This window comes from Acinetobacter lactucae, from assembly GCF_001605885.1.
In the GTDB taxonomy this organism is placed as follows: Bacteria; Pseudomonadota; Gammaproteobacteria; order Pseudomonadales; family Moraxellaceae; genus Acinetobacter; species Acinetobacter lactucae.
Genome location: NZ_LRPE01000011.1, coordinates 57,672 through 115,342, shown reverse-complemented (window position 1 = coordinate 115,342; position 57,671 = coordinate 57,672). Strand labels below are relative to the sequence as shown.

Below are 57,671 nucleotides of genomic sequence, written 5' to 3'. Positions count from 1 at the left end.
TAATCAATATATTTATTATGATCCTATACTTTATAATACTTACTTTAAAGTAAATCATAATTCGTTATTATTTGAATTTATAAAAGTATATCTAATCAATTTTTATATTTTATTACCCCCCAGTAATTATTGGTTAGAAATTTATAATTCTAAATGTATTTTTGGGAAATTTTTTAATAAAAGGAAGGGGATACTATGAGTGAAGAAGAGCAATATCCAGATAGTGCAATTTCTTCTTGGAGTGGTTTTGTATATCAAGGGAAAATTGCTTTATATCATTGTCTTAAATTGATACAGGACGGAGATGTAGATTTTGAATTACAACTTGATAGTACTGATGACTTTGCAGTTTATAAGAGTGGATTACTTTCTAGTGCTCATCAAGTTAAAGCAAAGATAGGTAAATATCGTTCAAGTTATAAAGAGGCATTGGAAAAGTCAGCAAAAATAGAGTTGGATCGAATTAAAGGGTGCATTCGATATTTTCATATATCTATACCTATTTCAGATACAAGTGACTATATGGATAGTAATGGTGAAATAGTAAAATTTTATTCATATGAGAGTGAAAAGTATTGTAGTTTGGCTGATATCGAGGGATTAACTAAGTTAGTAATTGCTAATATCTGTGCAGATAAAAAAATTGAATTAAGTGAAAAGCTATTAAATACGAATTATTGTTTACTGTCTGAAAAAATTAGCTCTAAAGCTATCGAAATTCATAAAAAAATACAGGTAGATGGTGATTCTGAACGTAAAGCTGCATATTTGAATAGGATCAAAGGCCAAAGTATTTTAGATGATCTTATTAATAATAATCCTTATAACGATACTGATTATTATGCAATTGATCTCAAGTTTAGACTTAAAGAGCATCTCGAAGATAGATTAGACCAGTCTCTTCCTGGCATGTCTAATTTAAAATACGCTCGAGCACGAAAGCTATATGAATATATTCATATAACTCCTGCCCATGAGTTAAAACAGCTATGTCAACTAATGAAACCTTCAGAACGTTTTAATAGCCTTCAAAAAAATGATATTAGAAAGTATATGGGGTTAATTCAGGCGATAGTTATAGAGCCAGTATTAGATAAAGTACCGCATTATTTATGTACTAAAAGTAAATTTTATATTCCTACAGCAATTGATCTTCCAGAAGTTGAAGAAAATCTTGACTGTTCTCAAGATATTCAAAGTGAAATGCGTAGTAATGAAGATTTACTTGAACTACTTTATGAGTATAACAATCTTATCGCATGTAGAGCTAAAGAGTCTTTTTTGGTCCAAACTAGATACACTGCAAGTACAGATTTTGATAATACTGAGAAACAAGAAGAAGCAGATAGCCATATTACGAAAATGCTATGCATTAGCATCCTTACTAAAGAAGATGCAGAGGCTCGATTAAATGATTATTAAACTTGTCGATGAAGCTTTAATTGCTCATCAATTTATAAAAGAATTAGAAACGGAACAGACTCATTTTTATAAAAGAGAAGTTGGTAGTGCAATCCGATTCGTAATACTTCATAAACTTGATACGCTTTGTACTCCAAAAGAGTTGCATGCACTAATTAACCAATTGGCTCCGAAAAGCTTTACAAGTGATCCTTCTTTTAAAAAAAACAGCGATTTAATTTGTGTTCATCACTTTCCACAATTATCTGAATTTAAGAACTATGAGGAAAAAATATTTGCCTTAGAGGAGGATCCGCATTATTACAAAAAATATGTTCTCTATTATAGTGATGCTGAAGAGATTGCTTTATCAGGGCAGTCTTATGAAACTTTAAGAGCGATTATAGCTGATAAAGAATTATTCAATGCATACAAAGATAAGCCATTAACTGCTACTCATTATAGTGTAGCAGCTAAGTTATTCATCAAACTCCCTTTCCTTGAATTACCATTTAATAAGAGAGAGTTAATACCACTTCGTTTGCAAGCTGAGGAGGCTGTGAGTGAAGTAGGACTGTTAAAAATGTACGAGAATATACAAAAGCTTAGAGATAGTAATGTTGATGATTTAATCAAGGAAATGATTTGCGATGAACTGGAAAATATCAAAGATTGAAATCTCAAGTTTTAAAGCATTCAAGAGTATTGCTTTAGACCTCGACAACTCCTCGTTAGTAATCTTAGATGGTCCGAATGGTTTTGGTAAGACGAGTACATTTGATGCTATTGAACTATTACTTACAGGACAAATAAAAAGGATTGGTAATTTATTCTCGAAAGTTATGACTAGGCATAAAAAGAATTATGAAGATAATCTTTTTTGGAACATTAGGTCAGGTCAGAAAGATTTAATAATCAAAATTGAGTTCTTTAATTCTGATCGCACAGTCACTTTAGCAAGGTATGCATCAGCTCAAACCTTGAAGAAAAAAGCACTTAATCGAGCGGATAAGTTTGTTCAATTTAGTCTATTTGAATTGCCAGATTTTTCTTCAACTAATTTCTCTAAAGAGAATTTACGCACTGAAGAATACATTGAAGAGCTTTTCGGTAAAAATTTTAGAGAAAATTTTTGTTTTTTAAACTATCTAGAGCAAGGACAAAATCAACTCTTGCATACAAGGGTGGATGAAAGAAAAGATGCTTTAGGTAATTTATTTAATATCACTGATATCACGACAGAAATTGATAACTGTAAAGTCATTGAGCGTAAGTTTGGGAGCTATTTAACTGACCCAGATCGTAAGGCTAGAGAAGCAAAGTTAATATCAGAATGTGAATCTCTTAGATCTATGGTTCAAGCTGATTTAGGTAGTGTGGAATATAAAAAGTTATCAACTACAGAATTACTGCCAAATTGGGATAAAGAAAATATTTTTCCAATTTACACATCAGAGATTTTTGAACAATATCTAGAGTCCGTACAGAAACTTAAAGAGCTAATGCTTCTCAAGAATGCTGTAAAAATTAGATATCATAATGAGCGTATTGAAACATATATAGAGCAGCATTCAGATTTATTACGGAGTTTAGCTAAGTTCGGACGAGATATTACTAAACTGGATATTTTAGATAAGACTCGGAAAGAGTTGATTCAGATTACACATGATAAGGCTATTATTCAACGTGGTTCGATCATTATCAGTTTAGAAGAAGCTAGCTCCCTTCCTGGTTGGAATACTGCGCGCCTAAGGTGGTTTGAGGAGCAAATTGTATTACGTAATGAGCTACAGCAAAAAAATAATTTGAACGCCACTGTGTTGGCAAATCTCATCCGCTTAAAGGCTAACTTACTAGAAGAGCATAATAAATTATATCCTAATGAGTCAAAGTGCCCTCTTTGTGGAGTTGATTGGCATCTACATCAAACTATGCTTGAGGCAATTGAAGAAAGATCATTAAAGATAGCAAATACATTGGATGTTGATGGAAAAACTCTGGTAGGTCTGATTGCTTCAATGGATGTAGAGTTAGCTCTAATTAGTAGTCATTTACAGTTGCTAGAAGAGTCTTTGATGAGTAATTACAATGGAATTTTACACCTTGCTTTAGAAAATGAAAGAGTTCGTTTGGTCGGGATTAATAAGTTGGCGGAACGGCTTGAGACCAAAGGTAAAATGTTTAATTACCAGTATTCAGAAAATCCTGAAATTGTGAATGTACGGTTAATTGACCTTATTACTTTGATTCGAGAAGAAAAAATAGTTGAGACTGAAGCATTGCCGAATGATTGGCGACAGATTATCAATACTACTTTTAAAACTATTGAAGATTTTTACAACTTTAAGCAACAAGATCTAATTGAAAAAACTGCATATATTAGGATTAAAGGTAATGAAGCAAAGAATAAAAATCTTCAACAGTCTCTGGATTTATTACGCAAAATTCAGAAGGAAAAAGAGGCAGCAAAGAGAGCTTGTGAAAAGATTAGGATACTTCGTAATACCCTTGAAACTGTTGAACGAATCTATGCAGATCATACCATTTCAGAAATAGAACTGATATTCCACATTTATAGTGGTCGGCTCATTCAAAACTATCAACGAGGTCTAGGTTTATTTATTGAAAGTGGAGATGGTAAGCAATTAAGATTTCTTACTGCTGAAAAATCTGAGCACGATGCTATTTTGTCAATGAGTTCAGGACAGGTATCAGCTCTAAGTTTAGCTTTTTTCTTATCGCTCAATAAAGTTTATGCCCGTATTCCTCTTATTTTAGTAGATGATCCATCTCAATCATTGGATGAGGTGAATATAGCTTCATTAACAGATTTACTTCGTTGTGAATTAAGACATTGCCAACTTATTTTATCATCACATGAGGAAGATATTTCATCTTATATGAGGTATAGGTTTACTAAAGCAGGATTGAAGACTTGTTCGCTAAATATGCAGAGTCTAGCAAAGGAAAATACTTTAACTCAAAGTGAAAATAATTAGGCAGGTCTTTTATGCGTAATCAACCAATATATCAGTCTAGCTATCAGCCGGATTTTGCATTGCATACTTTAGGTTGGAAGGCATTTCAAGACCTATGCGCCCAGATCTGTGCTGAGTCGATTGGGCGTACTGTATCGATTTATCGAGAGGCTCAGGATGGGGGGCAAGATGCTGTTTTTTTGTTGCCAGCTGATCAGAACTATTGTGAAGCAACTGTTCAATGTAAATTTAGTAGTAAACCTGATCAGCGATTAAAACTAGGAGATATCACTTCTGAACTGCAAATAGTTGAGACCTTGGTGCGTGATGGGAGAGCTAGTACGTACTATTTTATTACTAGTATGGGCGTTGATGCGCCTGTCGCAGCAAAAATTAGAACAATACTAAAATCTAAAGGTGTTGAACAACCTTTAGTCCTTGGTCGTGAGTGGTTAACAACTGAAATTCGGGGCAGTGCCCGATTACGTGCATTGGTTCCTAGAGTTTATGGATTAGGTGATCTTTCAAGTATTCTTGATGAAAGAGTAATTACCCAAACACATGCACTATTAGGTCATTTGTTACCATCTTTACAAGTTTATGTCCCGACTGCAGCTCATCGTTCAGCTGTTCGAATTTTAGGTGATCACAAGCTAGTTCTATTATTAGGCGCTCCAGCCATAGGAAAATCTATGCTTGCTGCAATTCTCGCAACCATGGCTGTTGATACTGATAATTTAGACTGTATTAAATGTGATGGACCTCTAGAGTTAGGACGGCATTGGAATCCTAATGAACAGAATCGCCTTTTTTGGGTGGATGATGCTTTTGGACCTAATCAATTAAGAGAAGATTATGTTGATGCTTGGATTGAATTTATGCCAAAGATGAAGACGGCAATTGATCAGGGATGTCACTTTATTCTTACATCTAGAACACATATTTGGAATGAGGCAAAATTACGTCTTGGTACTAGAAATCATCAATTGTTTGTTAATGAAAAAGCAGTTGTGAGAGTTGGGCAATTATCTCCAGAAGAGCGACAACAAATTCTCTATAATCATATTAAGGGTGGTCAACAGAAAGAGAGTTGGAAGTCCTTGATTAAACCACATCTCTCAGTGGTAGCTGAAGAACCTAATCTTCTGCCAGAAATTGCTAGGCGATTGGGGGATCCGCATTATACAAGTGCGATTAGGAAACTACCTGAAGACCTTATCCGTTTTATTAAATCCCCTCAAGATTTTCTAAAAGGTACTATTCAAGAACTTGGTATTCCCCAACAAGCAGCTATGACATTGGTTTTTCTTTCACGCTCCCGTTTATTATTGATTTTGGGAAATGAAATTCAGCTTGTAGCCGATAAATATGCTACATCAGTTGCATCTATTGCTCAGGCTTTGGAGCAATTAAATGGTTCCTTTATTGTGCAAAGAGAGGAAAGAGGAGTACGTTATTGGACTTTTATACATCCAACTTTTGCTGATGCAATCAGCAGTATACTTAGCGGAAGGCCTGATCTTGTAGATCTTTATCTTCGAGGTGTTAAAATAGATACATTATTAGCCGAGGTAGTGTGTGAGGGTGCTTCGCAAATTAATGATGCTGTATTAATTCCTGCTTCAAGTTTTGATGAGTTAATAGCTCGCTTATTGGAAACGCCAAATGAAGCAAATAATAATGAAAAATTATTTCAGTTCTTGAATCGAAGAATACCTTTAGAAATCCTAAAACGTTTATTGCAACTTGATTTGCATTTGTTAAACCGAAAGGGAAGTCAGAATTATTGGACTGGAATTTCAAGAAGTGCAGAGATATTATTAAAAGCAAAAGCTCACTCTTTAGGTCTACTAAATGAAGATATAAGACAAGAAATTTGTGATGAGCTTGAAGACGCTGCGAGAGTTCATCTAGATGTATCATTTTTATCTAATGAAAGTATTTTGGCTATTTTTAGACCTTATGAACTTATTAAAACGTTTCTCAAAATCATTTCTATGTTGGAAGAGACTATACCAGCCAAAATTTTAGAAACAGAAGATGATGCGGATCCGGATGCTGATATTGATGATCAGTTTGAACCCATAACTTCTTTCCTTGAAGAGGTTCAATCCTTGAGCGAATATGATCGTCGAATTAAAAGTCGCTTGGATGAGCTTTCTGAAGAGGTAGCTATAGCAAAGGAACGAGTTGAATTATTTCGGTCAGATGATGATGAGCAAAGTACCTTTAAGCGTGTTCCATTAGCAAATATGATGAATGAAAGTAATAGTAATAGTGTTCGTTCAATATTTAGTGATATTGACCAATAATAACGTAATTATATTTCATAAAAGATGTCGTATTCTATGTAGTTTTCTTGCATATAAAACAATAGTTTTAGTTAATGCAGCACTGCTTAATCTATTAAAAAAAAAGAATAATTGCTTTAAGACTTAGTCGATAGAACATTGACACCTTCAAAGTTGCGCATTATCCTTTGCATGCTGGCCTACATTGCCAGTCGGTTTTGACGGACCGTATCTCAGAGCATTAAAAGATCTTTCTTTTAGTGTTTAGCCCCTCGTGCCCCCCTTCTAAGGTGGAACGGGAGGGGGGACACCCTTTGGGTGTGCTGGCCTCTGAGACCAGTCCGTCAACCCCTCTTTCGTTCTGCCACCATAATTCTCTAATGCTTTGGCAGAACTCCCAAGATAAAGGAGTTGGCTATGCATATTCTTTTTATACCCCCTGATTAGTTTTTAATAGGGTTTGATGAACCTCTGGTTTCTCAAGCTTTAGCTTTTTTCGTCTAAAAATTTAACTTAATAAATATGTCATGTGAGATACACCGTGGCAGGGCTTTGTATTGCCTAAAAAAGCCTAAGCTCCATGACCAAGTCACTGGATATAACGATGAAAAATAAAATTTTGATGGGTGTGGTGGGTGTCATTGTTCTGATTCTACATGGCTGTTCTTCCCAGTTTGAAAAGGGAGTCAAGCAGGGCTGTTACAACATGGGTGGCAGTCGTAGTTATTGTTCCTGTGTCTATGACAAGGTCGAAGAACACTATGGAAAAACCGTCATGCGCCAGATTGAACGTATGAGCTATCTCCCAAATGATCTAGACCGTGTGATGTATCAGTCAGGTCAGCAATGCGTGGACAAACTCTAACACCAGATATTTAAAGCCTTAAGCAAATCATTGAATCACTCATTTCCTGTTGCCTGTCTGGGCAACGGGAAGGGGTTATGCAACTCAATTTAGGAATATTGATCATGAAACATCCATTTTTCACCTTCTATTTTACGATTGTCATTGGTTACTGGCTGTATTGCATTTGGGAATACCCGGGACATTACTCTGGTACTTATCTATTAGGGCGTGCTCTAGTCTGGCCTTTTATATTTATACGCTGGTTCTTCTAGGGGCATGATGATGAGCATATCGGATCGAATCCAGCAAAGTCAGTGGGTGCCCTTATTACGAAGTAGCGATAATATCTATTTTGCGCCAGTCATTCCTAATAAGAAGCTACAAGGTGCTATGACTTATCTTCCTCATAGCGTCAGTCCTAACGATGTATTGATGTTGATTGATGACACGGTGTTTGGCAGTGCCAAAGTCGGGATGTGCCTCACGGCAAAAGGGATATTTTACAAAGCCAGCTTTGAGGATGAACAAGCCCATCTGTTTGAACATATTCAGTGGGTAGAGGCTGATATTGGAATGATCACCAGTTCCATTATGATCAATGGTCAGAATGAACTGAACTTTACTCAACTGGATAAAGGTGTTGTGAGAACCCTAGTTGCCTTCCTAAAGGAATGTTGTCAGGGGCAACATGGTAGACAAGGCACTCATCAGAAAGTTGTAAGAATTGATGCCGAGATGCAGATCGTGATTGATCTGTTTGCCTATTTTATTACCTTTAATACGAGGCAGTGGAATGCCAGATCAAAAGAAGTTGTATCCGATCATTTTACTAAATTGAATGATCAGACCGTGCATCAGTATGTCGAGAAACTACTGAGTGAACAAATGAGCTTCGATTATGACGACTTGTTGCATCGTCTGGCAGACCTGAAAGATAGTCTTGCCTATAACTTTCGTAGGGAGATGATTGAGCAACTGGTCTATGCCATGGCACTGGGACAAGTTGAGCAGGAGCAGGCTGATTTGTTCATGACTCATTTATGCCGAGTAACTAACGTCTCTAGGGCAGTCTTTCCAGACCTCGTCAAAATTATCTATCAATGTTTAGCAGAAGAACAAAATAAGAAAAGAACTCCTGATTTGAATGATGAGCAACGACAGGCATGTCAACTTCTTGATATTCAACCTCACGTATTGAGTGAACAAACCCTGCAAGCTGCTTACCGCAAAAAGATGGCAGATTTCCACCCCGATAAATACCAAAGCTTACCTGAATCCGTACGGCAGCTTATTGAGCAACAAGCTCAACAACTCAATCAGGCCAGAGCTGTATTAAAGGCCTATCTAGGAGTGTAGCCGATGAAGATCAATACCCAACGGCTCAAACAGCACTGGAAATGGTACACAGCTTATGTGGTGATTTTCATTCTGTCATTTGCATTGTTTTATGCCTATGACCGTGCTCAGGATGAACAAAACGAACAGATGCTTGAACCGACTCGCAGCCATTCAATCAGTACTGATAATACAGCAGTGACAAGCATTAGTGACAAAGATGAAGTCCCTGCTTTTGATCAGGCTGACCTCAATCGGGAAAATCATAAATAAAGAAATTTTAAATACATATTACCTCAATGAGAGAGCTGACGAATTGCTCTCATGAATGAAGCAATTTCATGAAACCGAAAGGGGGAAGCATCATGACAACACAACCTAACAATACCCATACCCAGACTTTTATTATTGGCGTTTTATCTGCACTTGTTGTGGTACTTGCAGGATGGGTCGGCTATGACAAGTTACTTAAACCTAAATCAGAAGTGAAAGTTCCCACACAAGTCATTGAGAAAGCCGCAGTATCTGAACCTGTAAATGAATTGAGTGAAGCTGAAGTTGTGGCAGAACCAGAAACAAAAAATGAGCCGGTTAAAGTCAAACATGTTTCTAGTCAGCTCAATGGAAATATTCTGCAAGGTAGTGGTACTGGAGAAGTCTATCCTGAACTAGGTTTTCCTGACTTTAGCGCACCTGGTTATAAGAAACTCAATAATGCTCAACTTCTTGCACAAATTGATGCCGAGTATCACGAAGGCTTAGATATGACAGATGATCCTATTGCCTATGGATTGCAGCGAGTTGATCAAGCACCTGCAACAGTCAAGAAAATGTCTGCTTTTATCCAAGCCAATCTGCCGACCTTTGCCAATGAAGTTTTTGCTCGACCAAATGTATCGGATGTTGTGGTTGCTATGGAAGGGTGGATGGATCTCGGCAGCGATGGATACTTATACCGTGCGGTTGTTACCTCGGCACGATATCAATGTAGTTGGTATCAGGTTGTAATTAATAAGAAAACAGGTAAGGAAATCTATGAAGAATTTATCCCTTGCTATCAACCAAATCAAAAAGAAATTTAATGACTTATTCGATAAAGAGAAATTGAAATGAAAAAACTATTTCTAGGTATTGGATTTGCAGCTATAAGCATTTCAACTTATGCATTGGATTTACAGTCACATGAAGTACCCGCCTATTTAATTCAACAACAAGGCTATTCAGGGCAAGTGAACTGTACGTATCGCGGTGTTCTAAAAAGTGGAGTCCAAAGAACCTTTAAAGTATCTATGTTCAATGAGTGTGAACAGGTTTTGGCACTGAGTAATGCTACTGTCCATAATGCAATGAGTGAGGCAAGGATTCCATATAGTAGCCATCGAACTTTTGTCCGATTTATTGGGGTAAAACCTCGAAAGTTTGGAGGTATTTATATTCCGGGGCGAAGTAATCCTTGTCACCCGAGTTTACGTTCTATTCCACAAGCTGTTGCTGACTGTAAAAATAAACAGCGTGCTCGTTAAATAAGAAAATCTAACCGAGACATCAAGAGCCTGCGACTTCGCAGGCTCTTTTTTTATGCCTTTTTTTAGGAGGAAGTACATGCACCAGTGTCCTTACTGTCATTCATTACACATCACATTACTCCGCCAGACTGAGCCAACTTCGGGTGTATTTGCAAAGCTTTCATCATTCTCGCCGATGTCTCTGGCAGCAGCCTGTATGCAATTGTCCAAACGCAGTCCCGTTCATCCTTTGGTAGGTGGCTTTGTTGGCTTGGTGATCGGTGGAATGTTTCTGCTCTACGTCCAGCATCAAGACAATATGGTGTCCCTGCATTACCAGTGTGAGCAATGTCTGGAACATTTTGAAATACAGCAATCAGGCTTTGCTTAATTCTCATCGTTTATAGCATTCAAACTATTTAAATCACTTAAAGGAAATCAATCATGGCACATCAAATAGAAACTATGGCATTTGTTGGTCAAACCCCTTGGCATGGCTTAGGTAATCAACTCCCTCAAAATCAGCCAATTGAAATCTGGGCACAACAAGCGGGTATGGACTGGCGAATTGAATCCTCTAATGTCAGTTATATGGCAAAGAATGAAAGAGGGCAAAATCTCATTCTGCCTTTTGAAGAACAGCGAGTACTTTATCGTTCAGATACTCATGCACCGCTCTCGGTGGTGAGTCAGCGTTATCAGGAAGTCCAGCCTAAAGAGATTCTGGAGTTTTACCGTGACCTGACCGAGCAATCGGGTTTTGAATTAGAAACGGCGGGTGTACTTAAAGGTGGACGTAAGTTCTGGGCATTGGCAAGAACAGGACAATCGGCAGCATTGAAAAGTAAGGATGTCAGTAATGGCTATATTCTTCTGGCAACCGCATGTGATGGCACACTGGCGACCACGGCGCAGTTCACTAGTATTCGCGTGGTATGTAATAACACCTTGGCGATTGCTTTACGTGGGAAAAACAGCAATACGGGTGTAGTGAAAGTTCCACACAGTACCAAGTTTGATGCCGAGAAGATTAAACAGCAACTAGGTATTTCAGTTCTTGCATGGGATGAGCATATGTATGAAATGAAGCAGCTCAGCCAGCGCAAAGTCACTCAACAGGAAGCTGCAGCCTACTTTGATGCTGTGTTTAATAATACTAACCTGAGTATTGCCGAACAGGATGAAAGTATCATTCAGTACTATCGTCATGTTGCAAAATCTCAACCAACCTATTCATCCAAAGCCGACAATAAAAGTGAACCGAATGGACGTGCTATGTCTAAGGTCATGACCATGTTTAACGGACATGGACGTGGTGCAGAATTAGCCTCAGCCAAAGATACGGCTTATGGCTTGCTATGCAGTATCACAGAGTTTGTAGATCACGAGCGTCGTGCAATATCAACGGATCACCGAATGGATTCAGCATGGTTTGGTGCGGGAGCCAACATTAAACAACGCGGGTTGGAGCAGGCATTAATAATGGTGATGTAAATTAGCCTAAGTTAAATTTGATTACTTAGATATTCATAGCATTAATTCAAGAAGCCCTACCAGAAAACGTGTGGCTTTTATATTTAAAGTGCGGTTTGTGTATTATGATGTGATTCATGATCTAGTTTATAGAAAAATAGACTTATCTGAAGCCTTTCAAAACTATTGCAGCAATTTATAAGATATTTAGTATTGCTAAGGGAATTCATAAATATTATCTCGTGTAAGCAAAGGATTCGATAGGCCTGCTTAAAGAATGATTGTGTAGAGTTGAATAATGAGCCTAAGTAGAGCTATATCAAATTTATTTTATTTAATTGCATCTTCGTATTTGCTTATTAAGTTGTAAGAATAAGCAAATACCCTTTAAATTGGATTAAAAATACCAAATTTAAAGGGGGCTCAAATTGTCAGAATAATTACAATTTTTTTTTGTTTAATAAACTAAATCATTTCATTAGTCTTTTAATTGAAATTGCTCTTGTGCGCAATGTGTTTGTTTCTTCCAGCCATGATTCCACTTAAAGCACCTAGTACAGCGATTATTGAAGTCATCAGTAAAGGTAGTGTCCAGTCACTAAAGAAATCAAAAAGCTTACCAAATAATAATGGCCCTGATGCTGCCATTAAATATCCAATACATTGAGACATACCAGAAAGTACTGCTGCATCTTCGGTTGTGTTGGTACGCAATACGATAAAGGTTAAACCTAACATCATACTAGCACCACAGCCAAAACCGAGTATGAGAGACCAAAGTAATGCAAATTTTGGAGCAAATGCAAAACCGGCAAATGCTATAGCTGATAATAAACTGACCACAACTGCAGCTAAGCGTTGATCATTCATACGACGTAATGTTGCTGCTAAAATCAAACCGGGAATTGCTGTGGCTAATTGAAGAGAACCATGCATTGAACCTGCTTCAGCGGCTGATAACCCTTTGTTCATTAGAATTGTTGGTAACCAACCTACAGCGATATAAAAAGGCATCGCATTTAAACCCATAAAAAGAGTGACCTGCCAAGCAAGTGGAGATTTCCATACGGCGCTACTTGAGTGCGGATTGTTTTTAGATACATTAATCGTTTCATGATTCTTTAATTGAGGAATCCATACTAGAAGTGCCAGAATAGGTGCTAGTACAAATATGGATAAAGCAATATGCCACCCCCAAGCTACTGTAAGGGGAATAACAGTAGCTGATGCGATTGCTCCACCTGCACCCATCGTAATAGAGTAAGCCCCTGTTAACGATGCAGCACGTGAATGGAAATTTCGTTTGATTAAGCCTGGTAATAAAACATTACCTAGTGCGATCCCAATACCGATCAGTAATGTTCCAGAGAAAGTCATCCATGCACTTTGTCCTGAGCGGATAAGAATTCCAAATGCTATCGTCATGAGTGCAGCAAATAGAGTGCGTTCAATACCAAATTTTTTAGCTATAGACGCACTTAAAGGTGAAAATATGGCAAAGGCAATGAGCGGTAAAGAGGTAAGAAAACCTATTGCAGTTGTACTTAAATTAAATTCTTTTTGAATCCAAGGTAATACAGGAGCAATACCCGTAAAAGGCAATCGCAGGTTTAATGCAATAAGAAGAATACCGAGAATAAGGAAGATGGCTTTAGGGTTAAGTTGTTGTTTCAGACTACTCATAAATTAAAAAGGAAATGTAAAGAAAGGCATTTTATGAAATAAATTTTTGGCATAATATAAATGTTTAGACAAGTTATATCTAAAATATGCCAAAAAATAAGATAGTGGTAAGCTCTAATGAAGATTTCGATTCAGATGTCTTTGAGCAAACAGCGATTGCCTTACAATTAGCTCCGCGGCTAAAACCCATTGAGCCAAAACAACATAATCACAGAAAGGGGCAATTAATTTTGTCTTTACATGGGGCTGTTACATGTGAAGTAGCTAATGCATTATGGCTAGTCCCTCCGCAGCACGCTGTATGGATACCCAGTGGCATACCACATAGCTGTCGTGCTACTGAAAATGCTCAAACATATTTTTTATTTATTGAACCAGACGCAACTTTAATGCCTGACGAAAGTTGTACTGTTGCAATTACACCATTGGTTCGCGAGTTAATCCTTTATCTGGCCGAACAAGAGCCGTCATATCCATCTGATGGGTCAACTGCGCGTATTGTAACGGTACTCTTAGAACAACTCTCAAAAGCCTCAATTCAAGAGTTGCATTTACCTATTTCAGATCATCCGAAAATAAAATATATGGTAGATACCCTTATATCTAACCCCAGCAATCGAATGACTTTGAAACAATGGGCGAATAAACTTGCAATAAGTGAGAGATCACTAGCAAGACTAATAGAAAAATCTACGGGGTTGAGTTTTGGAAAATGGAGACAGCAGCTTCATTTAATGATTGCATTAGCTCAGTTAGCTGAAGGGAATTCCGTTCAGAATGTTGCTGGGAATCTTGGCTATGATTCAGTGAATGCTTTTATCACAATGTTCAAAAAAGCACTGGGCCGATCACCTACAAAATATTTTTCTTCACTAGAAACCAGAAGTTAAAAATTCTTTATTGATAATTAGTTAATCTGATTTTTATTGGCATAAAAAGCCATAAATACATTAATGCCATGTTCGACTCTATTTTCGATTTCTTGCGCTGATAGTGCAGGTCTAACCCCTAATTTTACTTCTAGATTTGTGAAACCTAGCCATAATCCAGTTAAATTGTCTGCTGCAACTTGAGGTTCACATCGTTTGAGCTCACCTTTAGCTATAGCTTGGGATAATAGTGCGATCAGCATATATTGTCCACGACCAGGTCCTGCTGCAAAAAAACGTTCAGGTAAGTTTGGGGTTTTGATTGCAGCAGATGCAATAAGGCGATCCCACCCTAAAATTTCTCTATTATTGATAAACTTAACATATCTCAATCCAAAGGATTTAAGAACGTCATACAAAGGCAAACCGAGGCTTTTTTCAAATTGTTCATCACTTATAGTGAGATCAGACTCTAATCGAATGACAGCTTCTAACAAGCACTCTTTATCTGAAAAATAAGAATAGATTGTCGATTTTGCTACTCCTGCTTCTAATGCAATTGCATCAGTTGTAACGTCTAAACCAATTTCGAGAAATAATTTTCGAGCTGCTGCTAGAATTGCGATTTCTTTTGACTTGTCTTTCGGACGACCAGGGCCGCGACTTTTTTCCATTTGTATTCAATTACTACTAAAAACTATTGTCATTATAAAAACATACTAGAAGTATAAAGCAATCCAATAATTGATTTAATGAGTAGCGATATCAAAACTAGAAAACACAATGTTTGATAAATTGTATATATCTTAGAAGGGGATATATGTTATTAACTAATAACAAACCAAAGACTTAATTATTCTTTTAATGGTAAAAAGACCCATTGAACGGGTCTTTTTAACTTGAGAATTAGAGTTCTTTTAAAAGATGTTCCTTAAATCGACTAATATCTTCGTCAATTTGGGGGTTCTTGTATATATCATTTGTAATAAAAGTTGAGAGTGCTGTCATTCCAAGGAATTGATTTGACTTATGAAAATGAAAGTATACTCCATCTACACCACGCCCTTCAAAGAATTGTGAGGGGTCATTAAATGCTTCTAAAGGTGCATTCCAAGTGAGTGATAACATATATTTTTTATCTTGTAATAAACCGCCTGAACCATATTTGTGAGATTCATCAGAACGTGTACGCCCATCGTTTGCATATAACTTGCCTTGACCGATTGTAAAGACTTCATCCATCCATTTTTTTACGGTCCAAGGCTCACCCATCCACCAGCCAGGCATCTGATAAATTAAGACGTCATTATCTAATATCTTTTGAATTTCATCTTCAATTACATAGTTACTGTCAGCTTTAGTGACAGTAACATTATGCCCTTCAAGAGTTAGAAGCTCTTGTGCTGTTTGAACATATAGTTCATTCAAATCACCTTTAGCAAAGTTAAAACTTTTTGCACCATTAACAATTAAAATGTTACTCATAAAACTACCTGTTGGGAGAATTATTCAATATAAGCTATTGAAAAATATTATAAATAAAAAATTATGATTCATAATGAAGTCAAAATAATTATACTACTATTTGGTATAGTAATTAAATTTAAACGTAATAAGTAGGCTATAGATATGTGATTTTATAAATTTTAGAGAAAACTTTTGAAATAAATTATATTTTTAAATCATTGTATTATTTGAAGTTAATTTAATATCTCATCTTGGTCTTATGAGGAAACTAAGTTGTAATTTTATTTTTTAATTAATAATATCAATTTGCATACTGATCGGTATGAATATTAAAGGTGTGAATGTATGTTAGAAATTTTATCTGGTTCTATTTTCTTTTTCTTGTCTAAGGTTATTTTGACTTTTTTCTTTTGGAGGGCAGGTATTTACGGGCTTTTCAACTTCAATGAAATTGAAAAAGAAATGATCGAAGTTAAACTTCCAAATCCTAAGTTATTTGCAGTAGCTACAATACTTTGTCAACTTATTGGATCAGCTTTGGTTATTTTCAACCCTCTGGGCTATGGATGGGTTGGTGCTAGTGGTTTAATTATTTTCACTCTTTTAACTATTCCGTTTGGCCATGCTTTCTGGAAATTTAATGAACCTAAGCGAACCGCTGAATTTCATATTGCATTAGAACATATATCACTTATTGGTGGGCTTATGTTGGTAGCAGGGCTATGAATCATTAGCTCTGCCATCCATTCCGAAAAAGGAGAAGCTATGAGTGTAAGTCCTCATGTAATTTATCGAAATTCTGCCTAGCTTCACGAAAACGATCTGCATTTTCTACAATCCAGGTCCAGAGCGGGATCATACGAACGAGTAACTCCATGCCTGTGTCAGACAATTCGTACTCGACTCTGGGTGGCATTTCTGCGTAATCATGTCGGAGTACTAAGCCATCACGCTCAAGTTGCCGTAAAGTCCGTGTCAACATACGCTGAGTAACGCCATGCATACGTCTGCCGATTTCAGCATGGCGCAGTCTCCCATACACGCCCAGCGTGTTGATAACACCAAGAGACCAACGGCTTCCTGCATGCACAAGAACCTCTCGTCGTAATCCATCATCATCGTCTCTCAAGCCATTACAAACGGTCTGTGAATATTGAAGTATTTCATCTTGATCCATTCATTTTGCTCCCAGCAGTATCACGCATGTACCTTCTTTTATGCTCACTCTTGAATTGCTAGAGTACAGCAATTCATTTCTTAATAGGCCTGTTTATGAATAAAGCAGATACCAATATTACATCTAAAAATATTCTTGTACTCGGTGCTGGCGAACTGGGTTTTCCTGTATTACGCAGCCTTGCGCTCCGTGCACGGGATGAGGGTGATGCTAAAATCAGCGTTTTATTGCGTGCAAGTGCCATTGAGTCTAACGAACCAGACAAGCGAAATCTTATCACCGAGATTAGAAATCTCGGAATTGAGATCATTGAAGGAGACCTTGTTAAGAGTTCTATTGATGAGCTGGCAGAAATATTTGCTCAATATGATACGGTAATCGGTTGCGCAGGCTATGCAGCAGGAATCGATACACCAATAAAGTTGGCGCGAGCTGCTTTGCAGGCAAGAATCCCAAGATATTTCCCATGGCAGTTTGGGGCTGATTTTGATGAGATCGGTCGTGGTAGTCCTCAAGACATTTTCGATGCACAGATAGATGTACGTGAATTATTACGCAGTCAGCATGAGACAGAGTGGGTTATCATTTCGACTGGTATATTCATGAGTTATCTGTTTGAACCAGACTTTGGTGTCGTTGACTTGCAAAACGATACTGTTCACGCTTTGGGGAGTCTTGACAACACGATGACGCTTACAACACCTGATGATATCGGGATGTTAACTGCCGAAATTGTTTTCTTCAAACCACGTATATGTAATGAAATCGTGTATATCGCTGGTGATACGGTTACTTACAGTGATGTTGCTGACAAACTGCAAGCTGCACTTGGCCGTCCCTTTAGACGCTTAGAATGGAGTGAGCAGTATTTGATGGATAAATTAGAACGTAATCCAAACGATATGATGAATAAATATCGTGCAGTTTTTGCTCAAGGGCGTGGGGTCGCATGGGATAAGGGGCGTACGTTTAACCATCAGCATGCTATTCCAGTTACTGATGTATCATCTTGGATCAATACAAATCTTATCTTAAATAACAACAAGTCAATTTAATTTCTATTAGTAATAAACCTACTAATTAGTTCTGCTCTCTAGCTTTATAAGCTGGGGAGCAATTCTGCATCTAAACGTCATTATTTTAAGAAAACAGAAGAAATTACTGAAAATAAATCAGATCATTTATTGTTAATAATTTCGGCCATCCACTCTGAAAATACACGTATTGCAGGTGAAAGAAAACGCTGATGCGGATAAAGTAAAGTCACAGCAACAGGCGGTGGGCACCAGTCTTGTAATACGGCAATTAGTCTTTTTTCTTTTAAGTGTTCTTCCACAAGTCTTTCAGCAAGTTGAGCGATTCCGTGTCCTTCAAGGCACATTTTTATATAAAGCTCAGTTTCATTAACAGCGGTAGTCCCACTCATTTGTACAGTTTTTTTCTCTCCATTATGTACAAAGCGCATTTCACCTGCGTGTCTATTGTTCCCTGAAAAATAATGAACAGCACGGTGATGTTCTAAATCATAGGGAGTTTTTGGAATTCCATTTTCTTTTAAATATGCTGCTGAAGCACATGTTACCCAGCGGAACTCACCAAGAGGGCGGGCAACCAGCGTGGAGTTTTCTAAATTTCCCATGCGGATCACACAATCCACACCCTCCTTAATAAGATCTACTTGTCTATCACTGACGCCTATCATGAGGTAAATATCTGGATAACGGTGCTGAAAATCTTTCAGATTTGGCATGATCACCGAATGAGCAATACCTGCGGGCATATCAACTCGTAATCGACCCTGCGGCTGTTTGATGGCCTTAGTTAGGTTGGACTCAGTATGTTCAATTAGGTCGAGTATATCTCTGCACTGGATGAGATATTCTGCACCTTCTGGAGTCAGGCTAACCCGTCTCGTTGTCCTGTTTAATAGACGGACTTGTAAATACTTTTCAAGATTTTTAACTGTGCTAGTGACTGTTGAGGCAGGTAGGGAAAGTGCTTCTGCTGCGTGGATAAAGCTTTCAGCTTCTGCCACTCGAACAAAAATCTGCATTGCCTGAATACGATCCAATCTCATACCTTTATCCCAGTACCATCTTTATAGTCTTAGATTATTCGCTTTTGCTGAATAATAAAAACAGTTTAGTTACTTTTTAATTAAGCAGGTTGAAGACAATGCAAAGTAGTAGATTTAAATCAGGAGGCATATACGTTCAACTGATGTTACGAGGTTTTGATAATCCTCGGATTGAGGTGGGAGTAAAATAGTTTATATATTGACGAATAAATCGATTTGCATTAATGCTAGTAATCATAAAAATAGAAAGATGCATTTTATTTTTAGTAAAGTTCATGCTGCTAAAAGTTGTTAGTCATGAGAATTTTTTTCTATAGATATTTGTTAAGTGTAATTTTTGCAACGCTACGTATGTTTATTTGTGCTTACGTATCTATTTAAAAAGAACATACTAGGCTGATGATATTTACGTAAGGAATCTTTGTATGCAGTTCGGGATTACCATGTTTGGCGATTTACGATTCAGCGTAGAAGAGCAAAAAATGCAGGCACCTAAAGAGCGCCTTAAAGAAATGATCGAAGAAATCAAATTGATGGATGAAGTCGGTCTAGATTATTTTGGTTTAGGTGAACATCATCGTAATGATTATGCAGTATCTGCACCTGAAATTATTTTGGCTGCGGCAAGTATACAAACTAAAAATATTATTTTAGGTAGTGCAGTTTCTGTACTTAGTTCAAGTGATCCTGTTAAATTATTCCAAGATTTTTCAATGATTGACCAACTTTCTGATGGTCGAATAGAAGTCATGGCAGGTCGCGGTTCATTTATTGAATCTTTTCCATTGTTTGGGTATGAATTAGAAAATTACAACGAATTATTTGAAGAAAAATTAGATTTATTGATTAAGCTGAATCAACAAAATCCGATAACTTGGAATGGAAAATTTCGCCCAAGCTTAAAACAGCAATCTATTCTCCCAAGACCGCAACAAGATCAATTACCTGTTTGGATTGCTGTAGGTGGAACACCAGAATCTATTGACCGTGCAGCTAAATTAGGTTTACCTGTAATGTTTGCGATCATTGGGGGTAACTATAAAGAATATAAGCCGTTATTTGATTATTATCGACAAAGCTATCAAGCATATGGTCACGATATGAGTGCATTCCAAATGGGTGTACACATGCATTCATTTTTTGTTGATGATGAAAAAGATTTAATGCAAATACATTATCCAAACTATGCAGCTCAAATTGATCGTATTGGTAAAGGTCGTGGTTGGCCAAGATACACCCCACAACACTATGCTCAAGGGCGCTCAAAGCAAGGCCATTTAGTAGTTGGTGATGTTTCGTCCACCCAAGATAAAATCTTAGAGATCATTGAAACATTCGGTTTATCGCGCTTTGCAGCACATTTAGATACAGGTGCTGCACGAAGTCATTTAGACATGATGCGTGCCATTGAAATATATGGAACTAAGATTATTCCTGAAGTAAAGAAATCATTGCATAAATAGTTAATTGAAATCGGATTTTTTTATTAATAGGTGAAATATGAAAAATTTGAAAGATTTATCAGCGTGGAGTAAAGAATTACCCAATACGCCTGTTATGCCTGTGATCTTTGTTGGTCATGGTTCCCCAATGAATGCGATTCAAGATAATGAATTCACACAAGCATGGAATAAAGTAGGTCGAGAAGTCGCTCAGCCTACAGCGATTTTGTGTATTTCAGCACATTGGTTGACTCAAGGTTCAACTGCCGTTACTGCAATGGAGTTACCACCGACAATTCACGATTTTGGTGGATTTCCTGATCAGTTATTTCAAATGCAGTATCCTGCTTCGGGGAATAAAGCTTTGGTTGAGGCAAGTATAGCTGCAATTAATATGACACAAGTCCAAGAGGATCATCAGTGGGGGTTAGATCACGGTACATGGAGTGTTTTTGTTCACATGTTCCCTGAAGCCAATATCCCTATTGTGCAACTCAGCATAGATTATTCAAAAGATGCAAGCTATCACTATGCTTTAGGAAAAGAGTTAGCAGTACTTCGGAGAAAAGGTGTGTTGATTGTTTCTAGTGGCAATATTGTGCATAACTTACGAAAAATTGCTTGGGATAAAATGGATGACCCGCATTATGGCTATGATTGGGCTATAGAAGCTGATAAAAAAGTACAAAGTTATTGGTTGAATCATAATCATAATGCTTTGATTGACTGGGATAAACAAGGGCAGGCGATGCAATTAGCAATACCTACACCTGATCATTACTATCCGATGTTGTATAGTTTGGCGCTACAAGAGGAAAAAGATCAAATGGCGTTGTTTAATGCATCTAATACGATGGGATCATTAAGTATGACATCATTTATTTTAAATCATGAATCCAATCAATAGAGTACCTATTTGCGGCTCTCTTATACTAAGGATTTAATTGCGAAAAAACATTGTTAATTAAAAGAGCATCATTCCGTAGAATTTCTTTTAGCTTATGCCATTCGAACAAATGTTATTCCGAGATTTATGTTGTGACTCCATGTGAACATGAAGTTACGTAAAGAGTTTTTATGGTTTCCAGTCGTGTAAATAACAGATAGCGTTTTCTTCTGGTTTCATTTTCTTTATATCTGTTGGATCACCAGATATAGGGTGACACATCCGTGTGGATTGCTCATTGTCTTGCCCTGGTGTATGGGCCCACACAGTGATTAAACCAGAATTTTGAATTGTGTGATTGCAAACCTTAGAATTAGATAAAACGAAATTGGAAACAGTAACGACAGAGATTCAGCTAAGTGATGCTTTGAATTTTTCAAATGAAATTTTAGATGGAAAAATAAGAGGCAGAGTTGTTGTAAAGCTATAATTTTTAGTTTTAAAAATTTTAGAGTGGATTTTCAAACTGAGAAATGGTGGAAATCTCATTTTTCAGATGAGGATTTCCCAATAATGATTCGTTCCTTTTATTTTTAGCCAATAGAGTGATACAAATGGTGACCAGTACTCATAAGTGTGAAAGATACGGCATATATAAAGTACTGGTGGGGCTAATTGATGATCTTTAGAAGAAATATTATTTTTATTCTATTAAGGTTTTATTTAAAATGTTCGAGTAAAATATCTTCAAGAATATCAAAGGTTTTTTTTATACGCTTAGGTATAAGTGTTTGGTAGGGACGATAAAGATAAAGTTGCCAAGTCTCAAGTTTCAATTCGGGCAGAACTTCTACTAATCTTCCATTCTTAAGGTATTCCTTACATGCTAAATTGCTGGACTGGATAACAACCTTACCCGCTAATGCCGCCTGAATTTCAGCCTGAGAATCGGTAGTAAAGAATTCTAAATGGCGAGGAATGAAAGTATTCACCCCATCAAGCATAAATTCAAAAACCTTACCAGTTTCTGGATTAAGCAAGCCACTGAAAGGGTAGCGTTGACGCAGATCTTCAAAGTCTATCGGTGCACCTAATTTTTCAACTAAATCGGGTGAAGCTAGTAGGGCATGTTTTACCATAGCAATGGGTTTTATTATAAAGTTTGGATTAGGTTCTCGTTCGATACGAATACCGATATCAATACGATGTTGAACTGTATCTAGTTTCAACATATCTAATCGCCAATCGATAAACAGCTCAGGATAAGGATTAAGGGCTGTCAACAACTTATATAAAACCTGTTCATGGCCGGGAAAACGAAACAGCGTAATTCTCACAATCCCTTTCATATCATTATTATCTTTAGGCGTCTGAAATAATGTTTCTGAGTCTTCCAGAAGACGCTTGGCTCTGGGTAAAAAAAGCTCTCCAAAACTTGTAAGTAAAATTGATCTAGTATTTCGCTTAAATAGTGGTTCACCGAGCTGATTTTCGAGCTCAGAAATGGTACGTGTAACTACAGAGGGAGAAATTGCAAGCTTGACCGCTGTTTCCCGAAAATTAAGTGTTTCAGCAGCCGTGACAAAAAATTTAAGCGCCTCAAGCTTGTTCATGATAGTTGTGTTTTTAGCAATTCTAATTTGCTAATTTAGCAATTTTTTAGCAATAAATCCAGTCGTATACTTAACTCGTCAAAATCAGTAATGATTAAAGAAGGGTAAGAATCGATCATGAAAATGAGAAGCCTAGGTAGTCAGGGCCTTCGAGTATCTGAAATGGGACTGGGTTGCATGGGTATGGACCATGGTTATGGCTATTCAGTTGAAATAAATGAAAGGACTAAGCTTATAGATAAGGCTATTGAACTGGGCTGCAGCCTTTTCGATACAGCCCCTATTTATGGCTTTGAAAACGAAGAGTTGTTAGGTATTGCACTTAAAAAACACAGGGATAACGTCGTCATTGCTACTAAATTTGGCGTGACTGGAATGGAAAATATTAATGGACAGTTAATTCCAGTATTAGACAGTCATCCAGACTCTGTTAGAGAACAATTAGAGGGTTCTCTGAAACGATTGCAGACTGATCATATTGACCTATTTTATCAACATCGTATTGATCCTAACGTCGAGCCAGAAGTGGTGGCGGGCTTAATGAAGGATTTGATATCCGAAGGGAAAATAAAATATTGGGGGTTATCAAATGCATCAGCCTCCTATATAAGGCGTGCTCATGCTGTGTGTCCAGTTACAGCTATTGAAGATCAATATTCAATGATGTGGCGTAAACCTGAACAGGATCTGTTTGAAGTTTGCGATGAACTAGAAATTGGTTTTATGGCTTACAGTCCGCTGGGTAATGGATTTTTGAGTGGTCAGGTAACCAAAAATACTCAATATGGGGAAGGTGATTACAGAGGCATGATGGGTCGTTTTAAACCAGAAGTTGTTGAAAATAACCAAGCACTTCTAGATTTAATTGCTGAAATTGCTGAAAGAAAAAATGTTACGTCAGCGCAGGTTGTTCTTGCATGGGAACTGGCTCAGAAGCCATATATTGTACCTATCCCTGGCACGACAAAATTACATCGTCTGGAAGAAAACTTCCAAGCCACCAACATTCAACTTAATCCAAATGAATTAAGCGATATCAATGAAGCATTATCTAAACTTGATATTGACGAAACATTCTTTTAAATAAAATAGAGGCCGAAATGAAAACTACTTTAATAGTTGTTCACCCTAATATTAATCAATCTCGTATAAATTCAGCATTAGCTAAAAATGTTGAATCTTTGTCAAATGTTAATGTACGTTATCTTTATGACTTATATCCTGAAGGTAAAATTGATGTAACCGCTGAACAAGCAGAACTCGAAAGTACTGATCGTATCGTACTTCAGTTCCCAATGCAGTGGTACAGCACTCCACCATTACTTAAACAATGGCTTGATGACGTTTTAACATTCGGCTGGTCACATGGTGGCGAAAAGCAGGCGTTACTCAATAAAAAACTTATGCTAGCTGTTTCACTCGGTGGTCCAGAATCGGCTTATCAACCTGATGGTGCTGCTGGACATACTGTAGGAGAATACTTACTGTCTTTTGAAACCATCGCTCAATATTTAGGTATGCAATATATTAAGCCTTTTATTACTGGTGGAAGTGTAACTATTACCGATCAAGAAATTGCGGTACAGGCTGAAAGTTATAAAGCTGTATTAGCATGATTATTATTTGATAAAGTCTTTTGGATACAAAAGTAAGATTGTGTGTGCCGTTCATGAACGGCACACACATTTTTATGGATAGGAGAAAATCAAATGTCGGTACAGACTGTTGAGTTGAGAAAGGCCTATCGTTTATTACAGGTTGGGCCTACTACTATGATTTCCGCGAAACACAATAGTAAATGGAATGTCATGGCTGCAGCTTGGGTTGGCCTTGTTGGAAGTAATAAAGTGATGGCTTTTATAGGGCCTCAGGCATACACCCGTGAGTTAATTGAAAAAAGTGGATTATTTGCCGTTCAAATTCCTGTTGTAAGTCAAATGGAAACAGTTCTATACGCTGGCGAACATAGTTATAAAGATAATCATGAAAAGAATAATAAAATAGCGGCATTTTATCAGGAAGGATTTGATATACCTTTAGTGGAAGGGTGCGCTGGCTGGTTAGTGTGTAAGGTAATATCAAATGTTGACTATGAGAAGCAACACAATCTTTTTATGGGAGAAATTGTTGGCGCATGGAGTGATGACCGTGTTTTTCGTAATGGCCACTGGATTTTTGATGAAGCACCTGATGAATTACGAACAATACATTACGTGGCTGGTGGCCAGTTTTATGCTATCGGGAAAGGAACCAAATTTAATCATGGCCCAGGAAAAGATTAGGCCAAATATTTGTATTAAGTTCTCTACTCACGTCACCAGAAATAAGCTTGGAACTATAAACCAGAGCATATACGTTAGATACATTATTGCTGTTCTGATACCAAATAAAAAAGAGCTAGGGTGGTGAATCTAGCTCCTCAAAAGTTTATTCGGCAAATATATTCGTCTTTCTGAGTAGTGAACGAATTAAATTACTGCAGTAGCGAAGCGGTTTTCTGGTAAACCAGCGAATACTTTTGATTCTGCTCTTAACAATGCTCCATCATACTTTGATAGTGCAGAGATACCAACACTGGCAGTAGTGCAATAAAGCATAGTGAATTCCTCACCTGCTAGTGTCGGGCAAGTGCTCTGAATACCAGGAGAGGGTATAATGCAGTCTGTTATTCCGTCTGGGTTGTAACGTACAATACGATTTCCTCCCCATTCAGCATTCCATAAATAACCCCTTGCATCCACGCATGAGCCATCAGGTGCACCTTTACCTTCTATTTCGACAAATGTACGCTGATTTTTTAGAGAAGGATAATCACAGCAGAAAATACGACCTTGCATCGAGTCACAGTAATACATTGTGCTTCCATCTGGACTGAAGCAGATGCTATTCGGTATAGCGACTTCAGGCAGGGGAAGCGTCTCTATTGTCAGTGTCGCTGCATTCAGCCTGTGAAATTTACCGATAGCTTTAACTGGATAACCGTCATCCATGGTTCCAAAGACAAAATTACCAGAGCGATCGCATCGACCATCTCCTATACGGGTACCTACTCTACCCGGTGATACCACTATGGAGGTAAAACTACAGGTGCTGAGATCATAAAACCTGAGTCCAGATGCCATTCCCATTAACAGTACATTAGCATTTTCGGTAAGGGCAAATGATCCTAGTCTTTCAGGCAGAGACCATCTCATTACGATATCATTGCCTTCTTCTAATGCAAGCAATTCACTACCCTCAATATCTGTCCAGTATATTCTGCGTGTTCTTTCACACCACAGGGGACACTCTCCCAGCAAATTTCTCACATCTGCTGCAACTGAAAACATGTTATTTCTCCAGAGATAAAAATAAGCATTGCGCTTAAACAAATGATTACGGGCATCTGCACTGAGGCAAACGTCCGTAATGATCGGCGCTTAGTATTTTATTTTGTTAGTGAAGGAAGCGCTCAGACAGTCGATCACCGAAAAGCATGACAACTAAACCAGCCAACATGACCAGCATTCCTCCCAGTTTGATTAATGAAACTGGTCTTCTTACGGCGCCCAGCAGACCAAAATGGTCAATCATCTGTGATGAAAGTAATTGTCCAACAATTGCGAGTCCCAGTAAGGCCGAAAAGCCGATTTTCGGTGCGAGTACTACATAGCTGAATAGAGCGCATGCACCGATCAGTCCACCTGCTAGACTCCACAGAGGTTGAGAAGGAATGGCTGCAAGCGAGGTGAATAATCCACCACGCAGCAGTGAGTAAATTCCAAGGCTGAAAGCCCCAGCAGAGAAGGAAAATAAAGCTGCAGTTACCGAATCACCTCCAAGTCCTCGGGCCAGTTGGCTATTTAGGGTTGTTTGCAAGGTGATACCGAGACCTGCGGCAAAAGCAATTACGTAATAAATCATATTCATACGTTTCATACCCGTTAGTTTGTCTGCTCCAATGGGAGGAACTTTTCTGCAAAAATGTCAGGTTCATACCCAGCGGCAGCAAACAGATGCTGACGCGATTCATCAATCGCTGCATGAAGGAGCTTGTTATCGACACCTAGAACTTTACCGTTCTGCTTGACGATACGTCCGCCGATCATAACGGTATCAATGTTGCTGCGTTCTGTAGCATGTACAACCGTACCAAAGGCATTCCCAGATGGGTAAAGGTTGATGTCACCAGCATTGATTAGGATCAAGTCGGCCTGTTTGCCTGGTGTTAGGCTACCAACTTTATCCTGCAGTCCAGCACAGCTAGCACCATCAACGGTAGCTGCTTTAAGGAGATTTGCTGCTGGAAGCGTTGTTAGTGAATGTGAGGAATCACAACAGTTCTGTTGCTTGTGCATACCAATCACCCGCTGTAGATAAAATGCAACGCGCATTTCCATAAACATATCGGTACTATAAGACGTTTCATTATCCACGCTTAGACCAGGGTTGATACCATGGCGCTGAGCAGCCTCAATGGCAAACATACCATCTTCGATGCCATAATGTGCATCAGAGCGCGGGCATACATTCACCCGAACCCCAGCTTCACGTAGGATCCTCCATCCTTCATCGGGGAGCGCCGTACAATGATTGAAAATATTGTCAGGGCCAAGAAGACCTTGCTGATGCAATGATTCAAGTTCAGAAGCCATCTCGGCACCAAAGAACTCAGTCACGATTGGTAGCCCGAGTCTACGGGCCTCAGCCCACAATTCTGGCTCCAGTTGGGCCATAACACCAAGAGAAACAAGACTGTCAGGGGTGTTTGTAAAATACTTTTCTTGAAGGCGCTGCCAGTTCCCAGGCCAGTGTGCTCTATCCCATTCTCCTGATACAGGTGCACCAGAGGCATGGATGGCACGAATGCCAGAGTCAAATAAGGCCTCTACAGCAGCGTCCGAATGTGCAGCGGTACGGCTGTTATGAGAATTATCGATGATTGTTGTTATTCCCGCATCAATAGCTCCAAGAGCTGTCAGCAGATTACCAACATAGATATCGACAGGACGATAGTATTTGGCAAAAGAGAAGTGTGTAGCATTGCTGTAGTCATCCAAACATGTGGCATTAGGATTGATGCGGCGTAGTTGCCCTTCCCATGAGTGACGATGAGAATCAACCATTCCTGGCATCACAATCATGTTTTTTGCATCTATGATGTGAGCATTTTGTGCATCCAGATCCTGACCGACGGCGGTAATCGTAGATCCAGTGATAAGAATATCGCCGTGTTCAATGTTGCCTACATTCTCATCCATGCTTAAGATGGTTGCACCACGAATCAGCGTCATTGGTGGGTTTACAGTCTGGTTATTAACAATATTTCTAATGTAATCGGTCATTCAAACAGCCTTTCTCTAATCTATAAGAAAACGATATGTCACTTAATTAACTTGAAAAAGGTGCTTAATGCGTTTTCATAATTCAATATTTACGAATAATGATATTAGATCCAGATAGATTACAGAGGTAAAAGAGCGAGTAAATAGAGCCTGTTTATTAGGCTACGTATTTATATATTGGAGTCTCTTATCCATTAAAGGCTTCTGTGATCGGCCGCCTTATCATGTTCAGAAGAGAGTGGAATACATACTTTGAATAAGCCTTAAATATATAAAAGGCAACATATAATCCATTTTATATTCTTTGGGAGAGTTTTAAATTAAGTTATTTATTATTAAAGTTTTTTTCATTTATTTTTACACGTCGAGCTTGCTCAAGATGTTGTCTCAGTATATCTGCAGCTTTAAGTCGATCACCTTTTTCTAAGTATTGAATAATTTGTAAGTGTTCTTCTGCTTGCGCTTTTCTTGGATGACGATCGACTACCTGATGATATTCAACTAAACGACGTAATTGATTAATTCTTTTAATATTTTGATAATGAAATCGATTGCCTGAAAATTCAGCAAGCATTTCATGAAATTGAGCATTATTTTCAAATAACTCTGATGGTGTCATTGTTAGATAATTTCCATCAATAATAAATAATTGTTTTTGCTTGCATAATTCTAATACTTCGTAATCGATCATAAAAGTTGGCATTAGTATGCCAGCTGGTTCAGTTATCGCTCGGTAGGCATAACTTTCTTCATAAGCTTGTACTGAATCGATAAGAGGTAAAAAACACCAACCTTGTCCAGCACATTGTTCAATCCAACCTTCTTGCTGAATTCGGATTAATACATTTTTTAATGTACTCCGAGAAGTATTAAATAGACGAATAAAATCAGTTTCAGTAAATTTATCAGGTAATTCTTTTCTTAATCGACGTCTTGCAATTTCAATGTAGAGCGGGTCATCTACAGACTTATCAATTTCATTTGCGAGATCAGCATAATAATTATTAGACTCGGCTAAAAAGAAACCTCTATTTTTATCGTGAATAAACATTCCTTTACTAGCCAAATATTGCAAAGCAAATTTAATAGGAGTACGCGAGATATGTAGTACTTTGCTAAGTTCTAGCTCGGTTAAATGTTGACCGGGTTGCAGTTGGTTTTGGCGTACAAAATAAACAATATCTTTCACCGCTTTGTTTTGTAAAGGAGTTAAGTTCATAGATATATTAAAAATTTTGCCCAATAGAAAAATTAAGTGAATATAATACTATTGTCTATGTATTTACGTTAGCCCTATTTAAAAAATACTCGTCCTAAGATATTTAGTAAGTTAAATTTTAAGTAGTGGAAATATTCCAAATAAAAGGGCTGTAATTAAAAAAATTAGACATGTCAAAATTGCCCACCAGATTGTGAATTTTTGATGTTCGTTAAACTCAACACTTGCTAGTCCACACAATAAATAAGTTGAAGGAACTAATGGCGATAAAACATGAACTGGTTGTCCAATTAAAGATGCTCTAGCAATTTCAAGTGGTGTAATGCCATAGTTAGATGCAGCTTCTGACAAAATTGGTACGACTCCATAATAAAATGCGTCATTTGACATAAAAAAAGTAAGAGGAATACTAATTAGAGCAGTTATAGGTGCCATATATGGCCCCATTACTGGTGGAATTATTGCTGTAAATTCATGAGACATCGCATCTACTATGCCTGTGCCAGTTAGAATTCCTGTAAAGACACCTGCTGCGAAAATTACACCAACTACACTTAGAGCAGTATTTGCATGTATTGCGATACGTTGCTTTTGCTTTTCTAGACAAGGATAATTTACAGCTAATGCCAAGCAAAAACCAAGCATAAATAAAATAGGCATTGGTAATATGCCCATGATTAGGCAAACCATCAAAATAAAGGTTAATGCTGCATTGAACTTTCTTAAATCTGGTCGATGTGCATCTAGATGTTTGGAAATTGAAATATTAAAGTTTTTTTTAATATTAATTTCATGAATTATCCCAAGACGCTTCTTTTCAAATTTTCCATATAAATAGGCAATAAAAATCAACCATAAGCACGCAATGACTAAAGCAGGTAACATAGGAACAAAAATATGTCTTGGATCTATATTTAATGCACTCGCAACACGAGCTGTTGGTCCTCCCCAAGGTACTATATTCATTGTCCCATTAGCTAGAATCATTAGCGCAGTCATGATAAGAGGATTCATACCAATGCGCTTATAAAGTGGAAGCATTGCGGTTACACAAATCATATAAGTAGTAGAACCATCACCATCTAGGGAAATAAGCATTGTTAAAATAACTGTACCAATAGCAATTCTTACAGGATCACCTTTTACACATTGCACGATCCAATTAACGAAAGGATCAAATAGGCCTGAATCAATCATTAACGCAAAATACATAATGGCAAAAAGCAGCATAATTCCTATAGGGGCTACCTTCTTAATACCCTCAAGCATCATTTCACCAAGCTTTATTAATTCAATATGACTTAAGCTTTCGAAATGAAAACCTAATAGCCAAGCAATAATTGAAAAAATAAATGGAATGAGGGTAAGAGCAACTAAAGCACTTAATTTTTTTGACATGATCAAATACATAAAGCAAATAATCATGCTTACACCTAAAAGAGTGAGCATGGTTGCAATCCTTAGCTTAAAAATTACACTTACTAATATTGAACTTTTTTATAAAAAAATACAATTTTAAAAACCGTATTTGTTTATTTGATTATTATTTTAAATACATTTTATTGAAAAATAAAGAATAATTATTTTATTGAAAAAATATGTATTGTATTTTTTTAAAAAAAAGAGCAATAATTTGTTGTTGTTAAGGAGCCTGATATGAGTATAAGTTGGTCAAAAAAAATTAAAATTTGTGATATCGAATACAGAATTATTGATATTGAAAGTGCTGTTAAAAGTATCGGTGGAAATTATGAAAAATTACCACTGAGCCATCGAATTATGGCTGAAAATATATTGAGAACAGAAGAATCTCCTATGATGGCCTTAGAAGATATTTTATTAAGGACGAAGGATAGTGATATTTCATTTAGACCAGCTCGAGTTGTTTTACAAGATTTATTAGGAACTCCTGCGCTTGTAGATCTTGCAGGTTTAAGAGATGCGGTAGCTGAAAAAGGTGGTAACCCTAAATCAGTGAATCCAATGACCCCAACCCATTTGGTTGTAGATCACTCGTTAAATGTTGAACATTGGGGAACTGCGGAGGCATTATCTCAAAACGAAAAAATTGAATTTAAAAGGAATAGTGAGAGATTCGCATTTTTAGATTGGTGTAATAAAGCTTTTGATAATCTTTCAATTATTCCCTCTGGAAATGGAATTTTACATCAGATTAATCTTGAACGCTTAACAACAGTTATTGGTACAAAAAAAATCAATAAAGAGTTGTGGGCGTTCCCAGATACATTAGTAGGTACTGATAGTCATACGACAATGATTAATGCAATTGGCGTATTAGGATGGGGAGTTGGTGGAATTGAAGCCGAAGCCGCTATGCTTGGAAAATCATTAAAAATGAGAATTCCACAAGTGGTTGGCGTTAAGTTAGAGGGTAAGCCACCCCAAGGTTATATTGCTACAGATATCGCATTGGCATTGACCGAAATGTTAAGGAAAGTTGGTGTAATCGGTAAAATTTTAGAATTTTATGGACCAGGCGTTGCTCAGCTTTCTCTAGCAGATCGAGGCACGATTTCAAATATGGCGCCTGAATTTGGTGCAACTTCGGCTATGTTTGCAATAGATGACCGAACAATTGAATATTTAGAATTGAGCGGGCGTGGTGGTCACATTGCACAATTAACTGAAGAATACGCAAAGCAACAAGGATTATGGCATTCAATGCTTAATAATGTTGAGTATGACTATACAGTTAGCTTAGATTTAGGTGAAGTTTCACGATCAATATCGGGTCCAAAGCAACCTCACCAAAGAATTATTTTAAAAAACAAACAGCACATAAGTAATAAACCATCTGAAAATTTAGAAAATGGTTCTATCGTTTTAGCTGCAATTACTAGTTGTACGAATACCTCTAATCCGAGAGCCGTTATCGCAGCAGCACTAATTGCTAGAAATGCTCATAAAAGAAATCTAAAACGTGCTCCTTGGGTTAAAACCTCATTTGCTCCTGGTTCTAAAGTGGTTTCAGACTATCTAGAGCGAGTTGGTCTAAATAAAGATTTAGATAAATTAGGTTTTAACGTGGTTGGTTTTGGATGTACAACTTGTAATGGTATGTCTGGTCCATTACTTTCACCAGAAATTGAAGATGAAATTCGTGATAAGAAGCTTGAAACTGTAGCAGTAACGTCTGGTAATCGTAATTTTGAAGGCAGGGTACATCCTCTAGCTCGAGAAGTTTTCATTATGTCCCCTCCATTAATTGTTGCGTATGCAATAGCAGGAAGCTATTTAATTAATCCTGAGACAGATTCATTGGGGGTCGATCAAGAAGGAAAACCAGTTTATCTCAATGAATTATGGCCTTCTGACGATGAGCTAGATGCTATTGAGCGTAGTGCATTATCGGCTGATTTATTTGATCAAGCATATAAAAATGTTCCTCGTGAAGCTGGCTTGATCTTGTCTGATGTTCGGGCTTCTACTTCAGCCCAATACCAATGGGAAGCGGAAAGTACTTATATCAGAAAACCGCCATATTGGAATGATGATTTGGCTGCCATTAATCCTGAAAAGGATTTAAAAGGTATGCGTGTCTTAGTAATGTTATCGGATAACATCACAACAGATCATATTTCTCCATCGGGTGCAATTTTACCAGATAGCGATGCTGGCATTTATTTAAAAAGCTTAGGGATTGAAAAAGCTGAGTTCAACTCTTATGGAACTAGACGAGGAAATCATGAGGCTGCGCAGAGAGCAACATTTGCTAGCCCTCGTTTAAAAAATGAGTTAATGCAAGACGGCCGAGAAGGTCCTTGGACAATGCTTTTACCTGAAAAAACTGAAACTACTATTTTTGAAGCCGCACGTGTATACGCTAATCGAAATCAACCACTGATTGTTATTGCAGGTAAAGAGTATGGTAGCGGTTCCTCTCGAGATTGGGCAGCTAAAGGTCCAAGATTACTAGGTGTTCGTGTTGTAGTTGCTGAAAGTTTTGAACGTATCCATCGAACTAATCTAGCTGGTTTAGGAATTTTACCACTTCAGTTCCCTGAAGGAGTAACAAGAGAAACTCTTAATCTTACAGGTTATGAAACATTTTCAGTTGAAGGTATTACTGATCATTTTAAACCACAAGATAAATTAAATTTAGTTATTCAGAGGGAAGACAACTCAATAATTTCTATAGAGGTAACCAGTCGTCTTGATACATATGAAGATGTGAAATTCTTTCGTCAAGGTGGACTATTGCCGCAATTGTTGAATGAAATACTTGCAAATCAGAAATTTACAAAATTGAGTAATTAATCATGACACAGAAGAGAATTCCTGCCATCTATATGCGTGGTGGTAGTAGTAAAGGCGTTTTTTTTCTAGATGAAGATGTTCCACCGCAGGGACCTGAGCGAGATGCATTCATACTTAGAGTTGTTGGCAGTCCAGATCCGTATGGAAAACAAATTGATGGTATGGGAGGCGCAACCTCCAGTACAAGTAAAGTAGTCATAATTAAAAAATCTACTAGAAAGGATTGTGACGTAGATTATTTGTTTGGTGCTCCAGCTATCGAGGATCCAGTGGTTGATTGGTCTGGAAATTGTGGCAATCTCAGTTCTGCTGTCGGACCTTTTGCTATACGAAATGGTTTAGTTAATGCTCCTAGAGATGGAGTGGCTACTGTACGAATTTGGCAGGAAAATATACAAAAGCAGATTATTGCCTATGTGCCTGTGAAAGATGGAGAAGTTCAAGAAGAAGGTGATTTTGTTCTAGATGGAGTCACTTTTCCTGGGGCAGAAGTTGTTCTTGAATTTCTCCAACCAGGTGGTACAGATGAAGGAATTCTACCAACTGGAAATGTAATAGATTTTGTTGATATTCCAGAGTTTAAAGAAGTTGAAGTCACTTTATTAAATGCGGGTAATCCCACAATTTTCATTAATGCAAAGCAGTTAGGGCTTGATGGGACTGAAACACAATCTGATATCAATAATAATTTAAAACTATTGAACCTAATGGAGACAATCAGAGCAAATTGCACAGTGGTAATGGGCCTAGCGAAATCTCCTGAAGAAGCAACTAGAATTCGCCCCCATACTCCTAAGTTATGTTTAGTTGCAGAACCTGCTGACTATAAAGCTGCTGGAGGAAAGTTAGTTGTTAAAGATCAAATTGATGTAATTGCACGAATCATTTCAATGGGTAAGCTGCACCATGCAATTACTGGAACAGGGGCTATCGCTGTTGCAGTCGCTGCATGTTTAAAAGGAACTTTAGTTAATAAAATTGTGGGAGAAATTGGAAATAGACAAGTTCAAATAGGTCACACTGCTGGGACTGTAAATGTTGGGGCGCAGACACAATTTATTAATGATCAATGGATCGTAGAAAAGGCAATTATGAGCCGAAGCGCGAGAGTTATTATGGATGGATATGTACATATTCCTAATTCTCTAAATTCTTTTTCATTTTAAGTACAGGATATAGAAATGACTCAAGAGCCTTTCATGGAAAAAGTTAATAAATTATTAATAGCTCCAACCGGGATATTAAGAATAGCAATTAATTTAGGTAATCCTGTTCTAGCAAGGAAAGATAATCAAGATAATCTAAGCGGTGTATCCGTTGAATTAGCTAAATTATTTGCTGAATATGTGAGTTTGCCATATATATTGATTCCATTTAATGCAGCAGGAAAAGTTTTTGAAAGTTTGGAGGAAAATCTATGGGATTTAGCTTTTCTAGCTGATGAGCCTAAAAGAGCTGAAAAAATCACGTTTTCGCGACCATACGTAATTATTGAAGGAACCTATTTGGTAAAACAAGATTCAGATTTTAATACAGTATCTGATTTAGATAGGGCAGGTATTAAAATTAGTGTGGGTAAAGGCGCTGCTTATGATTTATTCCTCAGTAGAACTTTAGAACATGCGGAATTAATTCGGAAAGATACCTCTGAAAGTGCAATTGATTATTTTGTAGAAGGAAATGTCGATGCAGCGGCGGGTATACGCCAGCCTTTGTTTAGAACTACCAATGCTCATTCAGACTTTAGGGTGTTGAATGATAGTTTTACTCAAATTAAGCAAGCGATGGCAGTTCCACGAGACCGTGAATATTCAGCCGAGATAGTAGATGCCTTTTTAGTAGGTCAGTTGGAAAGTGGACAAATAAATCGATTGTTTGATTTAGATGGACAGAGTGATATCTGTATTCCCAATGTGACTTGAAATATTTTTAATAAATAATTTTATTAAAATACTAGAAATATATTGAAGAAATATGGATTGATTTTTGTGAATATTATATAAATCGATCCGTTAAGTATTAATTTATTAAATTTACCAGCTGTAAATAGAGCTTTTCAGTGGAATAATGTTTATTGCCTAAAGGAACGTAATGTGAAGTTTAATTTTTTATACCATTACTGGATGCTGATTGTACATTACAGAAATTAGCCCAATCCTCCATTAATCTTTTGCGCTTTTCTAGATAAGCTCCACGTAAATAAGCAGCTTCAACTTCATCTGGTAGTTTGTGCGCTAATACATGTTCACAGACTTCACGAGGATAATCTGTTTTATCGGCTGACCAATCACGGAAAGTTGAACGGAAACCATGTGTCGTGATCACTCGATTTTGCTTAGGATCAATATAGCCAATACCATCTTCTTTAAACTTCTGCTCATGCATGCGCTTGATCATCGCAGTCAAGGACATATCAGAAAGCATCTCACCACTACGTGGTGTAGGGAAAATAAAGTCACCTGGTTGAGGATGGGTTTCTTGATAAAGTTGTTCAAGTAAACTAATGGCTACTTGTGATAAAGGAACTCGATGTTCTTTATCTGCTTTCATTCGTTCTTTTGGAATAATCCAGATCTTATTTTTAAAATCGATCTCTTTCCACAAAGCACCAAATACTTCACCTGAACGACAAGCAGTTAATATGGCAAATTCCAATGCTTTGGAAGAAATACCTTTTTTCTGTCTTAAATGCTGGATAAATTTAGCTACCTGCTCATAAGGTAACGAGGGATGTGGACGCGATTCTTGTTTCAAATTACCGAGAATAGGTTCTAAATTACCTTTCCATGCAGCTGGATTATCTCCAACAAAATATTCCATAGCTTTAGCATAGTCGAAAATAGTTTCTATTCGACCACGAATCCGTTTTGCCGTTTCATGTATTTCTATCCAGATAGGCTCAAGAGCTGCAACAATATCTGTTTTAGTAATAGAGCCAATCACACGATCACCTATAACAGGGTAGATATAGGTTTCTAAAGTAGATGACCACTGCGAGATATGTTTCTCATTTTTAAGCTCAAGAGTTTTCTTATCAATTACAATCTTGGCACATTCACGAAAAGTCTTCTCACGATGTTGTTGAAGAAGTAAAGCCTCGCGTTGTTCCTGTTTATGTCGGATAGGGTCAATCCCGTTTCGGATTTGCAATCTGAATTCAGTGGCTTTTGCTCGTGCTTCAGCTAAAGAAACTTCAGGGTAGGGACCAAGACCAATATCACGGCGATGAGGTTTTAGTTTCCCATTTCTATCTAAGCGTTTGCCTACAACAGCACGCAGAATCCAGACACGAGAATTGCCTTCGACGTTCAGGCACAAACCATCAACACCCCCTACAGAATGTCGCCCAGTCACTTTAATTCTTGATACACTGAGTGCTGAAAGTTCTTTGGATTTTTTTGGCATATAATTTTTACCCCACAACCTACCCCTCAAAGAATATTGGAGAGAGCTAGATTATGCAAGACTATATTAGATTTGTTTTATTTTAAGTTTTTGAATAGTATAATTATTATATATTTGATTGGACCGTATAAGACAAGTGTTAGACGGACACCGCTTCCGCCAAATTCGAAAAGCCCCTGTGAGAACAGGGGCTTTTTTATGTCTAAAATAAAAGTTACAACGCTATTTAGCTTAAATATTGCTAATAAATCCTGAAAATTTCATATAAATCAAATAAGTACACATTTTAATCGAAATCACTATCTTTATATAATATATTTTGTGTTTTCAATATCTTAGCAATAAGAGGTCTATATATCAGAATCGAACAAGTTATTTGTAGAATATTCATTTATTGATATATGATGAGGCCATATTTAGAAACTGATTCAAAACATAATTCTATTGTTCAGCGAGTAAGTTCAAGGAAGGAATAATGCTGAATTCAGTCTTCTAAACCCTATATCTGGATATTATTTCCACCCAAAAATTGCATTTGACCCAATGGTTGGTAATGTCTCACTCTTTTGTAGAGTAGGCATTTCCTATTTTAGGATATATCTATGAAAAAATTATTTAGTGTCCTGTTCAGCGCATCTGTACTAACACTGTCTGCATGTAACAAACAACCTGCACAAACTGAAAATACAGCTTCAGCTAAAGACAAAACTGAGTCGGTACGTACAATTAAATTGGTTTCAACAGGTTCGGATACTGACGTATGGAAATACGTTGCAACGCTTCCTGAAACTGCTCAAGCGGGCATTAAACTTGAAGTGACTAACCTGACTGACTACGTTGTGCTTAATACATCTGTAGCAAGTGGCGAACAAGACGTAAATGCGTTCCAGTCATTCAACTATTTGGCAGCTTATAATGCTTCTAATACTGCTAAAGTTGCTGCTGTAGCGACAACTTACCTAGAGCCAATGGGTATTTATGCAAATAAAGTTAAATCTGTTGAAGAGTTCCCGCAGGGCGCGACTATCGCGATTCCAAACGATACTGCCAACGAAGCGCGTGCTTTAACATTATTACAGTCTGCTAAACTGATTAAACTTAAACCGAACTTTGACCCTGTAAAAGGGACGACCAATGACATCGCTGAAAACCCTAAGAATTTGAAATTAAAACCAATTCAAATGACTACGGCAGTTCGTGTTAAAAACGATGTAGATGCGATTGTGTTGGGTAATACATTGGCGCTTGAAGGTGGCTTAAACGTAATGAAAGATGCGATCTTCCGTGAGCCTATTGATCAGTCTACTAAGCTTTATGTGAACCTATTGGGTGTTGCTGAAGCAAATAAAAATGATCCGATCTATACGAAACTTGGTGAGCTTTACCACTTACCTAAAGTTCAAAAGTTTGTGAGTGAAAAATTCGGTGGCACTAAAGTTGAAGTGAACAAACCTGTTTCTGAGTTTACTGACATCAAATAAGTAATTTTTTAATTAAAATTATTTTAAAGCTAAGTCTCGGTAATCGGGGCTTAGCTTTTGTTTATTTAGAGTCTCCGCCAAATTCGAAAAGTCCCTGTTAAAAGCAGGGGCTTTTTTTATATCTATTATTTTACCCTTCATCCTACCTTACATAAAAATTTGGATTGAGTTCGGCAGATTTTGATTTCAGTTTAATTTTATATTTTGTAGTTAATCCCATTCTCATAATGGTCAATATCTTGTAATTGTTTGAAGAATTCTTTCGGGGCAACTATTGCTGCTATATGTATAATTATGGGTAGAATAGCTCCTTATAATACTAATCCCTTTGCATCACTAACTTGCAAAGTAAAATCGCCTGATATGTACCGAATTTAAATTAATAGATATGGATAGTTCATGAATTTAATAAATCACTGTAGTAAGTTATTTCTTGCAATTTTTCTTATGATGAATCTTTCAAATACATATGCCGCAAAGATACAGGCTGTAGATGCTGAATTACAGGAGAGTGCTGTAGATGCAATGGAAGCTGCTGGAGCAGAAGCTGTAGAGGTTGGTGGGCAAGAGGCTATATGCCGTGCTGACGATGCGTGTGATGTTGCATCTGCTGTTTCTGAGGATGAAATGTACGGTGGCATTCAACAGGAATATGTCGTAAAAGGCTGTAAGGTAACAATCTACAACGATGGACCTGTGAAAATGGTCGATGTAAAGACGGATCAGCCATGTAATGCTCCACTTCCTAAAGACCATAAATTTTCTAGATAGAGCCTGTTAAATTATTTTTCAAAGCTAAGCTCTGGTAATCGGGGCTTAGCTTTTGTTTTATTTAGATTAGTGTTATGGGATTCGTTTTATTTTATACCTAAGCCTATTATGTTAAATGGATTTTTCTAGCCATTCATTTATATTTTTTGAAAACTCATCAAATGCTTTTTTAACAGAGATGGTAAGAACTCCTTGATAAGCTAAATTAATCTGATCGGTATAAATGTATAGCAAAGAAGTTAAGGCTGAATCATTAATATGCCAACAAATTAATTCAATATCATTTATATATTGATCTAAATCAGTGTCTAAGTTTGATGGTTTTTTTTTCGATATATATTCTTTTAAAATATTGATAGAGATTAACTGCTCATTCTGAATATCTAAATCAGTTCGTATTAATTTATTAAAGTAATCCTTAACTTCAGCTTCAGATCCTAGAAAACAAATGTCTAGAACAAATGGATCATTTTTGCCCTCCAATATTTTTTTATCTGCCCAAGCTTGAATTTCTTTAGGAGTGATTAATCCTATATTCAACTTTAATCCGAGGCAAAATTTAATATTCTCACTCATAATAAATTTATTCGTCTTTCTAAAATTAACATAATATGCCTTATACCAAAATTTTCTAGATTAAATAAATTACCCTAACACTAGGCTGTTTTATGCCCTTTATAAACCCCTCTTTAACAATACCTCACTCATTATTTATCCTTACTTTTTAATGATCTAATTTAAAGCAAATGTCATTTTGTGTGCTTGACTGTAAAAGGGTAGAGCACTATTCTTTGCCTGCTGGCCTACATTGCCAGTCGGTTTTAGCAGACCGTTCCGAAAAGCATTAAAAGAGCAATCTTTTAGTGACGAACCCTCGTGCCCCCTCTGCGGCGGAACGGGAGGGGGACACCTTCGGGTGTGCTGGGTTTTTTCGGCCAGTCTGCTAACCCCCTTTCGTTCTGCCACCATAATTTTAATGACTTGGCAGAACTCCCAATAAAAAGGAGTTGGCTTTGCACATTCATTATTTCTTGGCAGCCTTTGCCAAAGTCTATATCGACACAACTTAAACGTTAAAGCGGTTTGATGGCCCTTGGGCTTTTCAGGCTTTAAATCGTCACGACTAAAACTTAGCAACAATAAAATTTGAGATGTGCCAAGCACAGTCTTCACGGCTTTGCTGTGCCTTTTTTCTCCCAAAAAAGTATCTCACCTACAACAAGAACTTATTTTAAAACGGTAAAAATATGCCTCATTCAGAAATATCTACCAAAAAATTACAAGTTATTTGTACTTCAATACAGCTATTTAATCTTTACGGATTTCACAATACTGGGGTAAACCTTCTGATCAAAAAATGCAAAATTCAGAAGGCAACTTTTTATAATTATTTTCAGTCCAAAGAGAGGCTCATTGAAAGATGCATAGCCTTTCAAAAAAGTCGGCTAAAAGAAGAAGTGCTGGCAATTATTTATTCGCATCGCTACCCAAATTCCCACGATAAACTCAAAGAAATTTTTCTTTTACATGTCGATTTAAATAGCTTTTACTTTTTGCTATTTAAGGCCATTTTTGAAATCAAGCTGCTTTACCCGAGAGCCTATCAAATGGCAATTGAATATAGAAAATGGCTGCTTAGTGAGCTTTTTGAGTTGATATTTAGTCTAGAAAGTCGTGGCTTGAAACCTGATGCAAACATGATTTTATTTATGATTGATGGTGCACTTATCCAGCTTTTAGATCCAAATAAAGCTGGTGAAAGGGAGAAGTTGTTGGATTATTTTTTAAACTTTCTATCTAATATGAATGGTTAACTTAGACGGCACGATGAATAGATCACTTGGATTAAGGATATTACCTATAAATCTTAAGTATCATATTAAAACCTGAAATTAATTTTTATTTAGATTATTTAAGTAATTTTCTTAGAGTGTAAGAGGTTAAATTATAGTTTAATAAATTTTGTTTTCTCATATGGTTATAGTGCTATTTCTTAAATAAGTTGGTACTTGATAGAAGTTTATCCAATCTTGCATTTAAATAAAATATACAATCTTAATGATTTATTTTATGAAATTTAATAACTATAATTTAAAAAATTTGTTTAATAGCAATGATATCATTATGTCAAAATTAGAAGTAAAGGCTGAAAACCATAAAATATTTGTTTTTAAGAAGATATTTGAATTTGATTCAGCAAAGCAACAAGCTGAAAAGAAGAAGGTTAATGCTTTTGGAATGTTAGCAAAATTTAATTTTTTAAAACGTCCTACGGAAGAAACAGTACACTTAAAAAATCATATATTACGTTATGAACCATTTTGGTTTGTCTCAAGCGAACGTAACCTTAATTACGATTGTGTTGTGACTTATTCTATTCCTGTACATAATTCACATGCGAAGCATATTCAAATCTATGAAGACCCTGAACAAAAAAATTATCCTGTTACACGTCAACAGGATAAAGGCAAAATAGAATTGCAAATGAAAGAAGTTTGTAGCAGAAAAATAGAATTTTCAAATTACTTTGATGGCTTGCAACGTGAGCTTAAATCCTCTCACTTAGCGGAATATATTAGAAAATTTGAACTTTCCGAAGTAGATAAAGTCGAATTTGAGAATGTACTTCAACCATTACTTACTCTTGATTCTATTACTAGCATTGTCAGATCGGAACTACAAAATCAAAAAGTTCATGCAACTAATATTATTGAAGATTCAGAGGAAATAACTCAACTGTACCTATATTTTCGTCCAGTTTATGCATTTGAATATATTTGGTCTAATGCAGATAAAGTTGGCGTTATTGAGGTTGATGGACTTACAGGAGAAGTTATTGAACAAGGAAGTTGGTTCCGGAATACTTTTGATCAAGCTTTTACTAAAGAAAATTTAGTAGAACTTTCGGCAGAGTTAGCTAGCACGGTTGTTCCTGGTGGAGGAACTTTGGTAAAAGTCGCATCAAAGGCGATTCCTCTTTAATATAGTTTATAGCCGTTTGATTCTTCTAGCCAAACTGATAGTTTGGCTTTTTATTTTAGAGTTTAACTTCGATTTATTGGGATTCATCTAAATCGCGCTCGCGGCATGATAATTCATAGTAATTACCTTTGGGTAATAAAGTGATTTTAAATCCATAGTAAGTACTATCTTGTTCTATAGGAGAGATTTTGCATTGATTAGTTTTTGCAAATTGTTTAATCAATTTCAAATTAGTGGTTTGTTTAAATACTGCTCCCCAACCTTCACTAACACAACAGCCCACATATTCAGACATATATTCATCTGAGATTAATACAACGTTTTGCCCCATAAATTGATAAGGCTTTTTCAGTTTGTATATATCATTATAATCTGCTCTTGAGATATTTGCTTTTTTTGCTATAAAGCCTTGTTTCTTTAGTATTTCAAACTTTAAAAAATCATTAGTACCAGTGCCAAGTCCGCGGTAAATTGAACTATTGTCTTCAGCAAAAGTATATGAGCTAAGGACACTTACTAAACTTAAAAATAATATTTTTTTCATTTTAACTTTCAGATGTTATATGAAGTAATAATTTTTTCATATCCTCCTAATAATGTAAAGTAAGTCCCTGATTTTATTGTTTCTCTCCACTGAGATTGGTTGTAAATATTTTGTTTTTAAAATTTAAGTTCAGTTTAGATTTCAATAAAGCAAGTGAGAAGATGATAGGGAAAAGATACTAATATAAACAAAACATGAAATACCCTAAATTGAGACAGACTTATCATTCTGTTAGACTTGTTTAATTAATAATAAGGTTTGCATCATAATGTTGAATAATATCTTTGGTATTTTGGAAAAAATAGGATTTGGCGCTCAAAAACGTGCGATTAGTATCCAGTTTTCAAATACTGAGCTTAATTCACAGATTATGTTGCAACGTATTGATGGCTATCATGGTATTAATGATGGACTATCGGCAGAGCTTATTTGTTTATCTACAAACCCATATATCGAATTAAAACAATTTATTGGATGTCAGGTTGCAATTGATCAAGTAACAGATGCAGGTCAGCTTTTTAGAACTACGGGTATTGTCACTGGTGCTAGCCAAGGTCAAAGCGATGGTGCTTTTAGTTTATATCGCTTAACTATGCAGGACGCTACTAGCTTATGGCATAAACGACGTAATAGCCGTGTGTTTATGAATAAAAGCGTAGTGGACATTATCGAAGTCATCTTTAAGGAATGGCAAAGTAAGAGTCCTTTATTTGCATCAAGTTTACAGTTAGATACGAGTGGTTTAACCAAAACATATGATGTACGCCCGTTTTCCATGCAGTCAAATGAAAGTGATTATGCATATTTAACTCGAATAATGCGTGAAGAATCGATTAATTGGCTTGTGGATGAGGCGAGTTATCTTGTAGCAAGTAATAGCCAGAGTATTGAGGCACAAAAACTACGTTTAATTGATGATAATTGTCAGTTTCAATCGCTCGAACGCAGATCCATTCGTTATCACCGTTCAAATGCGACTGAACAATATGACAGCATCACTAGTTTTATTGCTCAGCGACAGTTACAACCAACTGCTATCCATGTACAACGTTGGCAAGCTGATAGTCTAAGTCAAGAAGATGCCAGTGGATCAGTGGTCAGCTCACATCAACACAGTGCTCAGCGAGACAATGAAAGCTTAAGCTTAGAACAGGCGTGGAATATATCTCCTGCTTGGATAAATGATCTTAAAGGGGAGGATCAAGCCACCGCTTCAAGTAATTCTCAGTTAGAAAAACTGAATATGCACTTAAACCAATATCAGGCCCTACAAGCTAAGTATTTTACAGTGCATAGTAGTGTACGAGATACTCAAGTCGGTTATTGGTTCCAATTACATGATTATCCAGAGTTAGAAAAAAATCATAGTCAGCAAGATAGGGAATTTTTAATCCTTAATAAGCACTTTTATAATCAAAATAACCTGCCAAAAGATATACAAGAGCAAGTTGTAAAGCTATTGACCTTAAGTCACTGGCAAAACAGTAAAGACAGTGAACAAGAGCGTCAGGCCAATGAATTTGTAGTCGTTCGTAGAAATATTAATGTTGTGCCTGAATATGATCCTCTGAAGCATCGTCCTGTTGCCCACGTACAACGTGCCAAAGTGGTTAGTGATGGTGAAGAAATTCATGTAGATGAATGGGGACGAATTAAAGTTAGATTCTTATTCACACGTACCAAAGACCATGCCCATGATGGTGGTGCGGGGGCCAATAATAGTGATACAGATTCGGCTTGGGTAGATGTCCTTACTCCTTGGGCTGGTGAAGGTTACGGAGCACGTTTTTTACCTCGTAAAGATGAAATCGTAGTGATTGATTTCTTTGATGGCAACATTGATCGCCCATTTGTAACGGGACGTATCCATGAAGCGCAGCGCTCTCCAACGAAGTTCGATATTAAAGGGCAATTACCTGACACTAAAAAACTGAGTGGTATTCGCTCAAAAGAGGTTGATGGCAGCGGATATAACCAGCTTCGTTTTGACGATACGACAGGACAGATTAGTGCTCAGTTACATAGCAGTCACGGTTCCTCTCAGCTTAACTTGGGGAATTTGAGTCATCCGAAAGAAAGTGCGACGAGTGAGGGGCGTGGTGAGGGATTTGAATTAAGAACAGATCGTGCAGGTGCAATTCGAAGTAAAGGATTGTATATCTCAACATTTGTTCAGAACAATGCCACGGGGATACATTTAGAAGCAAATGAAGCAGTTCAAAACTTCACAGAAAGTTTAGAAAGTATGAAAGCTTTATCTGAATATGCTGTGAAACAGAAAGCAGAAGCTGCTGATATGCTTGAAAATATTAATCAGTATATTAAAACGATCGAATCTCAGTGGTCTGACTTAAAAGCTACCAAAGAAGCTTTAATGTTATTAGCCTCTCCAGATAGTATTTCTTTAGTTTCTGGAAAGGATATACATATTAATGCTTTGGATAGTGTAACCGTTGGCAGTGGGCAATCTATTAATGTCAGCACAGATGAACATTTGATCTTAAATGCTAAGAAAAAAGTAAGTTTGTTTGCCGGAGAGGAAGATTTAAAAATTTATGCAGCAAAAGGGAAATTTGATCTGCAATCGCAAGATAATGTATTAGATGTTTCTGCAAGACTCGATGTAAAAATAACATCCTCTGAAGGTAAAGTAGAAATCCATAGTCCAACTGAAATTGTATTTAAAGCAAAAGATAGTGCTCTAAAAATTAATGGTGATGGCGTTACGGTCATTACTCCAAATAAGTTTACTGCTAAAGCAGGTCAACATCTCTTTACAACAGGTGCAAGTGAAAGCCCAACGCTTCCAATATTTCCAAATAATATTTGTTGGGAATGTCTGGCTCGACGCGCAGCACAACGTGGAGCTTTCATCAATAAAGGAGATGGAATGTAAATGAAAGATCATCAAAGTCTCCAATTTTTGTTTAAAACTTTTGAAAAGTATCCGCTTGATCAAATTGGATTAAATATTTATGCAATCGCTGATGCCGCCCAAGATAAAAAGTTTTTAAAGGTTTTAGAGCACTTACGTCAAAAATGCTTATTAAAAGAAGCTAGTGGTGAAAAAGCTAAAGAGATTTCTCCACATTTAATTCAGCTACCTAAAAATTTTACTTCACTTGAATGGGAGTGGATTGAACGTAATATCGCTGGCACACCCAAAATGACAATTATTATTACGCCTTTAACTTTTGATTATCTTTATAAACATTTAAGAAATTTTTTAGATGTTGAATTTGATGGTGGTCTAGAAATGATGCTGGCATTTTGGGATCCTACTATCTTGGCGACATTAGTTGGGCACAAAGCTGATAAAACTTTATATGTACAAGGCCCTGTCTTTAACCCCCAACAAATTGAAGCTTTACTAAAACCTATTCAAAGCTGGTGGTATTGGGATCGCTTAAGTAATCTGCAAAGTATATTTGGATTAAATGAGCGCGTTGAAGTGCTTCCACCCATCGAAAAGCCTTTACATTTCACGTTGGAACAAGAAGAAATGATGGTCGAGGCTACTTTTCCTGACAATCTAATTTATTACCTCAAACTCAATAACTCATTTTTGGTTGATAAAATTGATGATGAGTCATTATATGAATTTATAATTGAAAGCATACCTGAAGCAAGAGATCACTGTTTATCTGGTACTCGTGATATTTTAAATTTTATCTGCCTAAAATTGATGTACGGAGTCCAGTTTGAGTCAGACCATAATTTACAGTATTTATTAAATAATCTGAAAGATAAAAAGCTAACAATGGATCAGATTATGAATAGCTTAATGTCTGAAGCTGGGTAATGAATTTTTTATTAAGATAAATTAATATAAGTTCTAAGTGGAGAGAAATAATGAAATATAGAATACTATTTATTTTACTTGGTATACCAGTAATTTTAACTGGTTGTAATTGGATGTATGGGCAAATTTAAGTGGTGGTAGGGAGTTCAAGGATATGAATATTTATCTGCATATTTATATCCTAATGCTACAGTAGAAATTACTACATCTAACAATTGACCAAGACCAACTGTAAAAGGTCTAATATAGCAAGAAGAAATACTATGAGTCTCAAAAAGTTATTACTCCTACCAATAAGTTTAGTGTTCAGTGCAGCAGGGTGTGCAGGTATTGGGCCAAATACAACATATTATATGGGGACAACATCTGTTAATTATAATCCTTCATATAATACTTATGATGTGAAGCTAAATAATCATATTATCGGTGGAGCACTAGGCTCAATGAATACTTCGCCAGTGGTACTAGGTTTACAGAATGTAACTTGGAAAGATGCTAAAACTGGTGAATTACATACAGCGAAAAATCAAATTTTTTTAAAAAAGAATGACGTTAAGAATATGAAATATCTTGTTGTCCATCTATACCCAGATGACACTATTGAAATAGTTACATCTCTTAATTGGCCAAACCCAACTGAAAAGGGTTTAAAGTGGCAAGAAAGAATAAGAAAGAATGGGGCTAAATAATGTTTAAAAAAACAGTTATTAAACAAAATGTAGGGGCTAATCAAATATTTAGAGAAAAGCTATTTAATCTATATAAATTAGAAAGGTTTATATAGATTAGATATTTTAAAATGAGGAAATACCATGAGTCTCAAAAAGTTTTTACTTTTACCGATAAGTTTAGTATTCAGTGCTGCGGGTTGTGCAGGTATTGGGCCAAATGCAACATACTATATGGGCACTACCTCATTTCATTATGATCCCTCATATAGCCCTTATATGGTAAAAATTAATGGGCATGAAATCGGTGGTGGTGGTGGTGGTATGAATACGTCTCCAGTAAAAATTGGACCACAAACTATTACATGGAAAGATGCAAAAACTGGTGAAGTACACACTGCTAAAAATCAAGTAATTATTACTAAAGAACAATTAAAAGGTATGAAATATCTAGCTGCACATTTATACCCAGATGATACTGTAGAAGTTACCACATCCAACAATTGGCCTAATCCAACTGAAAAGGGTACTAAATGGTTAGATCAATTAAAAAATAATAAAAAGTGAGGTTAAATCATGTTTAAAAAAACAATTATAAAAAGGACTGTAGAAACCAATAGTGATGTTTCCAATGCTCCGCCTACAGCAAAACAGGATTGTTCAGATGTTGTTCACATTTCTGTTTTTTTTGATGGTACAGGCAACAATAAAGATGCTGATGAGGACTTAAAGAAATGGTCGAATCCTGCCCGTTTATGGCGAACAGCTAATCAGTATGTTATAGATAGTAGACTAAATAGCTCAACACCTTCTAACTATGCAATATATGTATCAGGTGTAGGAACACGTTTTAATGGTGAGTTGAATATTTTCCAACGAGCACTTGCTATGATCCAAGATCATAGTGGTTTGGGACTTGGAGTAGGAACAGGCGGTACTCGGCGGCTCGATTATGGAGAAGATCAACTTAATGATGCTTTAAAGCAAGTCATGATCATGAATGCGAAAAAAGCAGAAATAGATACGAGTAAATATGCTAGCGAAAAAAAAGTTTATAGTTTTGCTGAAGTAGAGAAAAGTTTAAGCCAACATCGTCTCATCAAAAAAATTAATATTTCTACGTTTGGCTTTTCACGTGGTGCTGCTTTAGCACGTGCTTTTACCAATCAGTTTATGTGGCAGTGTGAATCTGATTGCAATGGCTTAACTTATGGCACTGGAAAATATCCTATCGAATTTAAATTTATGGGGATATTTGATACTGTCGCCTCTTTTGGCTTACCTGCGACTAACTTAAATAATAATTTAACTTTTGAAGGCCGTGATATGGTCATTGATGAACGAATCAAAATGTGTGTTCATCATATTGCAGGAAATGAACAGCGTTTTGCCTTTCCAGTTGATTTAATTCATAAAGAAAATGGTGAAATTGCGAACTCTAACTGGAAAGAAATTGTTTACCCAGGGATGCATTCAGATGTTGGTGGAGGTTATGCTCCTGGAAGCCAAAATGTAAATGATAACTATGCTCGCATTCCACTTAAGGATATGTTGGAGGAAGCTGTAAATGCTGGTGTTCGCATGTTTGACTATAATCAATTAAAAGAAAAATATGGAGCATTATTTGCTGAGCAGTTTGAAATTCAAGATAAAACCCTACATTTATATAATGCCGTGAAAGCAGAAATGCAATCTAGCGGAAAAATTCAAGATCAAATTATTGCTACCATGAAAGTCTACTATGCGGCTTATGGAGCTTTAGCTGAAAAGAAAATTGTTTCTGTAAGTCAGCAAGCACGTAATGACAATAAAATTCGTGAATATATTCCGATTGGCCCGTCAGATATGGCAACTGAGATTGGTCGCTTAGAAAAACTACAGAAACTGACTGCTCCCAATACAACAGGGGGAATTAATATCTTTAGATTATTATCACCTGTTTCGAAAGCTTATGAGTTTTACTTGGGGATTGATGAGTGGGAGTTTGCAAGCTGGAGAAAAGGGGCAAGCCCAGAAATTATGGACTTTTATCAGAATTATATACATGACTCCAAATATGGTTTTATTAGTAATGCGGAACCATTTAGTTACTTCCGACAAAGAACAGTTTACGAATCCCGTCGTAGTGGAAAAGGGAAAGAGATAGATCAAAAAGTCGCTGAAGATAAAGCTGTATGCAGTGTAGGTAGTCAAGATGTTAAGCAAGAACAGCTTTTTGATGAATACCAAAAAGCCCAGCAGGACTTTAAAGCAGCCAGTTAACTCAATAAGAGTCAGATTGCAGTCGAAAACTTTCTCATCCTTGAAAAATTAAGGCTTATATTTGTAGAGTCTTGGTGGTGTTTATGGTGTAGGAGAGCTAGAGCAACTAGTTCTCCTGCTTAATTCGTTTTACTTCTTTTGCTTAAAACGATACTTACATTTCAAGCAGCGATAGTCTTGAAAAATATTTTTATCGATCATTACGCCTGCTTTTTTACCAAAAATATTACCAACGACACCGCCAGTAATTCCTGCACTAATGGCACCGACAAAAGTCCCTACAGTTCCGCCAACAATCACACCTAAAGGGCCAGCAACAGTACCAATAGCTGCTCCAACAGTCGCGCCAGTTGCTGCACCGCCTACCGTACCTGCTGTTGTGCCAGCAGCTGTCAGTAAAACACCGCCAGTTGTTCTAAGTAATTTGTCATGGTCACGTGCTTCAATTTCTGTAGAACCACACTTAGGACATTGCAGAGCTTTTTCCATAAAATTTCCTGTCTTTCATCATTGAGTGACACAGTACGGCGCTAAATCAGTTAAGTGGGTAAAGAACCTGTCTTACGATGGAGTATCTTTTGCCTGTTGAGTGATTGCAACGATAACTGGTCTGCTTTGATTTTAGCTGAACATTGACACAAATATTTATAGATCATGTAAACACTTGTACTTTAATAATTATCTCATTAAATACTAATGTTTAGAATGACTAAGGCTGACATATCAATTTGGCTAGCAGAGAACATTTCAATAATGATGAATAGAATGTGAAGGGTTTTTTGAGTAGATTTTCTGAAGTTACTTAGGGTGACAAGATATTAAATGATAAAAGGCTTATCCTGTTTGAATAAGCCTTTTTGAATATTAGAGTGCTTTTTTCCAACTCAGAAATTTATATAAACCAAACATGAAGGTAATCCAGATTGGAATTAAAATCACAGATTTTTCGAACCCTTGAGTCCACATGATATATAAAATCATGCCAATAAAAATTAAAACAATATAGTTACTCAAAGGTGAAAATAGAGCAGGGAATTTGGCAACTTTATCTTCAAGTTTCATGGCGCGTTTAAACTTTAAATGAGTAAAGCTAATAATTGCCCAGTTTAAAACTAAAGCTGCCACAGCCATGTACATGAGATAGCTTAAAGCTTGTTCTGGGATAAAATAATTCAGTAATACACAACCAAAAATTAGTATAGAAGAAAAGATAACAGCAGGTGTTGGAACCCCTTGTTTACTTACTTTTGTAAAAATCTTGGATGCGTGGCCCTGTACTGCGAGTCCGTATAACATACGGCTGTTTGCATACATACCGCTGTTATAAACCGACAGTGCAGCTGTCAAAATAATAAAATTAAGCAAATGCGCTGCCCAGCCAATACCAAGATGGCTAAAAATCATCACAAATGGACTTTTATCTAAACCACCGAGGTCAAGCTGATTCCAAGGAATGAGCGACATGATGATAGCAAGCGAAGCCACATAGAAAATCAAGATTCGAAAGATGACTTGGTTAATGGCTTGTGGAATGCTTTTTTCAGGATTTTCGGCTTCAGCAGCAGTCATCCCAATCAGTTCAATACCACCAAAAGCAAACATTAAAAAGGCGAGCATATAAAATAGGCCCGAGAACCCATGCGGGAAAAATCCGCCATGCTGCCATAGGTTTGAAAAGCTAGCGATAGAGTCACTACCTGCGGTGAGCAATAAATATAAGCCAAACACGATCATGGCAATGACCGCTACAACTTTAATAATGGCTAACCAAAACTCAGATTCACCATAAAATTTAACGTTGCCTAAGTTCAAACATGTAACCAGAACAAAGAAAAATAAGGCTGATATCCAAGCAGGAATGTGGGGCCACCAGTAATGCACATATTTAGCAACTGCTGTCAGCTCGGTCATCGCGACCAGAATATAGACCACCCAATAGTTCCAGCCCGATAAAAAACCAGGGAATTTGCCCCAATATTTTTGTGCAAAGTAACTAAAGGAACCAACCACAGGTTCTTCTACGATCATTTCACCCATTTGGCGCATAATTAAAAATGCGACCAAACCGACAATGGCATAACCTAAAATAATAGAGGGGCCAGCAGACTGGATGACTTGTGCAGAGCCTAAAAATAAACCTGTCCCGACAGCACCACCCATGGCAATTAACTGGATATGGCGATTTTTAAGTCCGCGTTTTAATTGGGAAGATGAATTGCTCAAAATATATGCGCTGAATAAAAAAGCTGGCGCTATTGTAATAGATTGGTTAGGGATAACCTAGTTTGAAAAGGATTTTACTCAGCTAAATAAAAGGGATCCGTACAAAGCTATACGAATCCCTTTTTGAAAATTGGTTATTTTATAAATTAGAAAGATACCATTTTGCCCGGATTAATCATTGCGCCGATGCCATACATACTTTTTGCGAGCGGAATAACAACGGGTGCAAGGGTACGACCAAACATAATATTTTGATGATCAATTTTAGATAGCATTTCAAAATCGTTAGATTGCCCAACAAAGTCATTCGCAATGGCTTTACCAATGCGTACTGTCTGTGCAACGCCGTGGCCACTCCAGCCGTGAACAGCATAGATTGGGAATTTATTGCCAAATTTACGGCTATCGACTGCACCATTTACGGTTAAATCAGTGGTTCCACTCCAGACAAAGTCCATTTCTAGATTTTTAATTTGTGGGAACACGGTATGAATTCGATGCTCTAGATAATTTAAAGTTTTCTCTGGACCCCAGCATGTTCCTGTGCCTTGGCCACCAAATAGCAAACGGTTGTTAAACACTGGGCGATAGTAATCAATCTGGAACTGAGTGTCATAAACTGGATGCCCAAATGGCAAAAGCTCTTTAGTGTCAAGCTCTAGCGGGGCAGTCGTTGCAACATAAGTATAGAAAGGGATAGTGGTATTGTTTTGCTCTGATAAAAGTTTAAAAGAAGCATGGTGTACTGCTAACACCACAGACTTTTTAGCTTTTACGACAGCATTTGCTGTTTGAACATAAATACCATCTACTTTTTCTTCTATTGAAAGGACTTCTGTTTGCTCATACACAGTACCACCATTTTGGCAAAATCCATAAATTAAACCGCGGTTTAAAGCTAAAGGATGGATTTGTCCACCCAACTCATCAATTAAACCACCTGTGTAATAATCAGACTTAATAAAGTCCATAAGTTCGTGTTTACCCACAATGCGGGTATGGTCTTCACCTAAATATTTTCGTGCATCGGCACCTTGTGTTAAACCAACCAAATGTCCTTCATGAACGGCAGCAGTAATGTGACCATGTTTTCGGTCAAAGTTGAGTTGGTATTTTTCTGAGATGTCATCAATCAGCTGCATCGCTTCCGTAGAGGTAAAATGCCAGAGTTTTTTGGCATCTTCATAGCTCAAGCGATCGGCCATTTCTTGGGCTTCCCAGCGAGCTAAACCAGGGGTGAGTTGTCCACCATTTCGGCCAGAAGCTGCGCTACCTACACGGTTTTTTTCTAATAAAACAGTCTCTACGCCTTGTTCAGCTAAATGTAAGGCCGTAGATGAACCTAATAAACCACCGCCAATAACCACCACATCGCATTCAATATCAGCTTTTAAACTGTCAAAGGTATGCCAATCAGAAAGTGAGCTTTCATAGTAGTTCGCTGGATTATCTACCGATGTGCTTTCTACAGTGGTTGCGTCAAATTTTGCATGTTTTGGATTTAACCAGCTCCACTCTTTGCCCACTTGTAGAGATTTACTTGGTTTATATTGCACGTCTTTTAAAAGTTGAGGTTTAGAAATAATTTTCATGACAAAAGTTCCTTAAAAATTAATAAGCGTTACTAATAGCAATGCTTTGTTTTTTAATCGTTTTATAGATAAATAGGAGAATACCCAAAACTAACCAGAAACATCCAAAAATGAGTGAAGATGAGTCGAGGTTAAGCCAGAGGCAAATAATGCTGATGACTGATATAAGCGGTAAAAAGAGGTTCAGAAATTTATTTTTAAACCCTGAGCGCTGTTTATCTTTAATATAAAATTTCATAAAAACTGAGAAATTTACGGCTGTAAAAGCGACTAGGGCACCAAAGCTGATCAGGCTTACGATTTGTGCTAAATCTAGAAAAACCGCGGACATTGAAATAAGACCAACAAATAAAACCGAAAAAAACGGTGTACCTAAGGAGATGTGAATTGTCCCAAAATACTTTTTAGGAAAAATATTATCGGTGCCCATTATATACAGTAAACGTGAAGCACTGGCATGAGAAGCAAGACCAGAGGCGACAGTGTTCATAATTTGCCCGCATAAGAATACGGATTGAAAAAAAGCGCCACCGACGTAAAGCACAATTTCAGGCAACGCTTCTGATGGATGCTGAAAGCGTAAATTGTTTGGAAAATAAAGTTGAATAAACCAAGCAGCCGTGAAGAAAATAAGGCCACCAGTAAGTGTCGTTAACATGACTGCACGGGGGATGTTTTTGGTAGGTTGTTTGGTTTCATTTGAAAGCGTGGTAACCGCATCAAAACCTAAAAACGAAAAGCACAAAACTGAGGCACCCGCAACGAGCGGTAGTATAGATTGGTGCTCATGCCAGAGTGGAGCCAAAGTAAGCACATGCTCATAACCTTGAGTAGAGCCAATACCCTTAATCACTAAATAAACAAAAATGACCATGAGGATGATGGGTGCAAATACAAACAATAGACTCAAATTGGCGAGTAACCGAATGCGGAAACAATTCACCAAGGTGACTAGGCTCGCTGATACAATTACCCAGAACCAGTAAGGCAGACTTGGAATAAGTGCGGTGAGATAAATTGCGGCTAGCAAAACATTAATTAGAGGTAATAACAAATAGTCGAGTAGGGAACACCAACCGACAAAAAAACCGCTTTTTGGCCCTAAACTTTCAGCTGTATAACTGTATGCCGAGCCTGATTTTTCTGAATTTTGACTAAATCTTGCATAGCTCCAAGCGGTGAGTAGCATGGCACCAAGTGCAAGTAAATAGGCCAGTGGTACGTGTCCATTGGTAATTCCAGAGACGATACCAAAAGTATCGAACACCGTCATGGGAGTCATGTAGGCAATACCAATAATGGTGACTTGCCAAAGAGACAGTTTTTTTAAGGAAGACGTTTTATTTTCCATGTCATTTCAACCTCAAATTCGTTGTTTTGCTTTTCATCCGGAAAAGCGATGCTATTTTTGAGCCAAAACTTCCCCTAGACCTGAATAAACACGTCTATTTGAAGAAAGTTTGTACAAAAGTGGGTGGCTGTTTTACCTTGGTAATGCCCTAAAGCAAAGTCAAATATTTATACTTTTTGGCTTCACTCTAAATCACGACCAGTTGAAAAGATTGACACGGTCGTGAGAGAACCTGCGCGGGGCTTTGGCCTTTAAATAATGTGCCTGTTCTGATGGTGATGTCATTTGAAGTAATCACTCGAGAAGAGTCATTAATCACAATTGCTTTTTGTTTAATATTTTTAAGCTTCGGCATAAGAACTTTTTCGAGTGCGGAAACTAAAATATCGGTAGCAATTACACCGATAAATTGATCACGGATCATGACCGGATGGGCAAGGGTAATGGTATATGCACCATTGCAAATATAGTCAACATAAGGTCCATGAATGCACGGACTTTTATTTTGGGCAGGTTTATGGAACCATTCAAAAGAGCGAAAATCTAAAAAACGCTGAGCATTTTGATAGTTTTCAAGTTTGGCTTGTTGTAACTGATCTTCTTTTTTATACCACCATTCGAGTGTCCAATAATCTTGTTCTTCTTGTGTTGCAGGACTATAACTTGCAAAACCAATACCTTGACTGTAATGGCTTTCCTGTAATGCCTTTTTAATTTCTTTTTGCAAAGCTGAACGCTCTGAACCTGAAAGCTTAACGTCTTTCGTTTTTTCAGGTTCATGTTTTGAAAGAATTTTGCTCGCTTTAGTTGCCAGCTTTTCTGTAATGGCTGTCGTTTCCTCAACCACTGTCTTTAACAAATTTTGAAGCTCTTCTATATCTAAATGTTGGGTCATTCCTATAACTCCTAAAATTCCGTATTTCTCACTCGATATTTTATAAGTGCTCTACTTTATTGTTTTTATTCGATAGATAACTTATATCGAAGCATTTGGTCTGTTAGCATCGAAATAATTTTTCGTGCTTGAATAACAGCATCATCTTCATTGCCTTGAAAAAAAGATGATAAAAGTTGGTGGTATTGAGCGACGACTGATTGATGAAACTGATCATCTTGATAAAGCACAGCAATGAGCGGTGCCCATTCGGCTTGTATGGTTAACTCTTGATTTGCCAGTCGAGCTGATTGAGCAAAAGAGGTGAGTGTTAACAAGCAACGTAAATCAAGTTGGGCACGTGTGTCTGCTTCAACGGCCTGTTCAAATTGATCAATAAGTTCTTTGATTTTGCCTAGTTCATATTCAGTGGTTCTTTGTGCTGCCAAATATGCACCATGGCTCAAAATTGCACTATGAAACTCGCCTAAATCAGCTAGATACTCATTGGACGCTTGGCGAAGAGGGTGTTTGTTTAAGAGTAAATCGGAAGGTAACTCACAAACAAAGCTTCCGCCGTTTCGCCCGCGTCGTGTATCAATCAGACCCTTTACGCGTAAAGTATTTAAAGCTTCACGAACGGTAATGGGCGACACTCCCATTAAGCGAGCTAGATCCGCCTCGTTAGGAAGCTGTTCATTGCTTTTGAGCAATCCAGAGATAATTGCATTTTCCAAGCGTTCTACAACTTGTTCCGATCGAGTTGCCTGAGCGATAGGTGCAAAAATTATCGTATATGCTGACATGGCGAATTCTCTAAAAGCTAAGTCAGAGACTTAGCTTAATGAAACGGATAAATGATTAAAACACGCCATATTGATGGACTGCCTGTTCATCTTCAGGCACAGCTGGTATTGCATCCCAAAGTTCAACAATTTTGCCATTATCTACACGCCATAATTCAAAATAGGCATGTCGATTTCCGGCAATACTTCCTTCGGAATGTGTCAAGACAAATTGACCATCAGCAATGGAGCGATGCGTTTTGGAGTATACCAAACCTTGTCCTTCATTACGGATATTGTTCAAAAAATCAATGACTGCTTTAACACCATCGCCAATATCTGGGCTATGTTGAATGAACTGATCGTCGTGCGTGTATTCTTTAAATGCCTCGTAATTGCCATCAATTAATGACTTTTTAAAGAAAGAGGTCACAATCTCGCGGTTTTTCTCTGCATCATGATGTGTGACGATTTCAGTCGGACCATCTAATTGTGTTCTACCACTTACATTCGGTGCAGCTTCTGCCACAAGACCATCCCAATGTTCCACAATTTTGCCATCTTTCACTCGGTAAATATCAAAACCGACTAAAGGGTTTTCATCTAGGCCCTGAAAGCGGCCATGAATTGCAACCAAGTCGCCATCTGCCAGTACACGTACAGCTTCATGTTGCATGTCAGGGCAATCTTCTACCAGTTGGCGAAGGCCTGAAAGACCATTTGCAACCAGTGGTGAGTGTTCTATAAAGTCTTCAGAAAAATAACGGTCCAAAGCAGTGGTGTCGTGCAAATTAAATAGCTCGTGATGAGCTTTAGTCACCAAGTCTTTCATTTCTTGTTTATTCATTTTGATCTCCTTTCAAAACTCATTGTTATTATTCGTTTGAACTCATCACATGTTTAACACGGGTATATTCTTCAAAACCGTAGCCAGATAAATCCTTACCATAACCTGATTTTTTGAAACCGCCATGTGGCATTTCTGCTGTTAATGGAATATGGGTGTTAATCCAAACTGTACCGAAATCGAGTTCACGAGACAGACGAGTTGCACGGGCATGATCTG

54 protein-coding genes and 1 pseudogene (1 of these 55 only partly in view) are annotated in these 57,671 nt (G+C 37.1%); 33 read left to right on the top strand and 22 right to left on the bottom strand.

Annotated features, from left to right (window positions below; all coding sequences use genetic code 11):
- Positions 1–195 precede the first annotated feature (195 nt).
- From AWW73_RS05975 to AWW73_RS05925, 12 genes are all read left to right on the top strand, one after another.
- Entirely contained in the window at positions 196–1,422 is a 1,227-nt protein-coding gene (locus AWW73_RS05975; protein WP_062849080.1) for an ABC-three component system protein, read from the top strand.
- Complete coding sequence (locus tag AWW73_RS05970) at positions 1,412–2,077, top strand: ABC-three component system middle component 1 (RefSeq protein WP_062849079.1); 666 nt, start codon at positions 1,412–1,414, stop codon at positions 2,075–2,077. The genes AWW73_RS05975 and AWW73_RS05970 overlap by 11 nt, the downstream gene beginning before the upstream one ends.
- Positions 2,052–4,400: an AAA family ATPase gene (locus AWW73_RS05965; protein WP_062849078.1), complete on the top strand. Its 2,349-nt coding sequence runs from the start codon at positions 2,052–2,054 to the stop codon at positions 4,398–4,400. Before AWW73_RS05970 ends, AWW73_RS05965 begins: the two co-directional genes overlap by 26 nt.
- A gap of 11 nt (positions 4,401–4,411) precedes the next feature.
- Positions 4,412–6,691, top strand: coding sequence for an nSTAND3 domain-containing NTPase (locus AWW73_RS05960; RefSeq protein ID WP_062849077.1), 2,280 nt, complete (start codon positions 4,412–4,414; stop codon positions 6,689–6,691).
- A gap of 583 nt (positions 6,692–7,274) precedes the next feature.
- Complete coding sequence (locus AWW73_RS05955; RefSeq protein WP_062849076.1) at positions 7,275–7,535, top strand: hypothetical protein; 261 nt, start codon at positions 7,275–7,277, stop codon at positions 7,533–7,535.
- Between the two features lie 104 nt (positions 7,536–7,639).
- Positions 7,640–7,789, top strand: coding sequence for a hypothetical protein (locus AWW73_RS19015; RefSeq protein WP_171254638.1), 150 nt, complete (start codon positions 7,640–7,642; stop codon positions 7,787–7,789).
- A gap of 10 nt (positions 7,790–7,799) precedes the next feature.
- A complete protein-coding gene (locus AWW73_RS05950; protein ID WP_062849075.1) occupies positions 7,800–8,873 on the top strand; it encodes a co-chaperone DjlA in 1,074 nt (357 codons plus the stop codon).
- 3 nt (positions 8,874–8,876) lie between these two features.
- Positions 8,877–9,125: a hypothetical protein gene (locus AWW73_RS05945; RefSeq protein WP_062849074.1), complete on the top strand. Its 249-nt coding sequence runs from the start codon at positions 8,877–8,879 to the stop codon at positions 9,123–9,125.
- Positions 9,126–9,217: 92 nt separating this feature from the next.
- On the top strand, positions 9,218–9,934 hold the full coding sequence (locus tag AWW73_RS05940; protein ID WP_171254637.1) for a hypothetical protein: 717 nt from the start codon (positions 9,218–9,220) through the stop codon (positions 9,932–9,934).
- A gap of 27 nt (positions 9,935–9,961) precedes the next feature.
- Positions 9,962–10,375, top strand: coding sequence for a hypothetical protein (locus AWW73_RS05935; protein ID WP_062849072.1), 414 nt, complete (start codon positions 9,962–9,964; stop codon positions 10,373–10,375).
- A 79-nt stretch (positions 10,376–10,454) separates the two neighbouring features.
- A complete protein-coding gene (locus tag AWW73_RS18425) occupies positions 10,455–10,748 on the top strand; it encodes a hypothetical protein (RefSeq protein ID WP_081409511.1) in 294 nt (97 codons plus the stop codon).
- Positions 10,749–10,801: 53 nt separating this feature from the next.
- Positions 10,802–11,851, top strand: coding sequence for a DUF932 domain-containing protein (locus AWW73_RS05925; RefSeq protein WP_062849070.1), 1,050 nt, complete (start codon positions 10,802–10,804; stop codon positions 11,849–11,851).
- A 465-nt stretch (positions 11,852–12,316) separates the two neighbouring features.
- Here AWW73_RS05925 and AWW73_RS05920 read toward each other — a convergent pair whose 3' ends face one another.
- Complete coding sequence (locus tag AWW73_RS05920; RefSeq protein WP_062849069.1) at positions 12,317–13,513, bottom strand: MFS transporter; 1,197 nt, start codon at positions 13,511–13,513, stop codon at positions 12,317–12,319.
- An 86-nt stretch (positions 13,514–13,599) separates the two neighbouring features.
- Between AWW73_RS05920 and AWW73_RS05915 the strand changes: the two genes are divergently transcribed.
- Positions 13,600–14,403 (top strand): AraC family transcriptional regulator, encoded by an 804-nt coding sequence (locus AWW73_RS05915; RefSeq protein WP_062849068.1) that lies wholly within the window; start codon positions 13,600–13,602, stop codon positions 14,401–14,403.
- 17 nt (positions 14,404–14,420) lie between these two features.
- On the opposite strand, the gene AWW73_RS05910 is transcribed toward AWW73_RS05915, so the two are convergent.
- Together AWW73_RS05910 and AWW73_RS05905 are read right to left on the bottom strand one after the other, a co-directional pair.
- Positions 14,421–15,056: a TetR/AcrR family transcriptional regulator gene (locus AWW73_RS05910; protein WP_062849067.1), complete on the bottom strand. Its 636-nt coding sequence runs from the start codon at positions 15,054–15,056 to the stop codon at positions 14,421–14,423.
- A gap of 232 nt (positions 15,057–15,288) precedes the next feature.
- On the bottom strand, positions 15,289–15,867 hold the full coding sequence (locus tag AWW73_RS05905; protein WP_062849066.1) for an NAD(P)H-dependent oxidoreductase: 579 nt from the start codon (positions 15,865–15,867) through the stop codon (positions 15,289–15,291).
- Between the two features lie 327 nt (positions 15,868–16,194).
- Here AWW73_RS05905 and AWW73_RS05900 point away from each other — a divergent pair, with 327 nt between their 5' ends.
- Positions 16,195–16,575, top strand: a complete 381-nt coding sequence (locus AWW73_RS05900; RefSeq protein WP_062849065.1) for a DoxX family protein — start codon at positions 16,195–16,197, stop codon at positions 16,573–16,575.
- A 37-nt stretch (positions 16,576–16,612) separates the two neighbouring features.
- On the opposite strand, the gene AWW73_RS05895 is transcribed toward AWW73_RS05900, so the two are convergent.
- Positions 16,613–17,026 carry a winged helix-turn-helix transcriptional regulator gene (locus tag AWW73_RS05895; protein ID WP_062849064.1) on the bottom strand — a complete coding sequence of 138 codons (414 nt, stop codon included), beginning with the start codon at positions 17,024–17,026 and terminating at the stop codon, positions 16,613–16,615.
- Positions 17,027–17,121: 95 nt separating this feature from the next.
- Here AWW73_RS05895 and AWW73_RS05890 point away from each other — a divergent pair, with 95 nt between their 5' ends.
- Positions 17,122–18,081: an aromatic alcohol reductase gene (locus AWW73_RS05890; protein ID WP_062849063.1), complete on the top strand. Its 960-nt coding sequence runs from the start codon at positions 17,122–17,124 to the stop codon at positions 18,079–18,081.
- 122 nt (positions 18,082–18,203) lie between these two features.
- Here the strand turns inward: AWW73_RS05890 and AWW73_RS05885 are convergent, their stop codons facing one another.
- Entirely contained in the window at positions 18,204–19,103 is a 900-nt protein-coding gene (locus AWW73_RS05885; protein ID WP_062849062.1) for a LysR family transcriptional regulator, read from the bottom strand.
- Positions 19,104–19,528: 425 nt separating this feature from the next.
- Here AWW73_RS05885 and AWW73_RS05880 point away from each other — a divergent pair, with 425 nt between their 5' ends.
- The 3 genes and pseudogenes from AWW73_RS05880 to AWW73_RS18415 all read left to right on the top strand — a co-directional run.
- A complete protein-coding gene (locus AWW73_RS05880) occupies positions 19,529–20,566 on the top strand; it encodes an LLM class flavin-dependent oxidoreductase (RefSeq protein ID WP_062849061.1) in 1,038 nt (345 codons plus the stop codon).
- Between the two features lie 37 nt (positions 20,567–20,603).
- Complete coding sequence (gene ygiD, locus AWW73_RS05875; protein WP_062849060.1) at positions 20,604–21,452, top strand: 4,5-DOPA-extradiol-dioxygenase; 849 nt, start codon at positions 20,604–20,606, stop codon at positions 21,450–21,452.
- Between the two features lie 349 nt (positions 21,453–21,801).
- Positions 21,802–21,921: pseudogene (locus tag AWW73_RS18415) on the top strand (oxidoreductase); the annotation flags it as partial.
- 229 nt (positions 21,922–22,150) lie between these two features.
- On the opposite strand, the gene AWW73_RS05870 reads toward AWW73_RS18415, so the two are convergent.
- On the bottom strand, positions 22,151–23,044 hold the full coding sequence (locus AWW73_RS05870) for a LysR family transcriptional regulator (protein WP_062849059.1): 894 nt from the start codon (positions 23,042–23,044) through the stop codon (positions 22,151–22,153).
- A 117-nt stretch (positions 23,045–23,161) separates the two neighbouring features.
- Here AWW73_RS05870 and AWW73_RS05865 point away from each other — a divergent pair, with 117 nt between their 5' ends.
- From AWW73_RS05865 to AWW73_RS05855, 3 genes are all read left to right on the top strand, one after another.
- Entirely contained in the window at positions 23,162–24,127 is a 966-nt protein-coding gene (locus tag AWW73_RS05865) for an aldo/keto reductase (protein WP_062849058.1), read from the top strand.
- 17 nt (positions 24,128–24,144) lie between these two features.
- The gene (locus AWW73_RS05860) at positions 24,145–24,660 is read left to right on the top strand and encodes an NAD(P)H-dependent oxidoreductase (RefSeq protein ID WP_005307769.1); all 516 of its coding nucleotides are present in this window, start codon (positions 24,145–24,147) and stop codon (positions 24,658–24,660) included.
- Between the two features lie 93 nt (positions 24,661–24,753).
- Positions 24,754–25,326 (top strand): flavin reductase family protein, encoded by a 573-nt coding sequence (locus tag AWW73_RS05855; RefSeq protein ID WP_005307766.1) that lies wholly within the window; start codon positions 24,754–24,756, stop codon positions 25,324–25,326.
- Between the two features lie 186 nt (positions 25,327–25,512).
- Here the strand turns inward: AWW73_RS05855 and AWW73_RS05850 are convergent, their stop codons facing one another.
- The 5 genes from AWW73_RS05850 to AWW73_RS05830 all read right to left on the bottom strand — a co-directional run bounded on the left by AWW73_RS05850 (position 25,513) and on the right by AWW73_RS05830 (position 31,036).
- Positions 25,513–26,373: an SMP-30/gluconolactonase/LRE family protein gene (locus tag AWW73_RS05850; RefSeq protein ID WP_062849057.1), complete on the bottom strand. Its 861-nt coding sequence runs from the start codon at positions 26,371–26,373 to the stop codon at positions 25,513–25,515.
- Positions 26,374–26,479: 106 nt separating this feature from the next.
- Positions 26,480–26,953, bottom strand: coding sequence for a DMT family transporter (locus AWW73_RS05845; protein WP_034591368.1), 474 nt, complete (start codon positions 26,951–26,953; stop codon positions 26,480–26,482).
- A 14-nt stretch (positions 26,954–26,967) separates the two neighbouring features.
- Positions 26,968–28,368 carry an amidohydrolase family protein gene (locus tag AWW73_RS05840; RefSeq protein WP_062849056.1) on the bottom strand — a complete coding sequence of 467 codons (1,401 nt, stop codon included), beginning with the start codon at positions 28,366–28,368 and terminating at the stop codon, positions 26,968–26,970.
- A 325-nt stretch (positions 28,369–28,693) separates the two neighbouring features.
- The gene (locus AWW73_RS05835; RefSeq protein ID WP_062849055.1) at positions 28,694–29,587 is read right to left on the bottom strand and encodes a GntR family transcriptional regulator; all 894 of its coding nucleotides are present in this window, start codon (positions 29,585–29,587) and stop codon (positions 28,694–28,696) included.
- Between the two features lie 111 nt (positions 29,588–29,698).
- Positions 29,699–31,036, bottom strand: a complete 1,338-nt coding sequence (locus tag AWW73_RS05830; protein WP_062849054.1) for a CitMHS family transporter — start codon at positions 31,034–31,036, stop codon at positions 29,699–29,701.
- 207 nt (positions 31,037–31,243) lie between these two features.
- Between AWW73_RS05830 and AWW73_RS05825 the strand changes: the two genes are divergently transcribed.
- The 3 genes from AWW73_RS05825 to AWW73_RS05815 are packed head-to-tail and all read left to right on the top strand — an operon-like array spanning position 31,244 to position 35,787.
- A complete protein-coding gene (locus AWW73_RS05825) occupies positions 31,244–33,865 on the top strand; it encodes an aconitate hydratase (protein WP_062849053.1) in 2,622 nt (873 codons plus the stop codon).
- 2 nt (positions 33,866–33,867) lie between these two features.
- Positions 33,868–35,031, top strand: a complete 1,164-nt coding sequence (gene prpF, locus AWW73_RS05820; protein ID WP_062849052.1) for a 2-methylaconitate cis-trans isomerase PrpF — start codon at positions 33,868–33,870, stop codon at positions 35,029–35,031.
- A gap of 15 nt (positions 35,032–35,046) precedes the next feature.
- Positions 35,047–35,787 carry a transporter substrate-binding domain-containing protein gene (locus AWW73_RS05815; protein WP_240491649.1) on the top strand — a complete coding sequence of 247 codons (741 nt, stop codon included), beginning with the start codon at positions 35,047–35,049 and terminating at the stop codon, positions 35,785–35,787.
- Positions 35,788–35,965: 178 nt separating this feature from the next.
- On the opposite strand, the gene AWW73_RS05810 is transcribed toward AWW73_RS05815, so the two are convergent.
- Positions 35,966–37,270, bottom strand: a complete 1,305-nt coding sequence (locus tag AWW73_RS05810) for a tyrosine-type recombinase/integrase (RefSeq protein WP_062849051.1) — start codon at positions 37,268–37,270, stop codon at positions 35,966–35,968.
- A 602-nt stretch (positions 37,271–37,872) separates the two neighbouring features.
- Here AWW73_RS05810 and AWW73_RS05805 point away from each other — a divergent pair.
- Positions 37,873–38,751 (top strand): MetQ/NlpA family ABC transporter substrate-binding protein, encoded by an 879-nt coding sequence (locus AWW73_RS05805; RefSeq protein WP_057105711.1) that lies wholly within the window; start codon positions 37,873–37,875, stop codon positions 38,749–38,751.
- Positions 38,752–39,198: 447 nt separating this feature from the next.
- Complete coding sequence (locus AWW73_RS05800; RefSeq protein WP_081409516.1) at positions 39,199–39,522, top strand: hypothetical protein; 324 nt, start codon at positions 39,199–39,201, stop codon at positions 39,520–39,522.
- A 111-nt stretch (positions 39,523–39,633) separates the two neighbouring features.
- Here the strand turns inward: AWW73_RS05800 and AWW73_RS05795 are convergent, their stop codons facing one another.
- Positions 39,634–40,098: a hypothetical protein gene (locus AWW73_RS05795; protein WP_065129202.1), complete on the bottom strand. Its 465-nt coding sequence runs from the start codon at positions 40,096–40,098 to the stop codon at positions 39,634–39,636.
- A gap of 671 nt (positions 40,099–40,769) precedes the next feature.
- Between AWW73_RS05795 and AWW73_RS05785 the strand changes: the two genes are divergently transcribed.
- Both AWW73_RS05785 and AWW73_RS05780 read left to right on the top strand, forming a co-directional pair.
- Entirely contained in the window at positions 40,770–41,336 is a 567-nt protein-coding gene (locus AWW73_RS05785; RefSeq protein ID WP_062849049.1) for a TetR/AcrR family transcriptional regulator, read from the top strand.
- Positions 41,337–41,580: 244 nt separating this feature from the next.
- On the top strand, positions 41,581–42,504 hold the full coding sequence (locus AWW73_RS05780) for a hypothetical protein (protein ID WP_062849048.1): 924 nt from the start codon (positions 41,581–41,583) through the stop codon (positions 42,502–42,504).
- A gap of 73 nt (positions 42,505–42,577) precedes the next feature.
- Here the strand turns inward: AWW73_RS05780 and AWW73_RS05775 are convergent, their stop codons facing one another.
- Complete coding sequence (locus tag AWW73_RS05775) at positions 42,578–43,048, bottom strand: hypothetical protein (RefSeq protein ID WP_062849047.1); 471 nt, start codon at positions 43,046–43,048, stop codon at positions 42,578–42,580.
- 268 nt (positions 43,049–43,316) lie between these two features.
- Here AWW73_RS05775 and AWW73_RS05770 point away from each other — a divergent pair, with 268 nt between their 5' ends.
- The 5 genes from AWW73_RS05770 to AWW73_RS05750 all read left to right on the top strand — a co-directional run bounded on the left by AWW73_RS05770 (position 43,317) and on the right by AWW73_RS05750 (position 49,780).
- Positions 43,317–45,944: a type VI secretion system Vgr family protein gene (locus AWW73_RS05770; RefSeq protein WP_062849046.1), complete on the top strand. Its 2,628-nt coding sequence runs from the start codon at positions 43,317–43,319 to the stop codon at positions 45,942–45,944.
- Positions 45,945–46,850 (top strand): DUF4123 domain-containing protein, encoded by a 906-nt coding sequence (locus AWW73_RS05765; RefSeq protein WP_062849045.1) that lies wholly within the window; start codon positions 45,945–45,947, stop codon positions 46,848–46,850.
- 263 nt (positions 46,851–47,113) lie between these two features.
- Positions 47,114–47,539: a hypothetical protein gene (locus AWW73_RS05760; RefSeq protein ID WP_062849044.1), complete on the top strand. Its 426-nt coding sequence runs from the start codon at positions 47,114–47,116 to the stop codon at positions 47,537–47,539.
- Positions 47,540–47,662: 123 nt separating this feature from the next.
- A complete protein-coding gene (locus AWW73_RS05755) occupies positions 47,663–48,085 on the top strand; it encodes a hypothetical protein (protein WP_062849043.1) in 423 nt (140 codons plus the stop codon).
- A 9-nt stretch (positions 48,086–48,094) separates the two neighbouring features.
- The gene (locus tag AWW73_RS05750; protein WP_062849042.1) at positions 48,095–49,780 is read left to right on the top strand and encodes a T6SS phospholipase effector Tle1-like catalytic domain-containing protein; all 1,686 of its coding nucleotides are present in this window, start codon (positions 48,095–48,097) and stop codon (positions 49,778–49,780) included.
- 129 nt (positions 49,781–49,909) lie between these two features.
- Here the strand turns inward: AWW73_RS05750 and AWW73_RS05745 are convergent, their stop codons facing one another.
- The 8 genes from AWW73_RS05745 to AWW73_RS05710 all read right to left on the bottom strand — a co-directional run.
- Complete coding sequence (locus AWW73_RS05745; protein ID WP_016141827.1) at positions 49,910–50,269, bottom strand: hypothetical protein; 360 nt, start codon at positions 50,267–50,269, stop codon at positions 49,910–49,912.
- Between the two features lie 375 nt (positions 50,270–50,644).
- Positions 50,645–52,003 (bottom strand): amino acid permease, encoded by a 1,359-nt coding sequence (locus tag AWW73_RS05740; RefSeq protein WP_081409509.1) that lies wholly within the window; start codon positions 52,001–52,003, stop codon positions 50,645–50,647.
- Between the two features lie 146 nt (positions 52,004–52,149).
- Positions 52,150–53,595 (bottom strand): NAD(P)/FAD-dependent oxidoreductase, encoded by a 1,446-nt coding sequence (locus tag AWW73_RS05735; protein ID WP_062849040.1) that lies wholly within the window; start codon positions 53,593–53,595, stop codon positions 52,150–52,152.
- A 19-nt stretch (positions 53,596–53,614) separates the two neighbouring features.
- On the bottom strand, positions 53,615–54,946 hold the full coding sequence (locus tag AWW73_RS05730) for an APC family permease (RefSeq protein ID WP_062849039.1): 1,332 nt from the start codon (positions 54,944–54,946) through the stop codon (positions 53,615–53,617).
- A 187-nt stretch (positions 54,947–55,133) separates the two neighbouring features.
- On the bottom strand, positions 55,134–55,841 hold the full coding sequence (locus AWW73_RS05725) for a cache domain-containing protein (RefSeq protein ID WP_016144699.1): 708 nt from the start codon (positions 55,839–55,841) through the stop codon (positions 55,134–55,136).
- A 65-nt stretch (positions 55,842–55,906) separates the two neighbouring features.
- Positions 55,907–56,626, bottom strand: a complete 720-nt coding sequence (locus AWW73_RS05720) for a FadR/GntR family transcriptional regulator (protein WP_031947721.1) — start codon at positions 56,624–56,626, stop codon at positions 55,907–55,909.
- 55 nt (positions 56,627–56,681) lie between these two features.
- Positions 56,682–57,452, bottom strand: coding sequence for a nuclear transport factor 2 family protein (locus AWW73_RS05715; protein ID WP_016141822.1), 771 nt, complete (start codon positions 57,450–57,452; stop codon positions 56,682–56,684).
- A gap of 28 nt (positions 57,453–57,480) precedes the next feature.
- Positions 57,481–57,671, bottom strand: the 3' end of a protein-coding gene (locus AWW73_RS05710) for a gamma-aminobutyraldehyde dehydrogenase (protein WP_062849038.1). 1,240 nt of this gene lie beyond the right edge of the window; the window shows 191 of its 1,431 coding nt (coding positions 1,241–1,431); the start codon falls outside the window, past its right edge; it ends in the stop codon at positions 57,481–57,483.

What these genes read in the sequence shown, in the direction of transcription:
- AWW73_RS05835 (WP_062849055.1), bottom strand. Translation starts at nt 29,587, where the DNA reads ATGAACTTAACTCCTTTACAAAACAAAGCGGTGAAAGATATTGTTTAT.
- AWW73_RS05935 (WP_062849072.1), top strand. Translation starts at nt 9,962, where the DNA reads ATGAAAAAACTATTTCTAGGTATTGGATTTGCAGCTATAAGCATTTCA.
- AWW73_RS05715 (WP_016141822.1), bottom strand. Translation starts at nt 57,452, where the DNA reads ATGAATAAACAAGAAATGAAAGACTTGGTGACTAAAGCTCATCACGAG.
- AWW73_RS05915 (WP_062849068.1), top strand. Translation starts at nt 13,600, where the DNA reads ATGCCAAAAAATAAGATAGTGGTAAGCTCTAATGAAGATTTCGATTCA.
- AWW73_RS05815 (WP_240491649.1), top strand. Translation starts at nt 35,047, where the DNA reads ATGACTCAAGAGCCTTTCATGGAAAAAGTTAATAAATTATTAATAGCT.
- AWW73_RS05960 (WP_062849077.1), top strand. Translation starts at nt 4,412, where the DNA reads ATGCGTAATCAACCAATATATCAGTCTAGCTATCAGCCGGATTTTGCA.
- AWW73_RS05845 (WP_034591368.1), bottom strand. Translation starts at nt 26,953, where the DNA reads ATGAATATGATTTATTACGTAATTGCTTTTGCCGCAGGTCTCGGTATC.
- AWW73_RS05730 (WP_062849039.1), bottom strand. Translation starts at nt 54,946, where the DNA reads ATGGAAAATAAAACGTCTTCCTTAAAAAAACTGTCTCTTTGGCAAGTC.
- AWW73_RS05950 (WP_062849075.1), top strand. Translation starts at nt 7,800, where the DNA reads ATGAGCATATCGGATCGAATCCAGCAAAGTCAGTGGGTGCCCTTATTA.
- AWW73_RS05860 (WP_005307769.1), top strand. Translation starts at nt 24,145, where the DNA reads ATGAAAACTACTTTAATAGTTGTTCACCCTAATATTAATCAATCTCGT.
- AWW73_RS05920 (WP_062849069.1), bottom strand. Translation starts at nt 13,513, where the DNA reads ATGAGTAGTCTGAAACAACAACTTAACCCTAAAGCCATCTTCCTTATT.
- AWW73_RS05770 (WP_062849046.1), top strand. Translation starts at nt 43,317, where the DNA reads ATGTTGAATAATATCTTTGGTATTTTGGAAAAAATAGGATTTGGCGCT.
- AWW73_RS05975 (WP_062849080.1), top strand. Translation starts at nt 196, where the DNA reads ATGAGTGAAGAAGAGCAATATCCAGATAGTGCAATTTCTTCTTGGAGT.
- AWW73_RS05810 (WP_062849051.1), bottom strand. Translation starts at nt 37,270, where the DNA reads ATGCCAAAAAAATCCAAAGAACTTTCAGCACTCAGTGTATCAAGAATT.
- AWW73_RS05825 (WP_062849053.1), top strand. Translation starts at nt 31,244, where the DNA reads ATGAGTATAAGTTGGTCAAAAAAAATTAAAATTTGTGATATCGAATAC.
- AWW73_RS05830 (WP_062849054.1), bottom strand. Translation starts at nt 31,036, where the DNA reads ATGCTCACTCTTTTAGGTGTAAGCATGATTATTTGCTTTATGTATTTG.
- AWW73_RS05785 (WP_062849049.1), top strand. Translation starts at nt 40,770, where the DNA reads ATGCCTCATTCAGAAATATCTACCAAAAAATTACAAGTTATTTGTACT.
- AWW73_RS05885 (WP_062849062.1), bottom strand. Translation starts at nt 19,103, where the DNA reads ATGAGATTGGATCGTATTCAGGCAATGCAGATTTTTGTTCGAGTGGCA.
- AWW73_RS05855 (WP_005307766.1), top strand. Translation starts at nt 24,754, where the DNA reads ATGTCGGTACAGACTGTTGAGTTGAGAAAGGCCTATCGTTTATTACAG.
- AWW73_RS05780 (WP_062849048.1), top strand. Translation starts at nt 41,581, where the DNA reads ATGATTTATTTTATGAAATTTAATAACTATAATTTAAAAAATTTGTTT.
- AWW73_RS19015 (WP_171254638.1), top strand. Translation starts at nt 7,640, where the DNA reads ATGAAACATCCATTTTTCACCTTCTATTTTACGATTGTCATTGGTTAC.
- AWW73_RS05795 (WP_065129202.1), bottom strand. Translation starts at nt 40,098, where the DNA reads ATGAGTGAGAATATTAAATTTTGCCTCGGATTAAAGTTGAATATAGGA.
- AWW73_RS05775 (WP_062849047.1), bottom strand. Translation starts at nt 43,048, where the DNA reads ATGAAAAAAATATTATTTTTAAGTTTAGTAAGTGTCCTTAGCTCATAT.
- AWW73_RS05800 (WP_081409516.1), top strand. Translation starts at nt 39,199, where the DNA reads ATGATGAATCTTTCAAATACATATGCCGCAAAGATACAGGCTGTAGAT.
- AWW73_RS05965 (WP_062849078.1), top strand. Translation starts at nt 2,052, where the DNA reads ATGAACTGGAAAATATCAAAGATTGAAATCTCAAGTTTTAAAGCATTC.
- AWW73_RS05720 (WP_031947721.1), bottom strand. Translation starts at nt 56,626, where the DNA reads ATGTCAGCATATACGATAATTTTTGCACCTATCGCTCAGGCAACTCGA.
- AWW73_RS05925 (WP_062849070.1), top strand. Translation starts at nt 10,802, where the DNA reads ATGGCACATCAAATAGAAACTATGGCATTTGTTGGTCAAACCCCTTGG.
- AWW73_RS05735 (WP_062849040.1), bottom strand. Translation starts at nt 53,595, where the DNA reads ATGAAAATTATTTCTAAACCTCAACTTTTAAAAGACGTGCAATATAAA.
- AWW73_RS05745 (WP_016141827.1), bottom strand. Translation starts at nt 50,269, where the DNA reads ATGGAAAAAGCTCTGCAATGTCCTAAGTGTGGTTCTACAGAAATTGAA.
- AWW73_RS05895 (WP_062849064.1), bottom strand. Translation starts at nt 17,026, where the DNA reads ATGGATCAAGATGAAATACTTCAATATTCACAGACCGTTTGTAATGGC.
- prpF (WP_062849052.1), top strand. Translation starts at nt 33,868, where the DNA reads ATGACACAGAAGAGAATTCCTGCCATCTATATGCGTGGTGGTAGTAGT.
- AWW73_RS05970 (WP_062849079.1), top strand. Translation starts at nt 1,412, where the DNA reads ATGATTATTAAACTTGTCGATGAAGCTTTAATTGCTCATCAATTTATA.
- AWW73_RS05865 (WP_062849058.1), top strand. Translation starts at nt 23,162, where the DNA reads ATGAAAATGAGAAGCCTAGGTAGTCAGGGCCTTCGAGTATCTGAAATG.
- AWW73_RS05890 (WP_062849063.1), top strand. Translation starts at nt 17,122, where the DNA reads ATGAATAAAGCAGATACCAATATTACATCTAAAAATATTCTTGTACTC.
- AWW73_RS05760 (WP_062849044.1), top strand. Translation starts at nt 47,114, where the DNA reads ATGAGTCTCAAAAAGTTATTACTCCTACCAATAAGTTTAGTGTTCAGT.
- AWW73_RS05910 (WP_062849067.1), bottom strand. Translation starts at nt 15,056, where the DNA reads ATGGAAAAAAGTCGCGGCCCTGGTCGTCCGAAAGACAAGTCAAAAGAA.
- AWW73_RS05850 (WP_062849057.1), bottom strand. Translation starts at nt 26,373, where the DNA reads ATGTTTTCAGTTGCAGCAGATGTGAGAAATTTGCTGGGAGAGTGTCCC.
- AWW73_RS05725 (WP_016144699.1), bottom strand. Translation starts at nt 55,841, where the DNA reads ATGACCCAACATTTAGATATAGAAGAGCTTCAAAATTTGTTAAAGACA.
- ygiD (WP_062849060.1), top strand. Translation starts at nt 20,604, where the DNA reads ATGAAAAATTTGAAAGATTTATCAGCGTGGAGTAAAGAATTACCCAAT.
- AWW73_RS05755 (WP_062849043.1), top strand. Translation starts at nt 47,663, where the DNA reads ATGAGTCTCAAAAAGTTTTTACTTTTACCGATAAGTTTAGTATTCAGT.
- AWW73_RS18425 (WP_081409511.1), top strand. Translation starts at nt 10,455, where the DNA reads ATGCACCAGTGTCCTTACTGTCATTCATTACACATCACATTACTCCGC.
- AWW73_RS05805 (WP_057105711.1), top strand. Translation starts at nt 37,873, where the DNA reads ATGAAAAAATTATTTAGTGTCCTGTTCAGCGCATCTGTACTAACACTG.
- AWW73_RS05880 (WP_062849061.1), top strand. Translation starts at nt 19,529, where the DNA reads ATGCAGTTCGGGATTACCATGTTTGGCGATTTACGATTCAGCGTAGAA.
- AWW73_RS05905 (WP_062849066.1), bottom strand. Translation starts at nt 15,867, where the DNA reads ATGAGTAACATTTTAATTGTTAATGGTGCAAAAAGTTTTAACTTTGCT.
- AWW73_RS05940 (WP_171254637.1), top strand. Translation starts at nt 9,218, where the DNA reads ATGACAACACAACCTAACAATACCCATACCCAGACTTTTATTATTGGC.
- AWW73_RS05945 (WP_062849074.1), top strand. Translation starts at nt 8,877, where the DNA reads ATGAAGATCAATACCCAACGGCTCAAACAGCACTGGAAATGGTACACA.
- AWW73_RS05870 (WP_062849059.1), bottom strand. Translation starts at nt 23,044, where the DNA reads ATGAACAAGCTTGAGGCGCTTAAATTTTTTGTCACGGCTGCTGAAACA.
- AWW73_RS05840 (WP_062849056.1), bottom strand. Translation starts at nt 28,368, where the DNA reads ATGACCGATTACATTAGAAATATTGTTAATAACCAGACTGTAAACCCA.
- AWW73_RS05765 (WP_062849045.1), top strand. Translation starts at nt 45,945, where the DNA reads ATGAAAGATCATCAAAGTCTCCAATTTTTGTTTAAAACTTTTGAAAAG.
- AWW73_RS05955 (WP_062849076.1), top strand. Translation starts at nt 7,275, where the DNA reads ATGAAAAATAAAATTTTGATGGGTGTGGTGGGTGTCATTGTTCTGATT.
- AWW73_RS05750 (WP_062849042.1), top strand. Translation starts at nt 48,095, where the DNA reads ATGTTTAAAAAAACAATTATAAAAAGGACTGTAGAAACCAATAGTGAT.
- AWW73_RS05900 (WP_062849065.1), top strand. Translation starts at nt 16,195, where the DNA reads ATGTTAGAAATTTTATCTGGTTCTATTTTCTTTTTCTTGTCTAAGGTT.